General features: G+C 70.8%; 41 protein-coding genes and 9 pseudogenes (2 of these 50 cut by a window edge). 29 read left to right on the top strand and 21 right to left on the bottom strand.

What is annotated here, in order from left to right; all coding sequences use genetic code 11:
* From ACLB9X_RS08010 to ACLB9X_RS08020, 3 pseudogenes are all read left to right on the top strand, one after another.
* A pseudogene (locus ACLB9X_RS08010) lies at window positions 1-831 on the top strand (AlkA N-terminal domain-containing protein) (it extends 647 nt beyond the left edge of the window).
* Between the two features lie 40 nt (window positions 832-871).
* A pseudogene (locus tag ACLB9X_RS08015) lies at window positions 872-1,339 on the top strand (methylated-DNA--[protein]-cysteine S-methyltransferase); the annotation flags it as partial.
* 126 nt (window positions 1,340-1,465) lie between these two features.
* A pseudogene (locus tag ACLB9X_RS08020) lies at window positions 1,466-2,260 on the top strand (DUF4158 domain-containing protein); the annotation flags it as partial.
* Window positions 2,261-2,347: 87 nt separating this feature from the next.
* Here ACLB9X_RS08020 and ACLB9X_RS08025 read toward each other — a convergent pair.
* Window positions 2,348-3,313 carry an alpha/beta hydrolase gene (locus ACLB9X_RS08025; protein WP_410359540.1) on the bottom strand — a complete coding sequence of 322 codons (966 nt, stop codon included), beginning with the start codon at window positions 3,311-3,313 and terminating at the stop codon, window positions 2,348-2,350.
* A 159-nt stretch (window positions 3,314-3,472) separates the two neighbouring features.
* On the opposite strand from ACLB9X_RS08025, the gene ACLB9X_RS08030 reads away from it, so the two are divergent.
* Window positions 3,473-3,931: a MarR family winged helix-turn-helix transcriptional regulator gene (locus ACLB9X_RS08030; protein ID WP_410359541.1), complete on the top strand. Its 459-nt coding sequence runs from the start codon at window positions 3,473-3,475 to the stop codon at window positions 3,929-3,931.
* 42 nt (window positions 3,932-3,973) lie between these two features.
* Here ACLB9X_RS08030 and ACLB9X_RS08035 read toward each other — a convergent pair.
* The 4 genes and pseudogenes from ACLB9X_RS08035 to ACLB9X_RS08050 all read right to left on the bottom strand — a co-directional run bounded on the left by ACLB9X_RS08035 (window position 3,974) and on the right by ACLB9X_RS08050 (window position 7,855).
* Window positions 3,974-4,948: pseudogene (locus ACLB9X_RS08035) on the bottom strand (tyrosine-type recombinase/integrase).
* A 233-nt stretch (window positions 4,949-5,181) separates the two neighbouring features.
* A complete protein-coding gene (locus tag ACLB9X_RS08040; protein ID WP_410359542.1) occupies window positions 5,182-5,928 on the bottom strand; it encodes an SIR2 family NAD-dependent protein deacylase in 747 nt (248 codons plus the stop codon).
* A 73-nt stretch (window positions 5,929-6,001) separates the two neighbouring features.
* Window positions 6,002-7,159 carry a hypothetical protein gene (locus tag ACLB9X_RS08045; RefSeq protein ID WP_410359543.1) on the bottom strand — a complete coding sequence of 386 codons (1,158 nt, stop codon included), beginning with the start codon at window positions 7,157-7,159 and terminating at the stop codon, window positions 6,002-6,004.
* A 201-nt stretch (window positions 7,160-7,360) separates the two neighbouring features.
* The gene (locus ACLB9X_RS08050; RefSeq protein WP_410359544.1) at window positions 7,361-7,855 is read right to left on the bottom strand and encodes an NUDIX domain-containing protein; all 495 of its coding nucleotides are present in this window, start codon (window positions 7,853-7,855) and stop codon (window positions 7,361-7,363) included.
* A gap of 186 nt (window positions 7,856-8,041) precedes the next feature.
* Here ACLB9X_RS08050 and ACLB9X_RS08055 point away from each other — a divergent pair, with 186 nt between their 5' ends.
* Window positions 8,042-9,175, top strand: coding sequence for a glycerate kinase (locus ACLB9X_RS08055; RefSeq protein ID WP_410359545.1), 1,134 nt, complete (start codon window positions 8,042-8,044; stop codon window positions 9,173-9,175).
* Window positions 9,176-9,449: 274 nt separating this feature from the next.
* On the opposite strand, the gene pssA is transcribed toward ACLB9X_RS08055, so the two are convergent.
* The 9 genes from pssA to ACLB9X_RS08100 all read right to left on the bottom strand — a co-directional run bounded on the left by pssA (window position 9,450) and on the right by ACLB9X_RS08100 (window position 20,311).
* The gene (gene pssA / locus ACLB9X_RS08060; protein ID WP_410359604.1) at window positions 9,450-10,307 is read right to left on the bottom strand and encodes a CDP-diacylglycerol--serine O-phosphatidyltransferase; all 858 of its coding nucleotides are present in this window, start codon (window positions 10,305-10,307) and stop codon (window positions 9,450-9,452) included.
* Window positions 10,300-10,956 (bottom strand): phosphatidylserine decarboxylase, encoded by a 657-nt coding sequence (locus ACLB9X_RS08065; RefSeq protein ID WP_410359546.1) that lies wholly within the window; start codon window positions 10,954-10,956, stop codon window positions 10,300-10,302. The genes pssA and ACLB9X_RS08065 overlap by 8 nt, the downstream gene beginning before the upstream one ends.
* A gap of 170 nt (window positions 10,957-11,126) precedes the next feature.
* Window positions 11,127-12,332 (bottom strand): acyl-CoA dehydrogenase family protein, encoded by a 1,206-nt coding sequence (locus ACLB9X_RS08070; RefSeq protein ID WP_307712602.1) that lies wholly within the window; start codon window positions 12,330-12,332, stop codon window positions 11,127-11,129.
* Between the two features lie 2 nt (window positions 12,333-12,334).
* Window positions 12,335-12,847, bottom strand: coding sequence for a MaoC family dehydratase (locus ACLB9X_RS08075; RefSeq protein ID WP_410359605.1), 513 nt, complete (start codon window positions 12,845-12,847; stop codon window positions 12,335-12,337).
* Between the two features lie 5 nt (window positions 12,848-12,852).
* Window positions 12,853-13,827, bottom strand: a complete 975-nt coding sequence (locus ACLB9X_RS08080) for an HpcH/HpaI aldolase/citrate lyase family protein (RefSeq protein ID WP_410359547.1) — start codon at window positions 13,825-13,827, stop codon at window positions 12,853-12,855.
* Window positions 13,824-15,836 carry a protein meaA gene (locus ACLB9X_RS08085; RefSeq protein ID WP_410359548.1) on the bottom strand — a complete coding sequence of 671 codons (2,013 nt, stop codon included), beginning with the start codon at window positions 15,834-15,836 and terminating at the stop codon, window positions 13,824-13,826. The genes ACLB9X_RS08080 and ACLB9X_RS08085 overlap by 4 nt, the downstream gene beginning before the upstream one ends.
* 16 nt (window positions 15,837-15,852) lie before the next feature.
* On the bottom strand, window positions 15,853-17,190 hold the full coding sequence (gene ccrA, locus ACLB9X_RS08090; RefSeq protein ID WP_410359549.1) for a crotonyl-CoA carboxylase/reductase: 1,338 nt from the start codon (window positions 17,188-17,190) through the stop codon (window positions 15,853-15,855).
* A 390-nt stretch (window positions 17,191-17,580) separates the two neighbouring features.
* Complete coding sequence (locus tag ACLB9X_RS08095; RefSeq protein ID WP_410359550.1) at window positions 17,581-18,432, bottom strand: TetR family transcriptional regulator; 852 nt, start codon at window positions 18,430-18,432, stop codon at window positions 17,581-17,583.
* 97 nt (window positions 18,433-18,529) lie between these two features.
* Window positions 18,530-20,311: a 3-hydroxyacyl-CoA dehydrogenase family protein gene (locus ACLB9X_RS08100; protein ID WP_410359551.1), complete on the bottom strand. Its 1,782-nt coding sequence runs from the start codon at window positions 20,309-20,311 to the stop codon at window positions 18,530-18,532.
* A 334-nt stretch (window positions 20,312-20,645) separates the two neighbouring features.
* Between ACLB9X_RS08100 and ACLB9X_RS08105 the strand changes: the two genes are divergently transcribed.
* Together ACLB9X_RS08105 and ACLB9X_RS08110 are read left to right on the top strand one after the other, a co-directional pair.
* Window positions 20,646-21,230: an adenylosuccinate lyase gene (locus ACLB9X_RS08105; RefSeq protein WP_410359552.1), complete on the top strand. Its 585-nt coding sequence runs from the start codon at window positions 20,646-20,648 to the stop codon at window positions 21,228-21,230.
* A 191-nt stretch (window positions 21,231-21,421) separates the two neighbouring features.
* Window positions 21,422-22,408: an MFS transporter gene (locus tag ACLB9X_RS08110; RefSeq protein WP_410359606.1), complete on the top strand. Its 987-nt coding sequence runs from the start codon at window positions 21,422-21,424 to the stop codon at window positions 22,406-22,408.
* Here the strand turns inward: ACLB9X_RS08110 and ACLB9X_RS08115 are convergent.
* Window positions 22,405-23,445, bottom strand: a complete 1,041-nt coding sequence (locus ACLB9X_RS08115; RefSeq protein ID WP_410359553.1) for an Rv2578c family radical SAM protein — start codon at window positions 23,443-23,445, stop codon at window positions 22,405-22,407. The two genes, ACLB9X_RS08110 and ACLB9X_RS08115, sit on opposite strands and share 4 nt — an antisense overlap.
* Before the next feature lie 137 nt (window positions 23,446-23,582).
* On the opposite strand from ACLB9X_RS08115, the gene ACLB9X_RS08120 reads away from it, so the two are divergent.
* The 14 genes and pseudogenes from ACLB9X_RS08120 to ACLB9X_RS08185 all read left to right on the top strand — a co-directional run bounded on the left by ACLB9X_RS08120 (window position 23,583) and on the right by ACLB9X_RS08185 (window position 41,758).
* Entirely contained in the window at window positions 23,583-24,026 is a 444-nt protein-coding gene (locus ACLB9X_RS08120) for an SRPBCC family protein (RefSeq protein WP_410359607.1), read from the top strand.
* 212 nt (window positions 24,027-24,238) lie between these two features.
* Window positions 24,239-26,635, top strand: a complete 2,397-nt coding sequence (locus tag ACLB9X_RS08125; RefSeq protein WP_410359554.1) for an MFS transporter — start codon at window positions 24,239-24,241, stop codon at window positions 26,633-26,635.
* A 313-nt stretch (window positions 26,636-26,948) separates the two neighbouring features.
* Window positions 26,949-28,124 (top strand): annotated as a pseudogene (locus ACLB9X_RS08130) (SpoIIE family protein phosphatase); the annotation flags it as partial.
* 275 nt (window positions 28,125-28,399) lie between these two features.
* Window positions 28,400-29,539 (top strand): hypothetical protein, encoded by a 1,140-nt coding sequence (locus ACLB9X_RS08135; RefSeq protein ID WP_410359555.1) that lies wholly within the window; start codon window positions 28,400-28,402, stop codon window positions 29,537-29,539.
* Window positions 29,539-31,134 carry a substrate-binding domain-containing protein gene (locus ACLB9X_RS08140; protein ID WP_410359556.1) on the top strand — a complete coding sequence of 532 codons (1,596 nt, stop codon included), beginning with the start codon at window positions 29,539-29,541 and terminating at the stop codon, window positions 31,132-31,134. Before ACLB9X_RS08135 ends, ACLB9X_RS08140 begins: the two co-directional genes overlap by 1 nt.
* Window positions 31,118-31,900 carry a hypothetical protein gene (locus tag ACLB9X_RS08145; protein WP_410359557.1) on the top strand — a complete coding sequence of 261 codons (783 nt, stop codon included), beginning with the start codon at window positions 31,118-31,120 and terminating at the stop codon, window positions 31,898-31,900. Before ACLB9X_RS08140 ends, ACLB9X_RS08145 begins: the two co-directional genes overlap by 17 nt.
* A gap of 38 nt (window positions 31,901-31,938) precedes the next feature.
* Window positions 31,939-32,448 (top strand): Lrp/AsnC family transcriptional regulator, encoded by a 510-nt coding sequence (locus ACLB9X_RS08150; RefSeq protein WP_410359558.1) that lies wholly within the window; start codon window positions 31,939-31,941, stop codon window positions 32,446-32,448.
* 139 nt (window positions 32,449-32,587) lie between these two features.
* Window positions 32,588-33,418, top strand: a complete 831-nt coding sequence (ddaH, locus tag ACLB9X_RS08155) for a dimethylargininase (RefSeq protein WP_410359559.1) — start codon at window positions 32,588-32,590, stop codon at window positions 33,416-33,418.
* Window positions 33,415-34,641, top strand: coding sequence for an ornithine--oxo-acid transaminase (gene rocD / locus ACLB9X_RS08160; protein WP_410359560.1), 1,227 nt, complete (start codon window positions 33,415-33,417; stop codon window positions 34,639-34,641). The genes ddaH and rocD overlap by 4 nt, the downstream gene beginning before the upstream one ends.
* 83 nt (window positions 34,642-34,724) lie before the next feature.
* Complete coding sequence (locus tag ACLB9X_RS08165; RefSeq protein ID WP_410359608.1) at window positions 34,725-35,561, top strand: M55 family metallopeptidase; 837 nt, start codon at window positions 34,725-34,727, stop codon at window positions 35,559-35,561.
* A complete protein-coding gene (locus ACLB9X_RS08170) occupies window positions 35,554-36,891 on the top strand; it encodes a M20/M25/M40 family metallo-hydrolase (protein ID WP_410359561.1) in 1,338 nt (445 codons plus the stop codon). Before ACLB9X_RS08165 ends, ACLB9X_RS08170 begins: the two co-directional genes overlap by 8 nt.
* Before the next feature lie 13 nt (window positions 36,892-36,904).
* A complete protein-coding gene (locus ACLB9X_RS08175; protein ID WP_410359562.1) occupies window positions 36,905-38,902 on the top strand; it encodes a prolyl oligopeptidase family serine peptidase in 1,998 nt (665 codons plus the stop codon).
* Window positions 38,899-39,819 carry an LD-carboxypeptidase gene (locus ACLB9X_RS08180; protein WP_410359563.1) on the top strand — a complete coding sequence of 307 codons (921 nt, stop codon included), beginning with the start codon at window positions 38,899-38,901 and terminating at the stop codon, window positions 39,817-39,819. Before ACLB9X_RS08175 ends, ACLB9X_RS08180 begins: the two co-directional genes overlap by 4 nt.
* 154 nt (window positions 39,820-39,973) lie before the next feature.
* Window positions 39,974-41,758, top strand: coding sequence for a CocE/NonD family hydrolase (locus ACLB9X_RS08185; RefSeq protein ID WP_410359564.1), 1,785 nt, complete (start codon window positions 39,974-39,976; stop codon window positions 41,756-41,758).
* 13 nt (window positions 41,759-41,771) lie between these two features.
* Here the strand turns inward: ACLB9X_RS08185 and ACLB9X_RS08190 are convergent, their stop codons facing one another.
* Window positions 41,772-42,419 carry a DUF2690 domain-containing protein gene (locus ACLB9X_RS08190; RefSeq protein WP_410359565.1) on the bottom strand — a complete coding sequence of 216 codons (648 nt, stop codon included), beginning with the start codon at window positions 42,417-42,419 and terminating at the stop codon, window positions 41,772-41,774.
* A complete protein-coding gene (locus ACLB9X_RS08195) occupies window positions 42,409-42,864 on the bottom strand; it encodes a hypothetical protein (RefSeq protein ID WP_410359610.1) in 456 nt (151 codons plus the stop codon). The genes ACLB9X_RS08190 and ACLB9X_RS08195 overlap by 11 nt, the downstream gene beginning before the upstream one ends.
* 112 nt (window positions 42,865-42,976) lie before the next feature.
* Between ACLB9X_RS08195 and ACLB9X_RS08200 the strand changes: the two are divergent.
* Both ACLB9X_RS08200 and ACLB9X_RS08205 read left to right on the top strand, forming a co-directional pair.
* Window positions 42,977-44,696, top strand: a pseudogene (locus tag ACLB9X_RS08200) (RHS repeat-associated core domain-containing protein); the annotation flags it as partial.
* Window positions 44,697-44,837: 141 nt separating this feature from the next.
* A pseudogene (locus tag ACLB9X_RS08205) lies at window positions 44,838-45,179 on the top strand (polymorphic toxin-type HINT domain-containing protein); the annotation flags it as partial.
* 90 nt (window positions 45,180-45,269) lie between these two features.
* Here ACLB9X_RS08205 and ACLB9X_RS08210 read toward each other — a convergent pair.
* Window positions 45,270-46,454 carry an IS701 family transposase gene (locus tag ACLB9X_RS08210; RefSeq protein ID WP_410359566.1) on the bottom strand — a complete coding sequence of 395 codons (1,185 nt, stop codon included), beginning with the start codon at window positions 46,452-46,454 and terminating at the stop codon, window positions 45,270-45,272.
* A 139-nt stretch (window positions 46,455-46,593) separates the two neighbouring features.
* Here ACLB9X_RS08210 and ACLB9X_RS08215 point away from each other — a divergent pair.
* Window positions 46,594-47,190: pseudogene (locus ACLB9X_RS08215) on the top strand (tetratricopeptide repeat protein); the annotation flags it as partial.
* Between the two features lie 40 nt (window positions 47,191-47,230).
* Here the strand turns inward: ACLB9X_RS08215 and ACLB9X_RS08220 are convergent.
* Both ACLB9X_RS08220 and ACLB9X_RS08225 read right to left on the bottom strand, forming a co-directional pair.
* Window positions 47,231-47,641, bottom strand: coding sequence for a carboxypeptidase-like regulatory domain-containing protein (locus ACLB9X_RS08220; RefSeq protein ID WP_410359567.1), 411 nt, complete (start codon window positions 47,639-47,641; stop codon window positions 47,231-47,233).
* 167 nt (window positions 47,642-47,808) lie between these two features.
* The gene (locus tag ACLB9X_RS08225) at window positions 47,809-49,341 is read right to left on the bottom strand and encodes a hypothetical protein (protein ID WP_410359568.1); all 1,533 of its coding nucleotides are present in this window, start codon (window positions 49,339-49,341) and stop codon (window positions 47,809-47,811) included.
* A 277-nt stretch (window positions 49,342-49,618) separates the two neighbouring features.
* On the opposite strand from ACLB9X_RS08225, the pseudogene ACLB9X_RS08230 reads away from it, so the two are divergent.
* From ACLB9X_RS08230 to ACLB9X_RS08250, 5 genes and pseudogenes are all read left to right on the top strand, one after another.
* Window positions 49,619-51,074, top strand: a pseudogene (locus ACLB9X_RS08230) (phytoene desaturase family protein); the annotation flags it as partial.
* A 571-nt stretch (window positions 51,075-51,645) separates the two neighbouring features.
* Window positions 51,646-54,114, top strand: a complete 2,469-nt coding sequence (locus tag ACLB9X_RS08235; protein WP_410359569.1) for an aldehyde dehydrogenase family protein — start codon at window positions 51,646-51,648, stop codon at window positions 54,112-54,114.
* 130 nt (window positions 54,115-54,244) lie between these two features.
* Entirely contained in the window at window positions 54,245-55,429 is a 1,185-nt protein-coding gene (locus tag ACLB9X_RS08240) for an MFS transporter (protein WP_410359570.1), read from the top strand.
* 81 nt (window positions 55,430-55,510) lie between these two features.
* Complete coding sequence (locus ACLB9X_RS08245) at window positions 55,511-56,359, top strand: oxidoreductase (RefSeq protein WP_410359571.1); 849 nt, start codon at window positions 55,511-55,513, stop codon at window positions 56,357-56,359.
* Between the two features lie 43 nt (window positions 56,360-56,402).
* Window positions 56,403-57,323, top strand: coding sequence for a helix-turn-helix domain-containing protein (locus tag ACLB9X_RS08250; RefSeq protein ID WP_410359572.1), 921 nt, complete (start codon window positions 56,403-56,405; stop codon window positions 57,321-57,323).
* Between the two features lie 134 nt (window positions 57,324-57,457).
* Here the strand turns inward: ACLB9X_RS08250 and ACLB9X_RS08255 are convergent, their stop codons facing one another.
* Window positions 57,458-57,671 carry the 3' end of a hypothetical protein gene (locus ACLB9X_RS08255; protein ID WP_410359573.1) on the bottom strand. The gene runs 230 nt beyond the window's last position, so only the last 214 of its 444 coding nucleotides appear in the window; its start codon lies off the right edge, out of view; it ends in the stop codon at window positions 57,458-57,460.

Consider the following 57,671-nt stretch of genomic DNA (forward strand, 5'->3'; position numbering starts at 1 on the left):
CGGGCACCTCGTCGCCACCGGCGTCCCCGGCGTCGAGGAGTGGCGCGACGGCGCCTACCGGCGCACCCTGTCCCTCCCGTACGGGCACGGCATCGCGGCGCTCACGCCGCGGCCCGACCACATCGCGTGCCGGCTCTCCCTCACCGACCTGCGCGATCTCACCATCGCCATCAGCCGCTGCCGGTGGATGCTCGACCTCGACGCCGACCCCGTCGCCGTGGACGACCGGCTGCGCGCCGACCCCGAGCTCGCCCCGCTGGTCGACAAGGCGCCCGGCAGGCGTGTGCCGCGCACCGTCGACGCGGCGGAGTTCGCCGTGCGCGCGGTGCTGGGCCAGCAGGTCTCCACCGCCGCCGCCCGCACCCACGCGGGCCGGCTGGTCACGGCGCACGGTGTGCCGGTCGAGGACCCGGAGGGCGGGCTCACCCACCTCTTCCCGGCCCCTGACGCCCTCGCGGCGCTCGACCCGGAAGCCCTCGCCCTGCCGCGCAGCCGCCGCACCACCCTGACCACGCTCGTCGCCGCGCTCGCCGACGGCTCGCTGCGGCTCGACCCGGGCAGCGACTGGGACCGGGCCCGCGCGCAGCTCGCCGAGCTGCCCGGCTTCGGCCCCTGGACCGTCGAGGTGATCGCCATGCGCGCGCTCGGCGACCCCGACGCCTTCCTCCCCACCGACCTCGGGATGCGCCGCGCCGCCGCCGAACTCGGCCTGCCCGCCACCCCGGCGGCCCTCACGGCGCGCGCCGCGGCCTGGCGGCCCTGGCGGGCGTACGCGGTCCAGTACCTCTACGGGCCCTGGGCGACCACCCGATCAATTACCTCCCCGCGTAAGGAAGTCCGGAGCATGACCAGGCAGCACACCGTCGTCGACAGCCCCTACGGTCCGCTCACGCTCGTCGCCACCGACGGCGTGCTCAGCGGGCTGTACATGACCGGGCAGCGGCACCGCCCCGGGGAGGAGACCTTCGGCACACCCGACGAGACGCCGTTCGGCGCGGCCGTCGAGCAGCTGGCCGCGTACTTCGCCCGCGAACTCACCGTCTTCGACCTGCCGATGCACTTCGACGGCACACCGTTCCAGCGCAGCGTCTGGGACCAGCTGCGGCGCATCCCCTACGGCGAGACCCGCACCTACGGCGAACTCGCCGGGATCCTCGGCAACAGGGCCGCCTCTCGCGCGGTCGGCCTCGCCAACGGCAAGAACCCCATCGGGATCATCGTCCCGTGCCACCGGGTGATCGGCTCGTCCGGCAGCCTGGTCGGCTACGGCGGCGGGCTGGACCGCAAGAAGCGCCTGCTCGCCTTCGAACGGGGCACGCCGGACGACGCGTTGTTCTAGGGGGCTGAGGAACATCTGTGTCAGATCGTGCGTTAAGCGTTCGCCGGGCCGGTTGGTGCTTTGACCTGGGGTGATTGACCGTCGGAGCCTTCGTGGGTCGTTGTTGCCGATCTTCGGAGAACTGTTGTGGCGGTCGAGTTCCTGACGGATGAGCAGGCGGCCCGGTACGGGAGGTTCCACGAGGTGCCTTCGCGGGCGGAGCTGGAGCGGTACTTCTTCCTGGACGACGCGGACCGGGAAGCGGTGCAGGCCAAGCGCCGTTCGCACAACCGGCTCGGGTTCGCGGTCCAGCTGACGAGCGTGCGGTTCCTGGGCCGGTTCATGCCAGACCCGCGGCAGGTGCCGGCGGAGGTGGCCGAGTACCTGGCCGGGCAGTTGGAGATCGCGGACGCCTCGTGCCTGAAGCTGTACGGCGAGCGGGACGGCACCGCGCGTACGCACGCCGGGGAGATCCAGGAGGCCGGGGGCTGGCGGGACTTCGCCGAGGTCCGCGAGGAACTGGCGGGCTGGTTGGACGCGCGGGCGTGGACGACGGGGGACGGGCCGACGGCGTTGTTCGACGCGGCGGCGGGGTGGCTGCGCGAGGGCCGGGTGCTGTTGCCGGGGGCGAGCCGCCTGGCCCGGCTGGTGGGGACGGTGCGGGAGGCGGCGAACCAGCGGTTGTGGAACACCCTCTACGGGATGCTGAGCGTCGGGCAGCAGGCGGTGCTGGACTCCCTGCTGACTGTGCCGCCCGGTGAGCGGGTCTCGGAGCTGGACCGGCTGCGCCGCGGGCCGGTGCGGGTCTCGGGCCCGCAGATGAAGCGGGCGCTGGAGCGGGCGGAGGAGATCGCCGCGCTCGTGATGGGCGCCCTGGACGTGTCGGGGATACCGCCGCGGCGCCTTGCGGAGCTGTCGCGGTACGGGGTGGATGGCAAGGCGTTGTGAAGCGGGCCTTGCTTCGGCGGCAGGAAATTCTGCGGCCCGGGCGGCTGTATTGCCCGGGCCGCAGACTGGGGGATGGCTGGGTTACACGGTGCCGAGGGCCGTGCGCAGGGTGGCGACGGCCTGGTTGATGGCGGCTTCGGCGGCATGGGTCTCGCGCAGGGCGTTGAGCATGACGAAGTCGTGGATGATGCCCTGGTAGCGCACGGCGGTGACCGGGACGCCGGCCTGGCGGAGCTTGTTGGCGTAGGCCTCGCCCTCGTCGCGCAGCACGTCGGCCTCGGCGGTGATGACCAGGGCCGGGGGCAGGTCGGTAAGTTGCTCGGTGGTGGCGCGCAGCGGGGAGGCGGTGATCTCGGCTCGCTGGTTCTCGTCGGTGGTGTACTGGTCCCAGAACCACTGCATGGCGTCGCGGCGCAGGAAGTAGCCTTCTGCGAACTGGTGGTAGGAGCCGGTGTCGAAGGCCGCGTCGGTGACCGGGTAGAAGAGCACCTGCTGTACGAGCGGTACGTCGCCGCGCTCCTTGGCCATCAGTGTCAGTGCGGCTGACATGTTGCCGCCGACGGAGTCGCCGGCCACCGCGATCCGCGTGGCGTCCAGGCCCTTGGCCGCGCCCTCGCGGACGATCCACTGGGCGACGGCGTAGTTCTGCTCGATGGCCACCGGGTAGCGGGCCTCGGGAGACAGATCGTATTCGGGGAAGACGACGGCTGCCCGGGCGCCGACGGCCAGTTCGCGCACCAGTCGGTCGTGGGTGTGGGCGTTGCCGAAGACCCAGCCGGCGCCGTGGATGTAGACGATCACCGGCAGCGTCCCCTCGGCGTCGGCCGGCCGGACGATGCGGGCCCGGACCGATCCGGTGGGGCCGCCCTGGACGGTCACCCACTCCTCGGCGATCTCCGGCTTGCCGATCTCACCGGACTGCACCTCGTCGACGGTCTTGCGGCCCTCGGCCGGACCGAGGTCGAAGAGGTACGGCGGGTTCGCGGTGGCCTCGGTGAAGGCGGCGGCGGCCGGTTCCAGTACCGGGCGGGTGGTGGTCTCGGACATGGGGTGCTCCTCGTGGGTCGTGTCAGTCAGTCGTTCGGCGGGTACGACAGGAACAGTACTGCTCGATTAAATCGCGCGCAACTTAATCGAGCTATATATAGTCGTGCACGCCTGGAATGGTAGGGTGGAGTTCCGATCATTCGACGTTAGGACCCGGTCATGGCCCAGGCCGCGCACCACGCCGCAGAACAGGGCTCGCTCCTGCTCCAGGACCAGCTGTGCTTCGCCCTGTACGCTGCTTCGCGGTCGGTCACCACGCGCTACCGGCCGCTGCTGGAAGAGTTGGGGCTGACCTACCCGCAGTACCTGGTCATGCTGGTGCTGTGGGACCAGGACTCGGTCTCCGTCCGCGAGCTGGGCACCACGCTCCAGTTGGAGTCCAGCACCCTCTCCCCTCTGCTCAAGCGTCTGGAAGCCGGCGGCCTAATCCACCGTGAGCGGCGCTCCGACGACGAGCGCTCCGTCGCCATACGCCTCACCCAGGCCGGTACGGATCTCCGCGAGAAGGCCCGCACCGTCCCCCTGGCCATCGGTGAGGCCATGGGCCTGACCCCCGAGCAGGACACCACCGCCAAACACCTGCTCCGCCTGCTCACCGCGAACGTCACCCGCAACTGACCCCACCGGGCGAGCCGACCAGCACACAGGCGGTCAGCACTGTCAGCGCCTGCTGTTGCCGGGCGCGAGCAGGCTGGTGACCTCGGCGATTGCCTCCGGGGAGGGTTTGAAGTAACGGCGGACGTTCTCCGTCTTCTTGTGCCGGGACTTGGCCATCAGCATCAGCAGGCTTGCTCCTGCCTCGCCGAGGTGGGTCAGGGAGGAATGCCGCCACTCATGGAGGTCCCAGCCGGCGCCGGGCCCGGCGATGGCGGTGTGCTCGTCCAGCAGCGCGCGGGCCTGCCCGTACGACAGGCGGGCCAGCCCGGTGTCCGGGCAGACGTCGCGCGGGCCAACGACCTTGCCCGGGCCGGGACGGCGATGGATGACGAACACCGGATCGCGGGTGCGGCCCTTGAGCAGGCGAGGCAGCAGACGGGCGGTGCCAGCGTCCCAGTACACCGTCTCCAGCACGAAGTCCTCGCGCGCCTGACCCCGGCGGCGGGCCTTGGGCTGAGCACCTTCGCCTTCACTGGGCAACGGCGGCTGGCCAGGTCCAGGTCCTCGATGTTGGCGCCCAGGATTTCCTCCACCCGGGCGCACGTCTCGTAGAGCATCCGCCACAGCGTCTTCCCCGCAGGTGGACGTCGCGGCGCGCGATCAGCCGGTCGATCGCCATCTTCGAGCGTGCAGGGGTGTCGGAGTCCGGGACGGTCAGCCGCTTCGTCCACGCGGGCACTGTGGGCCCGTCGTAGCCGCGCTCGGTGCACCAACTTGTCCACGACAGCACCGCCGCCCGCCGGGCGTTCCACGTGTTCACCGCGGCGGCGCCCCACAGCAGTTCCAGGGGTATCGCCGATCTCGTCGTCCTCGACCCCGGCCAGCGGCCGAGCGCCGCTGAGCCGCTCGACGGTCTTGCCGACCGCGATGCCGTAGTTCCGCACGGTGTTCGGATTGCCGAAGCAAGTCCAGGAAGATGTCGGCCGCCGCCTGGACGGTCAGCACCTTCCCGGTCGGGAGCCCGATGACGGTGGTCACAGCTTCTCCCTTGCCGCAGATAACAGGGCCGCTTTGCGCATCGGCCCGAAGACGTCGCCGCAGGTCGCGCTCGGCGATGCCGCAGATAATAGGGCGTTATCTATGGAAGGACTTCAGACGTGGCGGGGAGCCGACACCCCGTCAGCCGCCCACCAGGGCCGACGGAGGCTTAGCGCACGATCTGACACGGATGTTCCTCAACCCCCTTCTAGGCCGGGTCCGGCGGACAGGCCCTAGGAGGCCAAGTCCTCCGGCGACCCGGACGCCAGACGGTCGAGCAGCGCGGGAAGCGCCGTGCCGATCGGTTCGCGCACGATCTCGTCGGCCAGTTCGTCGTACGGCGTCGGCTCCGCGTTCACCACGATCAGCCGTGCCCCGTGCTCGACCGCGATCCCCGCCAGGGACGCGGCGGGCTGCACCTTCAGCGTGGTGCCGACGGCGACGAACACCTCGCACGCCTTCACGATCGCCATGGCCTGGCCCAGCACGTCCGGGTCGAGCCGCTGGCCGAACATCACCGTCGCCGACTTGAGGATCCCGCCGCACGTGAGGCACGCCGGGTCCGCCTCGCCCGCCTCCACGCGGGCCAGCGCCTCGGCCATCGGCGAGCGCACATGGCAGCGTGTGCACGTCACCGTGCGTGCGGTGCCGTGCAGTTCGAGCACCTTGCGGTCGGGCATGCCGCCGAGCTGGTGCAGTCCGTCGACGTTCTGCGTGATCACCCGGACGGCGACCCCGGGCCGGCGGTCGAGCTCGGCGACCGCGCGATGCGCCGCGTTCGGCTCGGCGCGCCAGGTCGCGCTCTCGCGGCGCATGATCCAGGAGCGGCGCCGGATGTCGGGGTCGGACATGTAGTAGTCGTAGGTGACGAGCTTCTCGGCCTCCGGATCCCGCCGCCACAGACCCTGGGGGCCGCGGTAGTCGGGGATGCCGGAATCGGTGGAGATGCCTGCCTCGCTGAGGATCGCGACGAGCGTCATAGGAACGAGCGTACGCAGCCCGGCGGGCCGGGGGCGACCGGTTTCGGCCGCCGCCGGCCCGTGGACGAGCCTCCTAGGGAGTGACCTTGGAGAACGGCGTCGGCGTCAGACCCGTCCAGCGCTGCTGGACCGCCTTGCCCGACTCCTTGATCACATCGCCGTCCTGCACCCTCGCCGCCTCGGCCAGGTAGAAGCGCCCGTCGTCGAGCGAGACCAGACCGTACTGCCCCGTCGACTGCCAGCCGTACGTGCCCGAGGGCTCGTGGTGCAGGCCCTGACGCAGCAGCGGCAGCATCCGCCCGGTCTCGGGCTCCTGCTGGCCGCGGACCTCGCCCCACCGGGGGCGGCCCTCGCCGTCGACGACGAACAGGGAGTAGTTGGGGAAGCCCGGCTTGGAGCCCTTGTACGCGGCCAGCAGCCAGTTGCCGCTGTGCCCGTCGTACTCCAGGTTCTGCACCCCGTATCTCGTGTTGCCGGTGTACAGGAAGAACTTGCCGCCGGGGCGGGCCGGTCCGCTGCGGTGCGGCGCCGACTCGGTCAGCGGCCGTTCGTACCTGCGCCACAGGCGTACGTCGTACTGGAGCAGGACCTGGTGGTCGTTGTCCGGGCGCGTCGTGTTGGCGTACACGCCGTAGGCGACGGTCAGCCGCTGCGGCCCGTTCTTCCTGCCGAACGCCGGGCCGAACGCGATCCCGTCGATGCCGCTGCACCCGTAGCGGTGGTCGGCCGTCGCGCCCGTGTTGCCGTCGAAGACGCCGTCGCCGTTCATGTCGGCGGTGTAGTCCTCCACCACCTCCCGCAGGTGGACCGTCGTGACGACCCCGCTCTTCTCCGCGTCCATGTTCATTCGGTCGATCCGGTCGCCGTCCACGATCGCGATGTAGAACGCCTCGGCCGCCTTGTACTCCAGCGAGCCGTAGACGCGTCCGTCCGCCGTGTTGAGGTCCAGGTCGCCCAGGTGGCCGGTGAAGCCGGTCACGGATCCGACCGGCCTGCCCCGTAGGTCCGTCTTGACCAGCAGGTTCGTGAACGAGAAGTACATGAACCCCTTGTGCCGGTCCAGTGCCATGCCCTGCAGGTGCCCCGACTGCCAGGCGCCGCCGTCCACCGCGAGGGGTGGCTCGACCGCCTTGGGGGGCGGGCCGGCCGCGGACGCGGGGCTGGTGAGGCCGATCGTCGTGGCGGCCACGAGGGCGGCGGCCGTCAGCAGGCCGTACGCGTGTCTGTGCATGATCCCTCCGGTGTCCTCGAAGTCCGGATGGTGCCCAGCAGGGGCGTGCGCGCCGTACCGGACGGCGCGCACACCCGTAAGCGGCATACCCAGATGTACTGATGCTCTGCCAACAGAGCACAGCGAAGACGCCCTTGGGGATCCGGCACGCGGCGGCCGTCAGCCGGTTGCCGCACCCGAGCCGGTGAGCGGGCCCGGCGGTCAGGGCTTCGGCGGCAGACCGTTCTCCAGCTCGACCGCGCCCGTGCCGGCCGCCAGCGCGTCGAGCGATGCCTCGACCCGCAGGGCCATCGAGCCGAGCAGGTAGTGGGACAGGTCCTCGCGTGTCACGAGGCGCCACGACAGCAGCTCGTCCTCCTGGAGCCTGATCGCCCCGAACTGGGCCTCGCTCAGCACCCCGCCGTCGTACACGTACGCGGCGATCGGCGGCCGCCCCTCGCCCGGCACCCAATCCACCGAGAGCAACCGGCCCGGCTCCAGATCGAGACCGATCTCCTCCAGCGTCTCCCGCCGCGCGGCCTGCCGGGGCGTCTCGCCGACATCCGACTCCACGGTCCCGCCGGGCAGTACCCAGCCCTTGCGGTAGTTGGGCTCGACGAGCAGCACCCGCCCCGCGGCGTCCCGGAACAACGCGGCGGCTCCGGCCAGGATGCGGGGGAGGGACGCGATGTAGGCGGCGTAATCGGAGGTCGTCACGGCACGCAGCGTAGGTCATCCGCCGTCCGCCACGGCGTGTGCGCCATGCCCCGGGTGGCACCGCATATGGAGGAAACACCCAGGTGTGCGGCGTGATGCCGTCCGATGCCGGGGTAGCAGGGCGCCCGAGGGTGCGGATAGGGTCGGGGACGGCGCGACTGCCTGTTCGACAGCAAGGGATACACGGTGAGGGACGGAGCAGTTTCTCAGCCTGCGCGGGTGCTCGTCGCAGCTGACAAGTTCAAGGGCTCGCTCACGGCGGTGCAGGTCGCCGAGCGGGTGACGGCCGGGCTCCGGCGGGTCGTCCCGGACCTGGAGATCGACACGCTGCCCGTCGCCGACGGCGGCGACGGCACGGTCGCCGCGGCGGTGGCGGCGGGGTTCGAACGCCGTGAGGTACGGGTGACCGGCCCGCTCGGCGACCCCGTCACCGCGGCGTACGCCCTGCGGGACGGCACCGCGGTCGTCGAGATGGCCGAGGCGTCGGGCCTGCAGCACCTCCCGGCCGGCGTCTTCGCACCGCTCACCGCCACGACGTACGGCTCCGGGGAGCTGCTGCGCGCCGCGCTCGACGCGGGCGCGCGCACGATCGTCTTCGGTGTCGGCGGCAGCGCGACCACGGACGGCGGCGCCGGGATGCTGGCGGCGCTTGGCGCCCGCTTCCTGGACGCGGACGGCAAGCCCGTGCCGCCGGGGGGCGGCGGCCTGGGCGCGCTGGCGACCGCGGACCTGTCGGGTCTGGACGCGCGTTTCGAGGACGTCGGCCTGGTCCTCGCCAGCGACGTCGACAACCCGCTGACCGGTCCCAAGGGCGCGCCCGCGGTCTACGGCCCGCAGAAGGGCGCGACGCCCGACGACGTGGCCGCCCTCGACACGGCGCTCGCCCACTACGCGTCCGTCCTCGGCCCCGACCTGGCGGACGCGCCCGGCGCGGGCGCGGCGGGCGGCATCGGCTACGGCGCGCTGGTCGCGCTCCGTGCCCGCTTCCGGCCGGGCATCGAGGTGATGCTCGACGTGCTGGGCTTCGCGCCGGCGCTGGAGCGGGCGACGCTGGTGATCACCGGCGAGGGCTCGCTGGACGAGCAGACGCTGCACGGCAAGGCCCCGGCGGGCGTGGCCGCGGCGGCCCGCGCGCAGGGCGTCGAGGTGGTCGCGGTCTGCGGCCGCCTGGCCCTCGCCCCGGAGGCGCTCGGCCGCGCGGGCATCCGCCGCGCCTACGCCCTGACGGCGCTGGAACCGGACCCGGCGACGTGCATGGCGCATGCGGGACCGCTGTTGGAACAGGTGGCGGAGTCGATCGCCCACGACTTCCTCCGGTAGGCCTGGGGCGTGCGCTCTCGGGCGTGGCCGGGCCCGTGCGCGTAACGCCCCCTCGGGCCGGGCCTTGCGTCACGGGCTGGGCCCGCCCCGTGCGCGTAACGCGCCCCTCGGGCGGGTCTCGCGTCCGGGTACCCCACTCCGGAGGCCCCGGTCCCCGGCACCACCCCCGGGCAGGGGACCACGGGGCGCAACGCCCCGAGACAGGCGCAACGTGAAGGCCCCGGATGCCGAGGCATCCGGGGCCATCACGTACAGCTCACGCCGCCGAAGGCGGCTACGGCACCTGCGCCGCCCGCGCCTCGCGGCTCTCGCGCCGGTTGTCGCGGAACGTGTTCACGCGACGGGCAGTGGCGAAGAGCGGAATCGTCGCAGCCATCACGATCTGCAGCGCGCAGCCCATCTGGAGCAGCACCTGGCCGCCCGGCGCGTCGAACGCCCACGCCGCCAGCATGCCCATCGCCGAAACGATCCAGCCGAGCATCGCCACCGCGAGGACACCGCGCGGCTTGGGGTACTCGACCCGGCTCACCATCAGCCACGCCGTGCCGATGATCGCCAGCAGCGTCGGGATGAAGGGCAGCTCCAGCAGCACGATCGAGACGACCGTGAGCGCTCCGAAGGGGCTCGGCATGCCCTGGAACATGCCGTCCTTCATGGTCACGCACGAGAATCTCGCAAGCCGCAGCACCACCGCCAGCAGCACCACGATCGCGGCCACCGCCGAGACCCGCTGATGGGCGTCGTCCGCGACCATGCCGTAGACCAGCACGAAGTACGCCGGCGCGAGACCGAAGCTGATCAGGTCCGAGAGGTTGTCCAGCTCCGCGCCCATCGGCGACGACCGCAGCTTGCGGGCCACGAGCCCGTCGCAGAGGTCGAAGATCGCCGCCAGCAGCATCAGGATCACGGCCGTCGCGGCGCTGTGCCGCGCCATGCCGGTCTCCTGGCTGCCCTGGAGGTGCGGGATGAGGATGCCGGTGGTGGTGAAGTACACCGCCATGAATCCGCACGTGGCGTTACCCAAGGTGAGGGTGTCCGCGATCGACAGCCGCAGCGAGAGCGGCATCTCCTCCGCGTCGTCCTCTTCCTCGGACTCGGCCACCCAGTTCGCCTGGGTGTCGGGATCAATCACGGTCAATGCGAGTCACCCCCGCCGTCGTGGTCTGGCCCACCTCGACGGCGACCTCGACACCCTCGGGAAGGTAGATGTCGACGCGCGAGCCGAAGCGGATCAGACCGATGCGATCACCCTGCTCGACCTTGGTGCCCTGCGGGATGTACGGGACGATGCGCCGTGCGACCGCACCGGCGATCTGCACCATCTCGATGTCGCCCAGTTCGGTGTCGAAGTGCCAGACAACGCGCTCGTTGTTCTCGCTCTCCTTGTTGAAAGCGGGGACGAAGCCGCCGGGGATGTGCTCGACCGACGTCACGGTGCCGGCGAGCGGCGCGCGGTTGACGTGGACGTTGAGCGGGCTCATGAAGATCGCGACGCGGGTGCGTCCGTCCTTCCACGGCATGATGCTCTGCACCACTCCGTCGGCGGGCGAGATGACCCGCCCGGACGCGATCTCGCGCTCCGGGTCGCGGAAGAACCACAGCATGCCCGCCGCGAGCGCGGTGGTGGGCACGGCAATGGCCGCGGCCCGCCGCGAACGGCGGGCGCGGGCCAGGCTGACTGCAGCGGTGGCGACGGTCGGCAGAAGCCACGGCGATGCTCCGCGAGCGATACGAACGCCGAAGCGGCTGTCGCGTGGTGCAGAGGTTTGGCTGTGGGGCATGGATGACCTTCGTAGCGGATGATGCCGCGCTGGTAACGGGGGACGGCGGCTTTCCGGCCGATGGTATCGGGTACCGAGCACAACTGGGAAAGCCAGAAACCGAGTCGGCGGCCGGAAGATGATGACAGGGTGTGATCTTCTTCGCGGCCGAACCGACCCAAAAGCGGCAATCAGCCCTGGAAACGGTATTCCTCGAGCAGCCGGCGCCCAATGATCATTTTCTGGATTTCGGCGGTACCTTCACCGATCAGCAGCATCGGCGCCTCACGGTAGAGGCGCTCGATCTCGTACTCCTTGGAGAAGCCGTAACCGCCGTGGATACGGAAGGCGTCCTCGACGACTTCCTTGCAGTATTCGGAGGCGAGGTACTTCGCCATCCCTGCCTCCAGGTCGTTTCGTTCCCCGGAGTCCTTTTTGCGGGCCGCGTTCACCATCATGGCATGGGCGGCCTCGACCTTGGTAGCCATCTCGGCCAGCTTGAACTGAATCGCCTGATGGGAGGCGATCGGCTTGCCGAAAGTGTGACGCTGCTGGGCATACGAGACACCCAGCTCGAAGGCACGCTGCGCGACACCGCAGCCACGCGCCGCGACGTTGACGCGGCCGACCTCGACGCCGTCCATCATTTGGTAAAATCCTCGGCCGGTGACGCCGCCGAGCACCCGATTGGCCGGAATGCGCAGTCCGTCCATGATGAGCTCGGTCGTGTCGACGCCCTTGTAGCCCATCTTGTCGATCTTCCCGGGAATGGTGAGGCCCGGACGGACCTCTCCGAAGCCCGGCTCCTTCTCGACCAGGAAGGTCGTCATCGACTTGTGCGGGGCCGTGCCCTCAGGGTGTCCTTCGTCACTCCGGCACAGGACCGCGACGAGGGTGGACGTGCCGCCGTTCGTCAGCCACATCTTCTGGCCGTTCAGGACGTACTCGTCGCCGTCCTTCACGCCCTTGGACGTGATGGCCGACACGTCCGAGCCGAGGCCCGGCTCCGACATCGAGAACGCGCCGCGCACCTCGCCGAGCGCCATCCGCGGCAGGAAGGTGTCCTTCTGCTCCTGCGTGCCGTGCTGCTTGAGCATGTACGCCACGATGAAGTGGGTGTTGATGATGCCCGAGACGGACATCCAGCCGCGGGCGATCTCCTCGACGCACAGCGCGTACGTGAGGAGGGACTCGCCCAGGCCGCCGTACTCCTCGGGGATCATCAGGCCGAACAGGCCGAGCTCCTTGAGGCCGTCGACGATCTCTTGCGGGTACTCGTCCTTGTGCTCCAGCTCCGTGGCGACAGGAATGATCTCCTTGTCGACAAAGTCCCGGACGGTGGACAGGATCTCCTGCTGGACATCGGTCAGACCTGCGGTCTGGGCGAGTCGGGCCATGACTACTTCTCCTGCGTCTTGAGCTCGGGGCGGCCGGGCTGCTCGCCGCCGCGCTCCTTGATGTACGTCTCCGTCGGGACCATCACCTTGCGCCGGAAGACGCAGACGAGGGTGCCGTCCTGCTTGTAGCCCTTGGTCTCGACGTAGACGATGCCGCGGTCGTTCTTCGACTTCGACGGCGTCTTGTCGAGGACCGTGGTCTCGCCGTAGATCGTGTCGCCGTGGAAGGTCGGCGCCACGTGGCGCAGCGACTCGATCTCCAGGTTCGCGATGGCCTTGCCGGAGACGTCCGGCACGGACATACCGAGCAGCAGCGAGTAGATGTAGTTCCCGACGACGACGTTCTTGCCGAAGTCCGTCGTCTTCTCCGCATAGTTCGTGTCCATGTGGAGCGGGTGGTGGTTCATCGTCAGGAGACAGAAGAGGTGGTCGTCGTACTCGGTGACCGTCTTCCCGGGCCAGTGCTTGTAGACCGCCCCGACCTCGAACTCCTCGTAGGTGCGTCCGAACTGCATGCCGCTCACGCCTCCGGGATCTCGAACGTGGTGGTGCGCTGCATGCCGGCCGCGCGTCCCTTGCCGGAGATGACCAGCGCCATCTTGCGGCTGGCCTCGTCGATCATCTCGTCGCCGAGCATCGCCGAGCCCTTCTTGCCGCCCGCCTCCGACGTGTAGTAGTCGTACGCGTCCAGGATCAGCTCGGCGTGGTCGTAGTCCTCCTGGGAGGGCGAGAAGATCTCGTTGGACGCCTCGACCTGGCCCGGGTGCAGCACCCACTTGCCGTCGAAGCCGAGCGCGGCGGCCCGCTGGGCGACCTCGCGGTAGCCGTCGATGTTGCGGATCTGCAGGTAGGGACCGTCGATCGCCTGGAGGTTGTTGGCGCGGGCCGCCATCAAGATCTTCATCAGGATGTAGTGGTACGCGTCGGCGGGGTAGCCGGGCGGCTGCTCGCCGACGACCAGGGACTTCATGTTGATGGAGGCCATGAAGTCGGCCGGGCCGAAGATGATCGTCTCGACGCGCGGCGACGCCTGTGCGATGGCGTTGACGTTGTTGAGGCCCTGCGCGTTCTCGATCTGTGCCTCGATGCCGATCTTGCCCAGCTCGAAGCCCATGGTCTTCTCGATCTGGGTGAGCAGCAGGTCGAGCGCGACGACCTGCTCGGCACTCTGCACCTTCGGCAGCATTATGCAGTCGAGGTTCTGGCCGGCGCCCTCGACGACGGTGACGACGTCGCGGTAGGTCCACTCGGTGGTCCAGTCGTTGACGCGCACGACCCGCGTCTTGCCCGTCCAGTCACCCTCGTTGAGGAACTTCACGATCGTGTGCCGGGCCTCCGGCTTGGCGAGCGGCGCGCAGGCGTCCTCCAGGTCCAGGAAGACCTGGTCGGCCGGCAGCCCCTGGGCCTTCTCCAGGAAGCGCGGGTTCGAACCGGGCACGGCCAGGCAGGAACGGCGCGGGCGGAGACGGTTGACCGGGTGCACAGGCGTGCTCATGCGGGGACCTCCAGGGGGTCGAGCTTGTTCGCTTGACGGATCTCGTCGACGATACGGCCGATGATCTCCGTGATTCCGAAGTCCTTCGGGGTGAAGACGGCGGCCACACCCGCCGCCTTCAGTTCGGTGGCGTCGGCGTTCGGGATGATGCCACCCACGATCACCGGGATGTCGGCCGCGCCCGCCTCGCGCAGCCGCCTCAGCACGTCCGGCACCAGCTCGGCGTGCGACCCGGACAGGATCGACAGGCCGACGCAGTGCACGTCCTCCGCGAGGGCGGCGGAGACGATCTGCTCGGGCGTCAGCCGGATGCCCTGGTAGACCACCTCGAACCCGGCGTCGCGGGCCCGTACGGCGATCTGCTCGGCCCCGTTGGAGTGGCCGTCCAGGCCGGGCTTGCCGACCAGCAGCCGCAGCCGCCCGGCACCCAGCTCCTGCGCGGTGCGGGCCACCTTCTCGCGGACGAGGGCGAGCGGGGTGCCCGCCTCGGCGGCGACCGCCACCGGGGCGCTGCTGACGCCCGTCGGCGCACGGAACTCGCCGAAGACGTCACGCAGCGCCCAGGCCCACTCGCCGGTGGTGACGCCCGCACGCGCACACTCGACGGTGGCCGCCATCAGGTTCTCGGTGCCCGCCGCCGCCTTCTTCAGGGCCGCGAGGGCTTCCGCCGCCCGGGACTCCTCCCGGCCGGCGCGCCACTCGTGCAGCTTGGCGACGACCCGCGCCTCGTTCGCCGGGTCGACCGTCATGATCGCCGTGTCGAGATCCGCGGTGAGCGGGTTGTCCTCGGTCGACTCGTAGATGTTGACGCCGACGATCTTCTCGTCGCCTGCCTCGATCCGCGCCCGCCGCTCGGCGTGCGAGGAGACCAGCTGCGACTTGAGGTAGCCGGACTCGACGGCCGCCATCGCGCCGCCCATCTCCTGGATCCGGTCGATCTCCGCCAGGCACTCCTCGACGAGGGCGTCCACCTTGGCCTCGATGACGTGCGAGCCCGCGAAGATGTCCTCGTACTCCAGCAGGTCCGACTCGTGCGCCAGCACCTGCTGGATGCGCAGCGACCACTGCTGGTCCCAGGGCCGGGGCAGTCCCAGCGCCTCGTTCCAGGCGGGCAGCTGCACGGCACGCGCGCGGGCGTCCTTGGAGAGCGTCACGGCCAGCATCTCGAGCACGATGCGCTGGACGTTGTTCTCCGGCTGGGCCTCGGTCAGACCGAGCGAGTTGACCTGGACGCCGTAGCGGAAACGGCGCTGCTTCTCGTTCTCGATGCCGTAGCGCTCGCGCGTGATCTTGTCCCAGATGCGGCCGAAGGCGCGCATCTTGCACATCTCCTCGATGAAGCGGACGCCCGCGTTCACGAAGAACGACATCCGGGCGACCACGTCACCGAACGTCGCGGCCGGTACCTGGCCCGAGTCCCGCACGGCGTCCAGCACGGCGATCGCGGTGGACATCGCGTACGCGATTTCCTGCACCGGCGTGGCCCCGGCCTCCTGCAGGTGGTAGCTGCAGATGTTGATCGGGTTCCACTTGGGGATGTTGGCCACCGTGTACGTGATCATGTCGGTGGTCAGGCGCAGCGAAGGACCGGGCGGGAAGACGTGCGTCCCGCGCGACAGGTACTCCTTGACGATGTCGTTCTGGGTCGTGCCCTGGAGCCTGGTGATGTCCGCACCCTGCTCCTCCGCGACCACCTGGTACAGCGCCAGCAGCCACATGGCCGTGGCGTTGATGGTCATCGAGGTGTTCATCTGCTCCAGGGGGATGTCCTGGAACAGCCGGCGCATGTCGCCCAGATGGGAGACCGGCACGCCGACCCGGCCGACCTCGCCGCGGGCGAGGATGTGGTCGGGGTCGTAACCGGTCTGCGTCGGCAGGTCGAAGGCGACCGACAGTCCCGTCTGGCCCTTGGCGAGGTTGCGCCGGTACAGCTCGTTGGACGCCTCGGCGGTCGAGTGACCGGCGTACGTCCGCATGAGCCAGGGCCGGTCCTTCTTGCGCTCAGTCATCTTGGGACCTCAGCCCTCAGACGTTCCGGAAGCGGTTGATGGCGTCGATGTGCTTCTCGCGCATCTCCGGGTCCTTGACGCCCAGACCCTCCTGCGGGGCGAGCGCGAGGACGCCGACCTTGCCCTGGTGGAGGTTGCGGTGCACGTCGTACGCGGCCTGGCCGGTGTCCTCCAGGGAGTAGACCTTGGAGAGCGTCGGGTGGATCTTGCCCTTGGCGATCAGGCGGTTGGCCTCCCACGCCTCGCGGTAGTTGGCGAAGTGCGAGCCGATGATGCGCTTCAGCGACATCCACAGGTAGCGGTTGTCGTACTCGTGCATGTAGCCCGAGGTCGAGGCGCAGGTGGTGATGGTGCCGCCCTTGCGGGTGACGTAGACGGACGCGCCGAAGGTCTCGCGGCCCGGGTGCTCGAAGACGATGTCGATGTCCTCGCCGCCGGTGAACTCGCGGATGCGCTTGCCGAAGCGCTTCCACTCCTTCGGGTCCTGGGTCCGCTCGTCCTTCCAGAACTTGTAGCCCTCGGCGCTGCGGTCGATGATCGCCTCGGCGCCCATCGAGCGGCAGATGTCCGCCTTCTGCTCGCTGGAGACGACACAGATCGGGTTGGCGCCGCCCGCGAGCGCGAACTGCGTGGCGTACGAGCCGAGTCCGCCGCTCGCGCCCCAGATCAGGACGTTGTCGCCCTGCTTCATCCCGGCGCCGTTGCGGGAGACGAGCTGGCGGTACGCGGTGGAGTTGACCAGGCCCGGGGCGGCGGCCTCCTCCCAGCTGAGGTGCTTGGGCTTGGGCATCAGCTGGTTGGACTTGACGAGCGCGATCTCCGCGAGGCCGCCGAAGTTGGTCTCGAAGCCCCAGATGCGCTGCTCGGGGTCGAGCATCGTGTCGTTGTGGCCGTCGGAGGACTCCAGTTCGACGGACAGGCAGTGTGCGACGACCTCGTCGCCGGGGTTCCACGCGTTCACGCCCGGACCGGTGCGCAGGACGACGCCCGCCAGGTCGGAGCCGATGATGTGGTACGGCAGGTCGTGGCGCTTGGTGAGCTCGGAGAGCTTTCCGTAGCGCTCCAGGAAGCCGAAGGTGGAAAGCGGCTCGAAGATCGAGGTCCACACGGAGTTGTAGTTGACCGAGGAGGCCATGACGGCCACCAGGGCCTCACCGGGACCGAGCTCGGGGACCGGGACGTCGTCCAGGTGGATCGACTTGCGCGGGTCCTTCTCCCGGCTCTCGAGGCCGGCGAACATCTCCGTCTCGTCCTTGTGCACGGTGATCGCGCGGTACGACTCGGGGAGCTTCAGTGCGGCGAAGTCGGCGGACGTGCTGTCCGGCGACTGGATCGCGTCCAGGATTTCCTTCACGGTGTTGCCTCCGGCGAGAAGCGTCCATGGGCGGACGCTGAGGGGTACGTCGGGGTGGTGCTGCTGCTGTGGAGGTGTGCCGTCGGTTCGGCGGATGGTGCTGCTGGCAGCGCTGGTGGGCGCGAAAGGTGCCTGTGACGCAGGCGTCCGGGCGGGGCAGCCGCGAAGGGTTGCTGGGACAGCCGGCGTACGAGTGTGCTCTGCACGCCGGCCGCCCGGACAACATCAACGTATGGCACGGCGTGCCAGGTGGCAAGACACTCCGTGCCAAGAATTTCTCTCAGATGCAATCCGCTGGACACATATGAGCGATGATCGATCGAGCGAGGCCGCAAAACGGCGAAGACCGCCCGAATCGGGCGGCCTTCGCCTGAGGTGAGCCGGGAGGTCTCAGCCCTCCTTCAGTGCCTGTTCGATCGTCCGCATGACCTCGCTGAGCGGCGCGTCCGTGCGCGCCACCGCCACCAGGACCTCGCCCTCGGTCCGCACGGCCGCCGCCGGCGGCTCGGCGGCCGGCGTGGTGTGCGCCGCCTTGCGGCCGGCTCCTATGCCGGTGCCGAACGTGTCGCGGACGATGGCGAACGCGTGGTCCAGCTGGGCCTCGACGTCGCCCTGCCCGCCCGCCCGCAGCCAGCGGCGCAGCACGTGGTTGTGCGCCGTCACCACCGCTGACGCGGCCACCTCCGCCAGCAGCGGGTCGTCGTTGCCGTCGTGGTGGTCCCGCTCGTCGAAGTGGCCCAGCAGGTAGCGCGTGAACAGCCGCTCGTAGCGCGCCACGGAGGCGATCTCGCGCTCGCGCAGCGTCGGCACCTCACGGGTCAGGCGGTACCGCTCGACGGACACGGCCGGGGAGGCCGCGTACATCCGCATGACCTCCTTGATGCCCCGGCACACCGTGTCGAGCGGGTGCTCGTGGGGCGGCGCCGCGTTCAGGACCGCCTCGGCCCGCACCAGGGTGTCGTCGTGGTCGGGGAAGATGGCCTCTTCCTTGGAGCGGAAGTGGCGGAAGAAGGTCCGGCGCGCCACTCCGGCCGCCGCGGCGATCTCGTCGACCGTCGTCGCCTCGTACCCCTTGGTCGCGAACAACTCCATGGCCGCCGCCGCCAGTTCGCGGCGCATCTTCAGGCGTTGCGCGGCGGCGCGGGAGCCTGCGGCACTTTCCGGAGCGTCGGACACGGCGCCGGCGCGGACGGGCCGGCGGGTGGGATCAGCGGGGTGGGGCATGATCTGAACGTACTGCATTCGCACAGCCGGGCGCGCCCGCGGGGCGGGCCCGGCACGCTCGGACGCGCCGGGCGGGCTCCCCGGACCGAGCAGCCCGCCCCACGCGCCGTCGGTATCAGCGCCGGGCATATTCGCGGAAACCGCGCCCCGTCTTGCGCCCCAGGCACCCCGCGGCCACCAGGTGCTCCAGCAGCGGCGCGGGAGCGAGGCCCGGGTCGCGGAACTCCTGGTGCAGGACCTTCTCGATGGCCAGCGAGACATCGAGGCCGACGACGTCGAGCAGCTCGAACGGGCCCATCGGGTAGCCGCCGCCCAGCTTCATCGCGGCGTCGATGTCGTCGAGGGAGGCGTAGTGCTCCTCGACCATCTTGATCGCGTTGTTCAAGTACGGGAAGAGCAGCGCGTTCACGATGAATCCGGCGCGGTCGCCGCAGTCCACCGGGTGCTTGCGGATCCTCGTCGTGACCTCGCGGACCGTGGCGTGCACGTCGTCGGCGGTCAGGACCGTCCGCACGATCTCGACCAGCTTCATCGCGGGGGCCGGGTTGAAGAAGTGCATCCCGATCACGTCCTGCGGGCGCGAGGTGGCCCGTGCGCAGGCCACGACGGGCAGCGAGGAGGTCGTGGTGGCCAGCACCGCCCCCTGCTTGCACACCTTGTCGAGGGTGGCGAACAGCTGCTGCTTGATCTCCAGGTCCTCGGCGACGGCCTCGACGGCCAGGTCGACGTCGGCGAAGGCGTCCAGCGAACCGGCGGGCGTGATGCGCGCGAGCGTGGCGTCGCACGCCTCCTGGGTCATCCGGCCCTTGCTCACCGAGCGGTTCAGCGACTTGGTGATCAGGCCCTTGGCGTTCTCGGCCTTCTCCAGGCTGCGGGCCGCGAGGACGACGTCGTAGCCGGCCTTGGCGAAGACCTCCGCGATTCCGCTCGCCATGGTGCCCGAGCCGGCCACGCCGACCGAGCGGACGTCACGGCCCGAGGCGGCCGCGACCGCACCGAGCGGCGTGTGCGCGTCCGCGACGACCTCGGCCGAGCCGGGGGCGGCGTACGTGTAGAAGCCGCGGCCCGCCTTGCGGCCGGTCAGCCCCGCCTCGCTGAGCTGCCCCAGGATCGGCGCGGGCGCGTGCAGCCGGTCGTGCGAGGCGGCGTACATCGCGTCGAGCACGGTGCGGGCGGTGTCGATGCCGATCAGGTCGAGCAGGGCGAGCGGGCCCATCGGCAGGCCGCAGCCCAGCTTCATGGCGGCGTCGATGTCCTCGCGGGAGGCGTACCGGGCCTCGTACATGGCGGCGGCCTGGTTGAGGTAGCCGAACAGCAGGCCGTCCGCGATGAAGCCCGGCCGGTCGCCGACCGCGACGGGCTCCTTGCCGAGGTCGTGGGCGAGCGCGGTCACGGCCTCGACGGCCTGCGGCGAGGTGAGCACCGAGGAGACGATCTCGACCAGCTTCATCGCCGGGGCCGGGTTGAAGAAGTGCAGGCCGAGCACGCGCTCCGGGCGCTGCGACTCGGCGGCGAGCCGGGTCACCGACAGGGCGTTCGTGCCGGTGGCGAGGACGGTGTCCGGGCGGACGACGGCGTCCAGCTCGCGGAAGACGTGCTGCTTGGCCTCGTACGACTCCGGCACGACCTCGATCACCAGGTCGGCGTCCGCCGCGGCCTGCAGGTCGGAGAACGTACGGAAGCGGGCGAGGGTGTTGCGGCGCTCCTCCTCGGTGATCCGCTCGCGCTCCACGGCGCGGGCGGTGGAGGCCTCGAGTGCGGCGACCGCCTGGCGGGCGGCGGCTTCGCTGACGTCGATGCCGATGACCTCACGGCCGGCGCGGGCGAGGACCTCGGCGATGCCGGTGCCCATGGTGCCGAGGCCGACCACGGCGATGGTGTGCAGAGGGATGTCCATCGGGGGACTCCAGGGATGAGTGACGACTGATGAGGAGCGCGCGCGAGGAGGGCCGTACCAGGCGTGTGAACGCCCAACCGGCGCTGGGCGCACGGGTATTCGCGTGGGCCGACGGACTCTGTCCCGTGTCACGTCGTACTGATGGCAGAACTGCCGAACCGACTCCCCCACAGCCTTCGGCATGGGGGTGCTCCCGGCGGCGGCTGCGTCACCAGGCCGCCGCGGGTGCGGGGGTTACCCGCTCACATGAGATTAACTTGCGGGTAACGAGCGCGCCACCCCCCGACGGGTGTGATCTGGATCGCCGTGGCGGCCCGCCGATACGCTGACCGCCATGGACGAGGAGTTGCGGTCGCTCGCGACACGGCTGCGTGACGAGGCGGGCGGCGGTCCGGAGTACGAACGGCTGCTGGCCACCTCGGACCGGGAGGAACTCGCGGGCGTCCTCACCGCGCACGAACGCCCCCTGTGGGCTCTCGAGATGGCCGCCTTCCGCCTCGGCTGCGCCGGCGACCGGCGGGCCTTCGAGTCCCTGGTCCTCCTGCTCAACCACCGCGACCCCGAGCGGTGCGTCTCCGCCGCCCACGCGCTCGGCCGGCTCGCCGACCCCCGCACGCCGCGCGCGGCGGCCGCGCTCGCCACCAACGAGCTGCGGGTCGCGTACGCGCTCGTGCCGGTGCGGCTGCTGACCCGGCTGCGGGCCCCGGAAACGGTACCGGCGCTGATCACGGTGCTCGGCCGCCGCCTGGCCCCCGGTGATCCGCACTGGCGGGTCGCCCTCGCGTGTGTGGAGGGCCTCGGCGCCCTCGGCGATCCGCGCGCCGGCGACGTGCTGCGCGGGGCCCTGTCCCATCCCCGCCTGACGGCGGCCGCCTCGGCGGCCCTGGCCCGCCTGCCGGATGCGACACCGGGCGCGTGACGCCTGGCGGGTGTGGGTGACAGTGGCGGCCCGGCGCGGGCCGCGCCGGTGAGCGCGAAGCCCCGGGCGTCCTCGCCGCGGCGCGTCGGCGGATGGCCGGCGTGGCGACCGGGCTCAAGGGCGGCGAGGCGGCCTCGGCCCGGGCGGCCGGTACGGGCTGACGAAGCGGGGGACTTCAGCCACGAACCCTGCTGTTCAGCTGGCGCTGGTCCTTCCTGATCAACGTGCCGGTGGCCCTGCTCGTCCTGGTCGGCACCCTGATGGTCATCCCGGAGGGCCGGGCCGGCGGACGCACCCGGCTCGACGTGCCCGGTGCGGTCACGGTCACCGGCGGCCTGCTGGCGCTGGTCTTCGGCATCACCACGGCCGGCCACCAGGGCTGGGCGGAGCCGACGGTCTCCATCTGGCTCGGGGTGGCGGTGCTGCTGCTGATCGCCTTCTGGTTCATCGAGCTGAAGAGCCCGAACCCGCTTGCGCCGGTGCGCGTGCTGAAGCGGCGGACCGTGGGCTGGGGCAACTTCGGCGGCTTCGCCTCGATCGCCATGGCGACCGCCATCTCCTTCACCACGACGCTGTACATGCAGAAGGTGCTGGGCTTCTCGGCGTTCACCACGGGTGTGGTCATCGGCCTGCCCGGCATCCTGACCATCGTGGGCGGCACGATCGCCCCGCGCCTGCTGGGCCGGATCGGGGCTTCCGCGGTCCTCGCGCTGTCGCTGGTGGTGCAGTCCGCCGGTTACGCGGTGCTGCTGTGGCTGAACGACGGCGACTCGGGCGTCGTGCTCGTACTCGTCGCTCTGGCCGTGGGCTTCTTCGGACACGCGTACAGCCTGGTGTCGTACATGGTGACGGCCACCTCGGGACTGCCGGACGAGGAGCAGGGGCTCGCCACCGGTCTGACCACGATGAGCATGCAGATCGCGATCACCCTGGGCATCCCGGTGGTCAGCGCCGTCATCGCGGCGCGGACGTCCGCCCTGGAGGCGTCGGCGTCCCCGACCGACGCCGTGCTCGGCGGTCTGCACGCGGGCGTGCTCGTCAACGCGCTCTTCCTGCTCGCCTCCACGGTGGTCGTGTGGCTGTTCCTGGGCCGCCGCCGTGCGCCGCCGAGGCCGGTGCGCGATGACGTGAAACTCCAGGGCAAGGGCGCCGTCGAGGTACTGGAGCCCGCGGGCTAGAGCAGGGTCAGCTGGGTGGGCTCCGGTTCCGCCGGGGCCGGCGGCTCCGGGCGGAGCGGGAGGCGCCGGTGACCGCCCGGCCGTGCGGAGGGTCCGATGCCGAACTCCGTCGCCAGCTCGTGCACATGACGGGTGATACGGCGCTGGTACCACTTCGGGGCGTACGCGCCCTCCGCGTACAGCCGCTCGTAGCGGGCGACCAGGTGGGGGTGGTGTTCGCGCAGCCACGCCATGTACCACTCGCGGGCCCCCGGGCGCAGATGCAGCACCAGCGGGGTCACCGACGTGGCGCCGGACGCGGCGATCGCGCGGACCGTCGCCCGCAGTTGGTCCGGGTGGTCGCCGAGGAACGGAATGACCGGCGCCATCAGCACGCCGCAGCCGATCCCCGCGTCGGTCAGTGCGCGGACGACGTCGAGCCGGCGCTCGGGCGAGGGCGTGCCCGGCTCGACCGTGCGCCACAGCTCGCGGTCGGTGAAGCCGACCGAGACGGAGATGCCGACCTCGGTGACCTCGGCGGCCTGCCGCAGCAGGTCGAGATCGCGCAGGATCAGCGTGCCCTTGGTCAGGATGGAGAACGGGTTCGCGTAGTCGCGCAGGGCCGAGATGATGCCGGGCATCAGCCGGTAGCGGCCCTCGGCGCGCTGGTAGCAGTCCACGTTCGTGCCCATGGCGACGTGCGCGCCGTGCCACTGGCGGGAGGCGAGCTGGCGGCGCAGCAGCTCGGGGGCGTTGATCTTCACCACGATCTGCGAGTCGAAGCCGATTCCCGTGTCGAGGTCCAGATAACTGTGGGTCTTGCGGGCGAAGCAGTACACGCAGGCGTGCGTGCAGCCCCGGTAGGGGTTCACGGTCCATTCGAACGGCATCCGGGACGCTCCGGGCACCCGGTTGAGGATCGAACGCGCGCGGACCTCGTGGAAGGTGATGCCCCGGAACTCGGGGGTGTCGAAGGTCCGGGTGGTCACCGCCGATGCCCCGAACAGTGCGGTTTCCCCGCTGGTGGCGGGGCTGTCGGCCAGATTGTCCCAGCGCATGGGGCGCCTCCTCGCTCGCTCTGACCAGAGAATAGAACACCTGTTCCCATGATCGCTTCAACCGTGATTTGGGAGGGGGTGCGGGAGGTGATTGGCTAGTGCGCATCCCGATGGAGCGACTGCTGGAGGAACAGGACATGGCGCAGGTCGAGGCCACCACGGAACGGATCATCTCGGCGGACGCGGAGACGGTGCTCGACGCGCTGGCCGACTATGCCGGCACCCGCGCGAAGCTCCTGCCCGAGCACTTCAGCGAGTACGAGGTGCGCGAGGGCGGCGACGGCGAGGGCACCCTCGTCCACTGGAAGCTCCAGGCCACCAGCAAGCGCGTCCGCGACTGCCTGCTGGAGGTCACCGAGCCCACCGACGGCGAGCTCGTCGAGAAGGACCGCAACTCCTCCATGGTCACCACCTGGCGGGTCACCCCGGCCGGCGAGGGGAAGTCCAGGGCCGTCGTCACCACCGTCTGGACCGGCGCCGGCGGCATCGGCGGCTTCTTCGAGAAGACCTTCGCGCCGAAGGGGCTCGGCCGGATCTACGACAGCGTGCTGGACCGCCTCGCCGCCCACGTCGAGAAGTAGCCTCACCGGATCGGGTGGTCTTCCCTGCGGCCCGGATGCGCACCCCCGGCGCACCGGGCGGCGGGAAAGCCCCTGATGAGCGCCCCAAGTGCGCCCGGCGCAGGACCTGTTGGGGCACTCTCGAACGTCCTGCCGGGCACGCGTCCGACTTGCTCCCCCTTCATGCGCAATGCGAAGAATGACGCCGCGCAGCGGGACGAGGGGAGCAGGACGTGAGCGGCAGCACTCTGGTGAAGGACGAGCAGGCCGCCGGCCCGGCGGACCCGCCGCCTCCCGCACCCGCCCCGCCGGAGCCGCTGAGCCCCCGCCGCGTACGGCTCGTCTTCACGGGCCTCATGCTCGCGCTGCTCCTGGCCGCGCTCGAGCAGATGATCGTCGCCACCGCGCTGCCGAAGATCGTGGGGGAACTCCAGGGCCTGGACCGGATGCCCTGGGCGATCACCGCGTACCTGCTCACGGCCACCATCGGCCTGCCGGTCTACGGAAAGCTCGGCGATCTCTTCGGCCGCAAGGGCGTGTTCCAGTTCGCCATCGTCGTCTTCGTGATCGGCTCGGCACTCGCCGGCTGGTCGCGCAGCATGAACGAGCTCATCGCCTTCCGCGCCGTCCAGGGCGTCGGCGCGGGCGGCCTCATGATCGGCGTGCAGGCGATCATCGCCGACATCGTCCCGGCGCGCGAACGCGGCCGGTTCATGGGACTCATCGGCGCCGCCTTCGGCCTCGCCTCCGTCGCGGGGCCGCTGCTCGGCGGCTTCTTCACCGACCACGCCTCATGGCGCTGGTGCTTCTACTTCAACGTCCCCTTCGGCCTGATCACCCTGGCCGTGGTCTCCCTCGTGCTCAAGCTGCCGAAGCCCGCCGCCCGGGCCCGGCTCGACGTCCTCGGCACCCTGTTCCTCGCCGCCGCCTCCACCTGCCTCGTCCTGCTGACCAGTTGGGGCGGCACCACCTACGCCTGGGACTCGCGCGTGGTCCTCGCCCTGGCCGCGGGCGCCGCCGTGACCACGGTCCTCTTCCTCGTGGTGGAGCGCCTCGCGCCCGAACCGCTCATCCCGCTGCGGCTGTTCCGCGACTCCGTCTTCACCCTCACGTCCCTCGTGGGAGCGGTCGTCGGCATCGCGCTGTTCGGGGCGGCGAGCTACCTCCCCACGTTCCTGCAGATGGCCGACGGCGCCAGCGCCACCGAGTCCGGCCTGCTCATGCTCCCGATGATGGGCGGCATCGTCGTCGCCTCCATCGTCTCCGGGCAGCTCATCAGCCGTACGGGCCGCTACCGCATCTACCCCGTCGCCGGCAGCGCACTCTCGGCCGTGGGCATGTGGCTGCTCTCCCGGCTGGAGGCGGACACGCCGCGCCTCGAGTACAGCATCTGGCAGGCGGTCCTCGGCATCGGCATCGGACTCGTCATGCCGGTGCTGATCCTCGCCGTCCAGAACACCGTGCAGCCCGCCGACCTCGGCACCGCGACCAGCGCCCACAACTACTTCCGCCAGATCGGCGGAAGCGTCGGCGCCGCCGTCTTCGGCACCCTGTTCGCCGACCGGCTCACCGACGCGCTCGCCGGCCGCGTCCCGGCCGGCACGGGCCTGCCCGACCCCGAATCGATCACCCCGCAGTTGGTCCACGCCATGCCGCCCGCGCTGCGCGAGGGCTACATCCAGGCGTACGCGGACGCGATGCCGCGAATCTTCCTCTATCTGGTGCCGGTGCTCGTCCTCGGCCTGTTCCTCGCCTTCTTCCTCAAGGAGAAACCGCTGGTGTCCCACAACGTCTCCACCGCCGAATCCGCCGCCGTCCCCCACGCCCGCACCGCCGTGCGGTCCGACCCGCGGCCGGCCGCCGCCCCCGTCGCGGGCGTCCCCGTCTGCGGAACCGTGCAGCACCACGACGGGAGCAGCGTCCCGCGCGCCGCGCTCACCCTCATCGACGTCCAGGGGCAGCAGATCGGCCGCGGCGCGAGCGGCGAGGACGGCCGGTACGCGCTGAGCGTGCCGGGCTCCGGCTCGTACGTGATGATCGCCGCCGCGGGCGGCCACCAGCCGCAGGCCGTCACCGTCACCGTCGGCGAACGGCCCGTCGAGCTCGACGTGGTGCTCGGCGGAGCCGGCCGGCTCGCGGGCGTCGTCGTCACCGCCGACGGCTCCCCGGTCCGCGACGCGGCCGTCACGCTCACCGACGTGCGCGGCGAGGTCGTGGCCTCCACCCGCAGCGGCCGGGAGGGCGGCTACGTGATCAGCGAGCTGGTCGCGGGGGAGTACACACTCGCCGCCAGCGCCCCCGCCTTCCGGCCGGCCGCGCACCCCGTGAGCGTGCAGCCGTCCCGCGAGACGCGCCAGGACATCGAACTGGCCGGCGGGGCGGTGCTGCGCGGCACCGTGCGTGCCGGGGACGGCCGGCCGGTGGGCGACGCCCGGGTGACCCTTCTCGACGCGGCCGGCAACGTGGTCGACACGCTCACCACCGGACCGGACGGAACGTTCCGCTTCGTCGACCTGTCGTCCGGCGAGTACACGGTCATCGCCGCCGGCTACCCGCCGGTCGCCACCGTGCTCCAGGTGGCGGGCGGCGGGCGCACGGAACGCGACCTCCAGCTCGGCCACGCCGACTGACCGGGCCCCGGCCTGCGGCAGCGGCGGCGCACTCGCCCCCGCCCCGCGGCCTCGGGCGTACCGGCACGGAACTCGACCGGCCGTCAATCGTGCGCGGGCGCACACCGTTCGGGCCGTTTGCCCGGCGCGCGGACCACCGTGCGCCGTACGGTGGTGACAAGGCCCCGGACAGGAAGGAGCGCTCCACCCATGGACAGTGGTGCTCCGTCGGCTCCGCCGCAGGAGTACGCCGCCGCCGGGCGGATCCGCTTGCGGTCGTCCTCGCGGCCGACGCCGGCCAGTTGGCCGGCGTGGACGAGAGCGTCGAGCGCACCGCGTCACCGGCGCTGAACTGGCGGCCCGCGCCGGGCTCGTGACCGACAACGCGCGCATGTACACCTACCAGGAGAACGTCGCCGAGACCCTCCAGGACTCGATGCTCCCGCAGGTCACCCCGCGCATGGCCGGCTGCGACACGGCCACCCGCTATCTGCCGGGCACCCTGCTGGGCCGGGTCGGCGTCGACTGGTTCGACTCCGTCAAGCTGCCCGGTTCGCGCACCGCGCTCGTCGTCGGCGACGTCATGGGCCACGGCCTCAACTCCGCCGCGATGATGGGCCAGCTGCGCACCGCCGTGCAGACCATGGCCGCTCTCGACCTGCCGCCCGAGCAGCTGCTGCGGGGCCTGGACGACCTGGCCCAGCGACTGGGCGAGCACTACCTCGCCACCTGCCTCTACGCCGTCTACGACCCCATCCGCGGCGAACTGCACCTGGCCAACGCGGGTCACATCCCGCCCGTGATCGTCCGTGCCGAGGACGGCCGCAGCGAACTGCTCGACCTGCCCACCGGCGCGCCGATCGGCGTCGGCAGTGTGCCGTTCGAGAGCGTCTGCGTGCCCGTGTCGCCCGGCGACCGGCTGGTCATGTGCACGGACGGCCTGGTGGAGGTGCGCGGCGAGGACATCGGGGTGGGCCTCGCGACGCTCTGCGAGTCGGCCGCGCACCCGGCCGCGTCCATGGACGACGCCTGCGACACCATCATCCGCGCCCTCGCTGCATCGTTCTCGGAAGCGGGCCACGGCGGCCGCAAGGACGACGTCGCCCTGCTGATGGCCCGTCTGAACGGCATCGAGCCCGAGTCCGTCGCCACCTGGGAGCTGACGCTCGATCCGCGCGAGGCCGCCCGTGCCCGCCGGCTCGTCCGCGGACAGCTCGCCGGCTGGGGGCTCGACGCGCTCACCGACACCGTGGAGCAGCTCGTCGGCGAACTCGTGGCCAACGCCGTGCGCCACACCGACGGGCGGCGCGCCGAACTGCGTCTCGTACGGGCCGGGACGCTGCTGTGCGAGGTCGCCGACGAGGACCACACCCTGCCGACGCTGCGCGGCGCGCGGCCGGAGGAGGAGTCGGGGCGGGGCCTGCGCGTCGTCAGCGCCCTCGCGCGGGAGTGGGGCACGAGCCGTACGGCACGGGGCAAGACGGTCTGGTGCGAACTGTCCCTGCCGTAACGGCGTCCCGGCGGCGGCCGTCGTCGTGGCCTCTGCGGTTCCCTGACGACCAACTCACCTATGGACACTATGAGTTGTTCACCATGAGTTGGCCGGAAGACCCGGAAGACGTCGCCCGGAAGCGAAAGGATGTCGCCTGACGTGACACCGGGGACCAGGGGGAGGCACCCGTGGAGGTCGGGGAGAGACGGACCGCCGAAGAACCACGGCTGGACATCAGGCGCGAGTCGCGCTCGTCCTGGTCGCGGCGAAGCTTCCTCCTGACGGTCCTCCCGATGCTGGCCGCCGTGCTGACGGGCACGACGGCGCTGGCCGTGTCGGGGAACATCCTGTTACCCCTCGAACGGGTCGTCACTCTGGAGGGCAAAATGGCCTCCAAGCGGGACTTCTTCGAGGACGAAGAGGTCCAGCGGATCCTGATGAAGCATCACATACGCGTGCACATCACGAGCTCCGGCTCACGCGAAGTCGCCGTCCACGACATCTCCTCGTACGACTTCGTCTTCCCCTCCGGGCAGCCCGCGGGCGACCTGATCACCCGCGAGCGCGCGGCGGCCGACAAGTACGCCAAGGTCCACCGCCCGTTCGTCAGCCCCATCGTGCTCGCCACCTACCGCGAGTACGCCGAGACGCTCGCCGACGCGGGCATCGCGACCGCGCAGCAGGGGTCCGGGGCCGAACAGTCCTTCTACTACGTGCTGGACATGCGGAAGTTCCTCCAGCACATCCACGACAAGCGGCGCTGGAACGACATCGGGGTGCAGCGGCACGGCATCACCAACGCCAACCGGATCGTCGCCCAGACCCCCGACGTCTGCGGCTCCAACTCCGCGGGGACGTACCTCGCGCTCGTTGCCTTCACCTGGAACGGCGGCGGGGACGAGGTGCCCGACACGGACCGGGAGGCCGACGAACGCGGCCGGGAGATCCGGCACCTCATGGAGCAGGGCCTGCCCTCCGCCGACGTCTTCCGCACCTACATCTCGCCCGAGGGCAAGAACATCGCCCCGGTGGTGGTGGCCTACGAGCACCAGTACCTCAGCTACCAGGTGCAGTACCGCCACCAGTACGGCAAGGCCGACGCCCAGCGCGTGCTGCTCTACCCGTCCGGGCAGTTCGTCACCCAGCCCCAGTTCATCGCCCTCAACAAGGACGGCGACCGGCTCGGCGAACTGGTCACACGCGATCCGGACCTGCGGCGCCGCGCCATGGAGCTCGGCTTCCGCATCCTCGACCCCGCCGGCCAGGTCGCGGGCGACCAGCTCACCGGTTTCCTCAGGGAGCGCGAGGTGCCCGCGCCGGCCATCGACGGCGACGACACCAGGTCGGCCATGCCCCGGCTGCGCTACCTGGAGCGCATGATCTCCGCCGTCGGCGACTGCCCGCCCGCCGACGTCGCGTCCGGGCAGCGCTGATGACGGCGCCCCGCCGCGCGACACGGCTGGTCGCCCTGTGCCTGGCGGGCCTGTGGCTCGCCGCGGCCACGGCCTGCACCACGAACCGGCCCGAACCGGTCACCCTGAGCGTGCTGGCCAGCACGGAACTCGCCGACATGGCACCCCTGCTGGACGACCTGCGCCGGGAGACCGGCATCAGGCTGGAGATGGACCACCGGGGCACGGTGGACGCCAGCAACGAGCTGGCCGGCCCCGGCCCCCGCCGGCACGACCTGGCGTGGCTGTCGTCCGACCGGTACTACCTGCTCAGGTCCAAGGCGAACGGCGCGAGCGGCGAGAGGCCGCTGGCGACCAACACCATGCGGTCGCCCGTCGTCATCGGCATGGAGCGTGCCGTCGCCGACCGGCTGCGCCGCACCACCCCGGACGGTCAGATCTCCTGGGCCGACGCGGCCGACGCCGCCGCCGACGGCTCCCTGCGCTTCGGCATGGCCGACCCGCGCCGCAGCAACAGCGGCCTGGCCGCGCTCGTCGGCGTGGCCACCGCCGCCGCCGGCACCGGCACCGCGCTGCGTCCGGCGGACGTCTCCTGCGACCGGCTGCGCGGCTTCTTCACCGGGCACGCGCTGACCAGCGACGCCTCCGGCTCGCTCGTCGACGGCTACGTGGCCCGCCAGGGCGAGCTGAACGCCCTGATCACCTACGAGTCCGAACTGCTCGCGCTCAACCGCAGCGGCCGGCTCAGGGAACCGCTGGAGATCGTCTACCCCAAGGACGGCATGGTCCTGTCCGACTACCCGCTGCTCCTCCTCGACCCCGCCAAGCGCGCGGCGTACGACCGGCTGGTGAAGTGGCTGCGCAGCGAACCGATCCAGAAGCGGATCATGGAACGCACCATGCGCCGCCCGATCGACCCGGCGGTGCCCCGCATCGCACCGCTGCGCGAGGGCGTCGGCAACGCGCTCTACTTCCCCGACGACCAGAAGGTCGTCGACCGGCTCCTCGACGACTACGGGGACCCGCACCGCGACCGCACCGCCCACGTGATCTTCCTGCTCGACTTCTCCACCTCGATGCGCGGGGAACGCATCGAACGGCTGCGCGCCACGTTCGACGGACTGGCCGGCGCGGACGACTCGCACTCGGGCAAGTTCGTGCGGTTCTACCGCGGCGAGACGCTGACCGTGATGCGCTTCGGCGGGCGCGTCCTGGACGAGCGCAGCGTCACGTACCGGAGCCAGGACGACCTGGACCGCCTGCGCGGCTTCGTCGCGTCCGACGACTTCCACGACAGCACCGCCGTCTGGTCCTCCCTGGAGGCGGCATACCGCAGCGCGTCCACGGCCCTGCGGGACCGGCCGGGCCGCAGCGTCTCCATCGTGCTGATGACCGACGGCGAGAACAACGCCGGCATGGGTCTCGACACCTTCGTCCGCCGCCACGCGCGGCTGCCCGAGGAGACCCGCGCGGTGCGCACGTACACCGTCCGCTACGGCGAGGCGGACGACGAGGAACTGGACCGGGGGGCACGGGCGACGGGCGGCCGCATGGTCGACGTCACCGGCCGTTCCCTCCTCAGCGCATTCAAGGAGATCCGTGGGTGTGTTCACTGAGGCATGGTGGGGCGTGTGGTGGCCCTGGATGCTCCTGTGGCTGATGACGGCCGGGGGCGCCGCGGCACTGCTCGTCCTGGCCGTGAAGCAGCTGGTCCGCGGCGGACGCGGCGGTCGCGGCGGCCGGGACCTGACGTACAGCATCTGCTTCTACCTGCACGACCGGTCCGTCATGGACCACTACCAGATGCGCGGCTACGCGGCGGCGCTGCGCAAGGAGGTCGAGCAGCGCACCAGCGACAGCAAGGACGGCAGCGTACGGGCCAAGGTCTTCGGGCTGAGCGCGGGCGGCGGACGCAAGGACAACAGGGAGATCGTCAGCAAGTACATGGAGGTCGCCGAACCGATCTCCGTCATCGGCCTGGTCGTGGACGTCCTGGAGAAGAACGACGTCATCGTCCACGTCGACCTCGTGACCGAGACGGTACGGCGCAACGCCGCGCTCGCCCGCGCGGCGGCCGGCCACCGCCGGTCCGGCGCGTCGCCGGCGCAGTCCGTGCGGCTGCGCGACATCGAGGACTTCGTGCTCATCCGCGGCCGCTTCCGCAAGATCGGCGAATCGCCCGAGTCCACGGTCTTCCTCGCCCCCTACGGCGATCCCGACGACCCGTCGTCCGGCCCGCGGGTCCGCGTCACCTGCGCGACCGAGGGACTGCGCAACGAGGTCCCGCAGGGCACCTTCTCGGCGCGCTGCCTCGGCAAGGTGCAGGACTGGAACGCGGCGGACTCCGTGCTCGAAGTGCAGGCCATGGCCATCTTCCGGTAGGGTCCGCGCGCAGCAGGGCCGTCCGGAGGAAATGCGCCATGACCAACAGATCCGCGCCGTTCGACGAGCTGGACCGCAAGATCGTCGCCGCTCTCGTCGCAAACGCGCGGACGAGTTTCACCGAGATCGGCGCGGCGATCGGCCTCTCGGCGACCGCCGTCAAACGGCGCGTCGACCGCATGCGCGAGGCCGACATCATCACCGGTTTCACCACGACGGTCCGCCCCTCCGCCCTCGGCTGGCGCACGGAGGCGTACGTCGAGGTGTACTGCGACAGCGCCGCACCGCCGCGCCGGCTCGCCGAAGTCGTGCGCGACTATCCCGAGATCATGGCCGCCATGACCGTGACCGGCGGCGCGGACGCGCTGCTGCACGTACGGGCCACCGACGTGGAGCACTTCGAGGAGGTGCTGGAGCGCATCCGGGCGGAGCCGTTCATCCGCAAGACCATCAGCTACATGGTGCTCTCCCACCTGCTCACCTCCAGTCCGGAGGCCGGTGCGGGCAGGGCCGCGCCCTCGGACGACGACCCCTCCGGCGGGGCGTGAAACGAACCGCCGTCGGAGCACCCGAAAACGCAGCATTCCTGCGCGGACACGCAGCTCTTGTTTCTTGTCGCCGCTCCGTCCCGATTCCTACCGTTGAGACGTCCACCGGACATCGAGACGAAGCGGGAGGAATCCCTCGGTGCCACCAAGACGTGTGTCCCGGCCCAGGCGCTACCTGGTCTGTGAACCCCGGTACTACGACGTGCAGTACGCCATCAACCCCTGGATGCGCGAGGACACAGAGGTCGACCACGACCTGGCCCGCGCCCAGTGGCAGAACCTCGTCAGCACCTACCGCGACCTCGGCCACACCGTCGAGCACGTCAAGCCGGAGCCCGGCCTCGTGGACATGGTGTTCGCCGCGAACTCGGCGCTCGTGCTCGGCGGCCGGGTCTTCGGCTCCCGGTTCCACGCACCGCAGCGCAGGCCCGAGGAGCCCGCGTACGAGACCTGGTTCAAGGCCGCCGGATTCGAGGTCCACCGGCCCGAGTCGGTGTGCGAGGGCGAAGGCGACCTCGTGCCCGTGGGCGGCTTCGTCCTCGCCGGCACGGGCTTCCGCACCACCCCGGCCGCGCACCGCGAGGTGCAGGAGTTCTTCGGCGTCCCGGTGATCGGCCTGCAGCTGGTCGACCCGTACTTCTACCACCTGGACACCGCGCTGTTCGTTCTCGACGACGGCAGCGCGGGCGGCCCCGCCCACATCGCCTACCACCCCGAGGCGTTCTCGCCCGGCAGCCGCGAGGTGCTGGCGCGCCTGTTCCCCGACGCGGTGACCGCGACCCGCGAGGACGCCATGGCCTTCGGACTCAACTCCGTCTCCGACGGCCGCCAGGTCCTCGTCGCCCCGCAGGCCGAAGCCCTCATCGGCCGCCTCGAAGCCCACGGCTACGTCCCCGTCCCCGTCGACCTGTCGGAGTTCCACAAGGCCGGCGGCGGCATCAAGTGCTGCACGCAGGAGATCCGCGCATGACCCTCACGCCCGAACGCACCCAGCGCTCCTCCGCCGAGCTGATCTGCGCCGAGGCGAGCACCCTCGCGCACAACTACCACCCGCTGCCCGTCGTCGTCGCCCGGGCCGAGGGCGTCTGGGTGGAGGACGTCGAGGGCCGCCGCTACCTCGACATGCTGGCCGGCTACTCGGCCCTGAACTTCGGCCACCGCCACCCGGATCTGATCGCCGCCGCCCACCGCCAGCTCGACGAGGTGACCCTCACCTCGCGCGCCTTCCACAACGACAGGCTCGCCGGTTTCGCGGAGGGCCTCGCCGCCCTCACCGGCCTCGACATGACCCTGCCGATGAACACCGGGGCCGAGGCCGTCGAGAGCGCCGTCAAGGTCGCCCGCAAATGGGCGTACGAGGTCAAGGGTGTCGCGCCCGACCGGGCCACCATCGTCGTCGCCGACGGCAACTTCCACGGCCGCACCACCACGATCGTCAGCTTCTCCACCGACGAGACCGCGCGCGGCGGCTTCGGACCGTTCACGCCCGGCTTCCGGATCGTCCCCTACAACGACCTCGCGGCGCTCGAGGCGGCGATCGACGAGACCACCGCGGCCGTGCTGATCGAGCCCATCCAGGGCGAGGCGGGCGTCGTCATCCCCGACGACGGCTACCTGACCGGCGTACGCGCCCTGACGCAGCGCGCGAACTGCCTGTTCATCGCGGACGAGATCCAGTCCGGCCTCGGCCGCACCGGCACCACGCTCGCCGTCGACCACGAGTCCGTCCGGCCCGACATGCTGCTGCTCGGCAAGGCGCTCGGCGGCGGCATCGTCCCCGTCTCCGCGGTCGTCGCCCGGCGCGACGTGATGTCCGTGCTGCGTCCCGGCGAACACGGATCGACGTTCGGCGGGAACCCGCTGTCGGCGGCCGTCGGTTCCGCGGTCGTCGACCTGCTGGCCACCGGCGAGTACCAGCGCCGGGCGGCGGAGCTGGGCACCGTCCTGCGCGACGGCCTCGCCGCCCTGACGGGGCGGGGAGTCGTCGGCTTCCGCGCCCGCGGCCTGTGGGCGGGCGTCGACGTCGACCCGGCGGTCGGCACCGGCCGCGAGATCAGCGAACGGCTGCTGGCCGAGGGCGTCCTGGTCAAGGACACCCACGGCTCCACCATCCGGATCGCCCCGCCGCTCACCATCACCCGCGAGGAGCTCGAGGGCGCGCTCGCCTCGCTGGAAAAGGTCCTCGGCCGATAGCCGCGGACACCCCCTGAACAGCCACTCCCCGGTCTAAACTCGCGCCCCTGGGCACCGTGACGCCGTGGAACGGGAGAGTGGCTGTGAAGATCCTCATCAGCGCCGACATGGAGGGCGCCACGGGGGTGACCTGGCCCGCCGACGTCCTGCCCGGCACCCCCCAGTGGGAACGCTGCCGTTCGATGTTCACCTCCGACGTCAACGCCGCCGTCCTCGGCTTCCTCGACGGCGGCGCCGACGAGGTCCTCGTCAACGAGGCGCACTGGTCCATGCGCAACCTGCTGCTCGAACAGCTCGACGAGCGCGCCCAGATGCTCACCGGACGCCACAAGTCGCTGTCCATGGTGGAGGGCGTGCAGCACGGCGACGTCGACGGCATCGCCTTCGTCGGCTACCACACCGGCGCCGGTTCCGAAGGCGTCCTCGCCCACACCTACCTCGCCAACTCCATCACCGGCGTATGGCTGAACGGCGTCCGCGCGAGCGAGGGACTGCTCAACGCCCAGGTCGTCGCCGAGTACGGCGTTCCCGTCGTCCTCGTCACCGGCGACGACCTCACCTGCGAGGACGCGCTCGGCTACGCGCCCGGCGCGCTCAAGGTCGCCGTCAAGGACCACGTCTCGCGCTATGCGGCCGTGTGCCGCACCCCGGCCAGGACCGCGGCCGAGATCCGGGCCGCCGCCAAGGAGGCCGCCGCGCTCGCCGTGCGGCACGATCCGGTGCACGGCGGACCCTTCACCGTGGAGCTGGAGTTCGACGCCGAGCACCTGGCCGCCGCCGCGACCGTCGTCCCGGGCGTATCCAGGTCCCGCGGCGAGAGGCGGGTCGCGTACACCAGCGAGACGATGTACGAAGGCATTCGCACGTTCAAGGCGGTCACGACGATCGTCTCCGCGGCTGTGGAGGAGCAGTATGGCTGACGTGACGACGACCCCCATGGATGCCCAGGCCCTCGACGAAGTGGTGACGTTCACCTCCGAACTCATCCGCATCGACACCACCAACCGCGGCGCAGGCGACTGCCGCGAGCGGCCCGCCGCCGAATACGTCGCCGAGCGGCTCGCCGCCGCCGGACTCGAACCCGCCCTGCTGGAGCGGACAGCGGGCCGCACCAATGTCGTAGCCCGCATCGAGGGCACCGATCCCTCCGCCGACGCGCTCCTCGTCCACGGCCACCTCGACGTCGTCCCCGCCGAGCCCGCGGACTGGAGCGTCCCCCCCTTCTCTGGCGAGGTGCGCGACGGGGTGGTGTGGGGCCGCGGCGCGGTCGACATGAAGAACATGGACGCGATGATGCTCGCCGTCGTACGGGCCTGGGCCCGGTACGGCGTCCGGCCCCGGCGCGACATCGTCATCGCCTACACCGCCGACGAGGAGGCCAGCGCGGTCGACGGCTCCGGCTTCCTCGCCGAGGAGCACCCCGGCCTCTTCGAGGGCTGCACGGAAGGCATCAGCGAGTCCGGCGCGTTCTCCTTCCACGCGGGCCCCGGCATGACGCTCTACCCCATCGCCGCCGGCGAACGCGGCACGGCCTGGCTGAAGCTCACCGCGCGCGGCACGGCGGGCCACGGCTCCAAGGTGAACCGTGCCAACGCGGTGACCAGGCTCGCCGCCGCCATCGCCCGGATCGGCGAGCACGAATGGCCGGTACGGCTCACCCCCACCGTACGGGCGGCCCTCGCCGAACTCGCCGTACTGCACGGCATCGACACCGACGTGCACGCGCCCGGATTCGACGCCGACGCGCTGATCGCCAAACTCGGACCCGCCGGGGCCCTGGTCGAACCGACCGTGCGCAACAGTGCCAACCCCACGATGCTGGCGGCCGGATACAAGATCAATGTGATTCCCGGTCAGGCGACGGCCTACGTGGACGGCCGGATGCTGCCCGGTGCCGAGGAGGAGTTCGCCACGACCATGGACCGGCTGACCGGGCCGGACGTGGACTGGGAGTTCCACCACCGCGAGGTGCCGCTCCAGGCGCCCGTCGACTCCCCGACGTTCGCCAGGCTGCGCGCCGCCGTCGAGCGGTTCGACCCGGACGGCCGCACCGTGCCGTACTGCATGCCGGGCGGCACCGACGCCAAGCAGTTCTCCCGGCTGGGCATCACCGGCTACGGCTTCTCCCCGCTGAAGCTGCCGCCCGGCTTCGACTACGCGGCCATGTTCCACGGCGTCGACGAACGCGTTCCCGTGGAGGCCCTGCACTTCGGCGTCCACGTGCTCGACCACTACCTGCGAAGCGCCTAGAGAGAAGCGGCACATGGTACCCACCGGGCCCTACGGAACCTGGCCCTCTCCGATCGGCGCCGCCCTCGCCGCCTCGCACGACGGACAGCCCGACCACCTCGGCGTCGTCGGCGACGAGGTGTGGTGGACCGCGCCACGCCCGACGGAGGGCGGCCGGCGCACCCTGATGCGCCGGCGCCCCGACGGCCGCGAGGAGTCGGTGCTGTCCGCCCCGTGGCACGTGCGCAGCCGGGTGATGGAGTACGGCGGCCTGCCCTGGGCCGGGACCGGGCGGGCCGACGGCGGTCCGCTGGTCGTCTTCGTCAACTTCCCGGACCAGCGGCTGTACGCGTACGAGCCGGACGTGCCCGGGGCCCGGCCGCGTCCGCTCACGCCCACCTCGTCCGTCGGCGGCGGGCTGCGGTGGGCCGATCCCCGGCTGCGGATCGAACAGGGCGAGGTCTGGTGCGTCCTCGAGGAGTTCACCGGCGAGGCGCCCACCGACGTGCGCCGGGTGATCGTCGCCGTGCCGCTCGACGGCTCGGCCGCCGACGACCGCGGCGCCGTCCGTGAACTCAGCGACGACCGGCACCGCTTCGTCACCGGCCCCGAGGTGTCGCCCGACGGCCGGCACGCCGCCTGGATCGCCTGGGACCATCCGCAGATGCCGTGGGACGCCACGGTCGTGATGCTCGGCGAGGTGACCGGGGGCGGACCGTTTCGGGAGGTGCGCACGGTCGTCGGCGAGGCGGACGAGGCGGTGTGCCAGGTCGACTGGGCCCCGGACGGCTCCCTGCTGTTCGTCTCCGACCGTGCGGGCTGGTGGGAGCTGCGCCGCATCCGCCCGGCGGGCGCCGACTTCGGTCACGCGACCGCCCTGTGCCCGGGCCGCGGCGAGGAGTTCGGCGGACCGCTGTGGAAGATCGGCTCGCAGTGGTTCCAGCCGCTCGACTGCGGGCTGGTGGCCGTCGTCCACGGCAGGGGCACCACCGCGCTCGGGATACTGGATCCGGAGACCGGCGAGCTCGTCGACGCCGCGGGCCCGTGGAGCGAATGGGCGTCCACGCTCGCCGTCAGCGGCGACCGGGTGATCGGCGTCGCCGCCAGCCCGCGCAGCGCGGCCGAGATCGTCGAGCTCGACACCCGCACCGGCCGCACCCGTGTCATCGGCGGCGCCCACGACGACCCGATGGACCCCGCCTATTACCCCGAGCCCCAGATCCGCACCTTCACCGGCCCCGACAACCGGGAGATCCACGCCCACGTCTACCCGCCGCACAGCCCGGACCGGGTCGCACCCGACGACGAGCTTCCGCCGTACGTGATCTGGGCGCACGGCGGCCCCACCGGCCGCGCCGCACTCGTACTCGACCTGGAGATCGCCTACTTCACCTCGCGCGGCATCGGTGTCGCCGAGGTCAACTACGGCGGCTCCACCGGCTACGGCCGTGCCTACCGGAACCGGCTGCGCGAGCAGTGGGGCGTGGTGGACGTCGAGGACTGCGCGGCCGTCGCCGAGGCGCTGGCCGACGAGGGCACGGCCGACCCCCGGCGTCTGGCGATCCGCGGCGGCAGCGCCGGCGGCTGGACGGCTGCCGCCTCTCTCGCCACCACCAGCGTGTACGCCTGCGGGACGATCATCTATCCCGTGCTCGACCTGCTGTCCTGGGCGACGGGCGAGACGCACGACTTCGAGTCGCGCTACCTCGAATCGCTCGTCGGCCCGCTCGCCGAGGTCCCCGGACGCTACCGGGAACGGTCGCCGCTCACCCACGTGGACGGCATCACCGCGCCGTTCCTGCTGCTGCAAGGGCTGGACGACGTCATCTGCCCGCCGTCGCAGAGCGAGCGGTTTCTCGCGCAGATGGCCGGCCGCGGCGTCCCGCACGCGTACATCGCCTTCGAGGGCGAGGGGCACGGGTTCCGCAGGGTGGAGACCATGGTCCGCGCGCTGGAGGCCGAACTGTCCCTGTACGTTCAGACCTTCGGCATCACCCGGTCCGACGTCCCGGCGCTGGAGTTCAGGAAGTGATACGGCCCGCGAGGCTGCGGCCGGGCGCGAGAGTCGCCGTCGTCGCACCGAGCGGTCCCGTGCCGGACGAGCGCCTCGACGCGGGCCTCGGCATCCTGCGCGGCTGGGGCCTCGATCCCGTCGTCATGCCCCATGTCCGCGAGACGCACGCCCGGTTGGGATACCTGGCGGGCGACGACGAGGCCCGGGCCCGGGACCTGACCGAGGCGTGGTGCGATCCGTCCGTCTCCGCGGTGATCTGCGCCCGTGGCGGCTACGGTGTCCAGCGCATGGTGGACCTGGCCGACTGGACGGCGATGCGGGCGGCGGGCCCCAAGGTGTTCGTCGGCTACAGCGACGTCACCGCGCTGCACGAGGCGTTCGCCGTGCGGATGGGGCTCGCGACGCTGCACGGGCCGATGGTGGGCACGGCCACGTTCATCGACGATGCCCGCACCCAGGAGTCGCTGCGGGCCACCCTGTTCGAGCCGGAGTCGGTGCGCATCGTTCAGGGCCTGCCGCAGGCCCGCACGATGGTGCCGGGGCGGGCAGGGGGTGTCACCCTCGGGGGCTGCCTCGCCCTGCTGGCCGCCGACGTCGGGACCCCGCACGCCCGGCCGTCCGCCCGGGGCGGGCTCCTGCTGCTGGAGGACGTGGGGGAGGAGGACTACCGCATCGACCGCATGCTCACCCAACTGCTCCGTTCCGGCTGGCTGTCGGGCGTCGGCGGGGTGCTGCTGGGGTCGTGGGCCGAGTGCGGCCCCTACGCGCAGGTGCGGGCCGTGCTGCTCGACCGGCTGGGCGGACTCGGCGTGCCGGTGGTGGAGGAGTTCGGGTTCGGGCACGGGGAGACGGCGCTGACGATGCCGCTCGGCGTGCCGGCCACGCTGGACGCGGACGCCCGGACGCTCACGCTGGAGGTACCGGCGCTGCGCTGAGGGCCGGTGGCGGCGGTCGGCGTTCCCCGGACCGCTGCTGAATTCCCGTCAAGAAGTCACTGCAGGGGCGTTGACGTGCATTTGACACGTGTCACAGCATGGGCGCGGCCGCTTACTTACCGGTCGGTATGGCGTCCTCGATGTGGAGGTCCTCGTGTCACGTGCCCTGTCCCGAAGCCGTACACCTCTCGTATGGGCCGCGGGGACGGCGCTGCTCGCGCCGCTCGCGCTCACATCCCCCGCCACGGCCACTGCCACACCGGCCGGTGAATTCACCGTCACCGCACTGAAATTCACCGTCGAGGCGGGCGGCCGGACCTGCGTCGTCGACGCCGACCTCTACCGCCCCGCCGGCGTCGGCACCCACCGGACCGCCCCGGCCGTGCTCACCACCAACGGCTTCGGCGGCAGCAAGTCGGACGGAACGGCGGACACGGCCAAGGCGTTCGCCGCACGCGGCTACGTGGCCATGGCCTACTCCGGCCTCGGCTTCGGCAAGTCCGGCTGCCTCATCTCCCTCGACGACCCGGACATCGACGGCCGGGCGGCCTCCCGCCTGATCGACTTCCTCGCCGGCACGCGCCCCGCCGACGACGGCACCGTGATCGACTTCGTGACCAGGGACGGGCACGGCGACCCCCGGCTCGGCATGATCGGCGGCTCGTACGGCGGCGCCATCCAGCTCGCCACCGCCGCCGTCGACCACCGGGTGGACGCCCTCGTCCCCCTGATCACCTGGAACGACCTGAACCGCTCCCTCGACCCCAACAACGCCGTGGGCACCACCGTCCCCGGCGCCTTCAAATGGCAGTGGACGGACGGCTTCTGGCTCATCGGCGAAGGCCAGCCACTGGTCAATCCGGGCCTCGACCCGTCCCGCTTCAACGCGCCCGGCTGCCTGCACTTCGTCACCAAGGCGTGCGACACACTGCGCCTGCTCCACTCCGGCAGCTACCCGGCCGACCGCGTCGACGACATGCAGGACTTCGCCCGCAGCGTGTCACCCGCCTCCTACCTGTCCCGGGTCAAGGCCCCCACCCTGCTCGTCCAGGGCCAGGCCGACAGCCTGTTCACCCTCAACGAGGCGCAGGCCAGCTACGAGACGCTCAAGGCCCGGGGCACCGAGACCAAGATGATCTGGCAGTCCTGGGGCCACAGCGGCGGCATGACGGATCCCGCGTCCGGCGAGCTCAACATCGGCGCGGACAACCTGGAGACCAGCTACGTCGGCCGGCGCGTCCTCGCCTGGTTCGACCGCTACCTGCGGCGCAACGGGAACGCGGACACCGGCCCGGCCTTCGCCTACTACCGCGACTGGCAGAGCGGCTACGGCGAGGCGCGCGCGGTCCCGTCCCTGTCCCAGAAGCTCTACCTCTCAGGTGACGGCAAACTCGTCGACGCCCGCGCGAAGGTGGCCCGCGGCAGCCGCACCTACGCCAACTGGCTGGTCCCCTCCAGCCACTCCGAGTCGTCCCTGTCCGGCATCATCGGCCTGCCCGACCCGCAGCCGTACGACACCAAGGGCACCTACCTGGGCTGGCGCAGTGAGCCGCTGACGGCCCCCGTCGACGTGGTCGGCGCGCCCAGGGCCCGGCTCAAGGTCGTCTCACCGGCGACGGAACGCGTCCAGCACTCGAACGACGCGGCGGACAAGCTGGTGCTGTTCGCCAAGGTCTACGACCTCGCTCCGGACGGCACCAAGACCCTGGTCAACCGCCTGGTCGCCCCGGTCCGCGTCCCGGACGTGACCAGGCCGTTCACCGTCGACCTGCCGGGCATCGTGCACCGCTACGAGACGGGTCACCGGCTGGAGTTCGTGATCGCGGCGAGCGACACGGCGTACTTCGGCAACCGGGGCGTCAAGCCGGTGACGGTCGTGAGCGCGCCGGAGGACACGGGGGTGCTGGAACTACCGGTGGTGCGGGGGACGGTGCGCTGAGGCCGCTCTCGGCCTACGGCCGGGGCGTGGGCTGCGTGGCCGCCGGTGCCGTTGCGCAGACCATGCCCTGGCCGACGAGCGCCGCGCACGCCGTGGCGTCGCCGGGCTGCTGTGCCTCCACCATGTCCGTGTGCGCGTCGCGGCCGCCCTGTTGCTGGTACTCGGCCGTGTCGCCGTCCTTGCCGGTGACGCGGATCACGTCGGCCGTGGCCGACCCCTTCATCTTGGCCCAGGCCGCACGGCAGCGGGCGCTGTAGCGCAGTTCGACCAGGACTCCGTGGCCGCGGCCCGTGTAGGCGGTGACGACGTCGTTCTGACAGACCGTCGTCGTCGGAGGCACACCGGTACAGGAAGCGCCGAAGCAGGAGGCGGTCGGTGAGGGGGACGGCTTGGTGGCGGACGGGGACGGGGCGGCACCGGCCCCGCCGTCCGACGTGTTGCCCCGCCCCGCCCAGATGAAGGCCCCGACGACCATCACCACCACGATTCCGGCGGTGACCAACACAGCAGTCCTGCTCCTGCCGCTGGTGGCGTGGGTCGTGTTGATGACAGGGCCGTTGTAGGTGTGGTTGATGTCGCCGCCGGCCTGTTCGACCCTCCCGCCGCTCCTCGCATCGGCACGCTGCTCGCTCCTGCGGCGCCAGGTTCCGTTATCGGTCATCGCTGCCACCGATGTGCTGGTCGCGACCCGCCTGGGCGATGCGGCCCCGCCGGGACCTGGCGCGCATGTCGATGTCGGCCGGGGCGCCGTCACCGGACGCCGCACCGCCGCCGGCCGCGCCTCGCCCGGTGCCGAAGTGCTGGTCACGGGCGGCCTGGTAGATCTGGCCGCCGCGACTCGCCCTGGCCGTCATCCGGAGCCGCCCGCGGCCGGCCGTGCCACTCTCCCCGCCCGGTTCTCCGTCGCGCGGCGTGGTCCACCAGCCGAGGGAGCCACCCACGGCAGCCGACACGGCGCCCGCGAACCCGAGCGCGATGCTCCACCGGATACCGTCATCGGCAGGCAGCCACCCGATGGGTGCCAACAACACGAGGCCGACGCACGCGACGAACACCACTGTGCACGCTGCCACCACCACAAGCCATCTCAGGCGACGCGCCGCCATGCAGGACCCCCTCCCCGCTTGTTTTCCGTTCATTGAATTCCGCTCGGCGGCCCCTCCGACACATCCTGCGCGCAGGTCGCCCGGGAAACGTTGTCGAGGCCGAATCTTTCCCCCGGGACAACGATCCACCGACGCCGGCACCGTGGTGACCACTTACTGGTCTGCTGCCGGCACGGGCGCCTGCGCCGGCCGCCCGGAGTGGGCCGATCTGGTGTGCTCCGTAGGACCGGGCGGCACCATCACAGGCGGCGGCAGCAATCCGACCGCTCTGCCCACAACCACCACTGAGTACGACTGGTGGGGCAACGCAGCCAAGGGCAGCGAGATCGCGAACGGCGTCACTCGCACCACCACCACTTCCTTCGACACGGCTGGGCGCCCGACCACCATCAAGGTGACCGGCGGCACCGGCCAGGCGGTCCCGGGACACGACCACCGAATACGACCCGGCCACCGGCCAGCAGGCCAGGACCACCTCGCCCGTCGGCGGCACCATCACCCGGGGCTACGACAAGCTCGGCCGCCTGATCTCCTACACCGACGCCGACGGCGGCAAGACCACCACCGAGTACGATCTGCTCGACCGTCCGGTCACGGTCAGCGACACCGCTCCGTCCACCGTCACCTACACGTACGACCACGCGGCCGAGCCGCGCGGCCTGGCCACGAAGACCACCGACTCCATCGCTGGTGTCTTCTCCGCCACCTACGACGCCGACGGCTCGGTCACCACGGAGAAGCTCCCCGGCGGCTACACCCTCACCATCACCGAGGACACCACCGGCGCTCCGGTCGACCGCACCTACACCCGTGACAACGACGGCACCATCGTGATGTCCGACGCAGTCACCGAGTCGGTCCAGGGCCAGACCACCAGCCACGCCGGCTGGTCCGACCAGACCTATCGCTACGACGCCGTCGGCCGCCTCATACAGGTCGACGACACCGTCGAGACGGTCTGCACCCGTCGCACGTACGGCTTCGACAAGCACGCCAACCGCACATCCCTCACCACCGCCGCCTCGGCACCCGGCCAGAACTGCCCGACCACCGGGGGCACCACCAAGAGCTCCACCTTCGACAGCGCCGACCGCATCACCGACTCCGGTTATGTCTACGACGCGTTCGGCCGCACCACGGCCCTGCCCGGCGGGGTGAGCGTGGGCTACTACGCCAACGATCTCGCCTACCAGCAGACCGCGAACGGAAAGCGCCAGACCTGGCAGCTCGACGCGAACCTGCGGTTCCGTTCCTGGACGGTGGAGACCAACAGCGGCGGCACCTGGTCGCCCACGGAGAACAAGCTCAACCACTACGACGGGGACAACGACAACCCCCGGTGGATCATCGAGAACACCGCCACCGGTGCGCTGACCCGCAATGTGGACTCCCTCTCCGGGAACCTCGGCGCGGTCACCAGCGCGACTGGTGACACGGTACTGCAGTTCACCGACATCCACGGCGACGTCGCGCTGCAGCTGCCGCTCAATGCGGGCGAGGCACCGATCGTCCTGGACACCGACGAGTACGGCAACCCGCGCAGCGACCAGAAGGCGGTCCGCTACGGCTGGCTCGGCGGCAAGCAGCGCTCCAGCGAGACCGCGGCCGGCTACACCCTCATGGGCGTACGCCAGTACAACCCGGCCACCGGCCGCTTCCTGTCCGTCGACCCCGTCCATGGCGGCAACGCCAACGCCTACGAGTACTGTTCGGCCGACCCCGTCAACTGCTTCGATCTCGACGGCAAGTGGGGCTGGAAGAAGTTCTTCAAGAAGGCCAAGCGCTGGGCCTGGCGCAACAAGTGGGACATCGCTCTCACCGCGGCCGGCTTCATCCCCGGACTTGGGGCAGTCGCCTGGGGCTACCGCGCCTATCGCGGCTACCGGGCCATCCGCGCGGCACGCTATATCGGCCGCAGCTGCCGACGTAACTCCTTCCTCCCCGACACGCCGGTCGTCATGGCCGATGGGAGCACCAAACCCATCAGCGAGGTGGAGGTCGGAGACAAGGTGATTGCCGCGGATGAGGTGACAGGCGAGATCAAGGTCTCCCCGGTCACCGACGTCATCATCGGTGACGGCGTCAAGGATCTGGTCACCCTTTCTGTCGACGCGGACGGCGACGGCAGGTCCAAGCAGATCACGGCCACGGCGAACCACCCCCTCTATGCGCAGGGCAGGGGCTGGGTCAACGCGTCCGACCTGAGTGTCGGGGCCCGCCTGCTGAATCCGAGCGGCCTTAGTACTGCAACGGTCTTTGCCGTGACGGTTGGGCAGTTTCTGGTGGTGTGTGGCCGCGTCGTTTGTAGTGGCTGATGCGGGCTTGGTGTTGTCGTCTGCGTCGCCAGTGTGACCAGTGCAGAACATGGTCGATCGAGGCGGGTCGCCGGTGTGTGAGGCGGTGGATCAGACGCCTGAGTTCGGGGAGGCTGAGGGGCACAAGGTCGGAGGATCCGTTTCTGCTTTCTCTGTATCGAGCTCGCGGGCCCGCAGGACGGTGAGGCAGGCGTGGGCGGCCATGGCCAGGGTCATGTGTCGGTGCCAGCCGGGGTAGCGGCGGACCTGATAGTCGTCCAGCCCGCACTCGCCCTTGGCGGTCTGGAAGCACTCCTCGATCGCCCAGCGGCTGCCGGCGATGCGGATCAGCTCGTCGAGGGTGGTTCCGGCCGGGCAGTAGGCGATGTAGTAGGAGACCTCCTCGGGCCGGCTCACACTGCGGCGGGCGATCACCCAGTGCTGCCGGTCGGGCCGGTGCCATGGACGGACCTCGACCCTCGCCCAGTCGAACACGCGTGGTCCGTGGGCACCGTTCCCGCAGGACCGGCGCTTCCACTTCTGCCGTGGCAGCCCGTGAAACAGGTCGTGGACGGGGTGGTCGATGGCCCAGCGGGTGACGACGGTGTCGTGGCGGGTGGTGGCCATGACGTGGAAGACGTCGGCCTGCTCAAGCTCGGACCGCCAGCCCTTGGAGAAGCCGTAGGCGGCGTCCGCGGTCACCCACCGGAACGGGATCCGGTCCGCGATCGCCCGGCGGATCATGGTCTTGGCCATCACCACCTTCGTCTCAAAGCCGACCGCGTCGTCGATGCCGGCCCGACGGCACCGGTCGCGGTCATCCGTCCACGACGTGGGCAGATACAAGCGGCGGTCGATCAGTGTGCGGCCGCGGCTGGCGGCATAGGCCAGGAAGACTCCGATCTGGCAGTTCTCTGTGCGGCCTGCGGTTCCGGAATATTGCCGCTGGACACCGGCTGACCGCACGCCCTTCTTCAGGAACCCGGTGTCGTCGACGATCAACACCGCCTCCGGATCGCCGAGGTGCTCGACCACATAGCCCCGCACATCGTCGAGGACCTCTTCCGCGTCCCAGTCGATCCGGTTCAGCAGCCGGTGGATCCGGTCCGGACCCGTATGACCGGCCTCCTCCGCCAGCGTCCAGCCGTTCTTCCGCTCCAACGGTGATATCAACCCCCGCATATACGCAAGCGTCGACTCCCGCGGCTCCGACCTGGAGAAACGGTGCACGAAACGCTCATGCAGAGCCTTCAGCTCACCCGCCCACGACCGGGCATCAACAAGAACCCCACCCATGAACAAACCAACGACCCACCTGCCCAACCGTCACGGCAAGGACCGTTGCAGTACTAAATTGGCACACCCTCTCCTGGCGCGACCCGACACCGCAGACCAAACACCCGATCCCGGGATGAAACAACGGGAGAAAACGACCTCTTACGCCCTCGGCCAGTTGGGGCGCTGGGACGAGGCCCTGCAGACCTACCGCGAGGTCGCCGAGGCCCGCGCCCGCGCCCTCGGCCCCGACCATCCCGACACGCTCGCCGCCCGGTACGAAATCGGCATCAGCCTGGGCCGCCTGGGCCGCGCCGCTGAAGCCCTGGCCCTGTACCGCGACCTGATCGCCGGCCGTACCCGCGCCCAGGGCCCCGACCACCCCGAGACCCTGCGTGCCCGCCACGGCCTCGGCGTCAACCTCGGTCGGCTCGGCCGCTGGGAGGAGGCCCTCGCCGAGTCCCGCGACGTGTGCGCGATCCGCGAGCGCGTGCTCGGCCCGGACCACCCCGACACCTTCGTCAGCCGCCGCGAGGTCGCCGTCGGCCTGGGCTGGCTGGGCCGCTGGGCGGACGCACTCACCGAGTACCGCGGAGTGGCGGCAGCCCGCGAACGCGTCCTGGGCGCCGACCACCCCGACACCCTGGCCAGCCGCAACGACGAGGCCCACTGTCTTCGGCAGCTCGGCCGTGCCCCGGAGGCGGGGTACCTGAGGGCGGCGGCGCTGCGCCACCAAGGGACGCCGGGCGGACGATGAGCCACCCGGCACGGCCCGGATCCCGAGGCGTCCCGCGCCGTCAGCGCAGGCCCGTGTCGCACCCGACCGTCACGTCCGCGTACGCGCCGGGACGGACGGTGACGTCGATCGGCTTGCAGGAGTGCGTGCCCGGTACTTCGGCTGTCACGGTGTACGCGTCGGGGCGCAGGGAGATCCGGAACCGGCCGTCCTGCTCGGTGCGCGCCGTCGCGGCAACGTCATCCGTGGTGCGATCGCGTACGCGCACCGTCGCCTCGGTCGGTTCGCCCCGGCAGTCCTCCTCGCGCTGCTCCAGGGCTCCCTCGACGGGGCACACCGGCCACAGGACGACGACACCCGCCACGCCCGACCCGGTGCCCCTCGGCGCGTTGCCGGGCCCCTCGCAGGAGGCGAGTGCCGCCAGCGCGATCAGCGATGCGGTGGCGGGCACGGCCAGGACCTGGGAACGCACTGTGCTCCTCCTTGGCCCTTACCGTCTCCGCGGACGGCTCGCGAGCCGTAGTACACCTCCACTGTAGGAGGCCTGCGCCATGCACCAAGCGCGACGGGCAGAGGCGAGGGCGGAGGTGCGACGCAGCGCTCCTCCGCCCTCGACGGTGGTTCCGGTTCGGTTCTCGGCTAGCAGTAACCGAGACGTCCGATCCGCGAACCCCACAGGCTCGTGCTCACGTGCCGCTCGTTCACCAGCCAGGCACGCTGGCCGACGGGACAGCCGCCGAAGGGCACGGGGTCGATGGTGACCGACGAGTAGTCACCCCAGCGCTCGACGGTGGCCGACGACGGGTTGTAGGGGCCGGTCGCCTGCGCGAAGGTCACGCCTCCCGTGACGGTCGTGGAATCGGTCGCGAACCGGCCGCTGCCCTTGACTGCGGCGTGGTGGAGGCCGGAGCCGACCGCGTCGGTCGACGACCAGGTGAAGAACATGCGTCCGATGGGATTGGCCGCGGTGCCGCCGAACGGGGAGCCGGCCACCGCGGGGTTGAAGTCGTCCGAGTCGCTGGACTCGAAGACGAACCCGGACGCGGTCAGGGCGTTGGTGCCGGTGTTGATCTGGTACCACTTCGGCGTCGGGCGCGAGTCGGCCGCGATGGTGTGGATGTTGAGGAGCTCGTCGCCGATCTGTGTGCTGGCGTTCTGGAAGCGGGCGTCCAGCGTGTCGAGCCGGTCGGGGACTCCGGGCTGGCGCGCGTCCGGGGGAAGGGCGTACGCCGGCACCGGCACGTTCACCGGCGCGGCGATGCTCGCGTTGCTCCGGCCCAGGCCGGTGGCGCGGAACAGCCTCAGGGCCCCGGAAGGGCTGGCCGTCAGGAGGAAGGCGCTGGCGTTGTTGTCCTCCACGATGGGAGGGGCCACCGAACCCACCGCCCCGAGGTTGAAGTACGGGAACGTGGTGCTGTGCCCGTTGTAGATGTCCGCCTTGGCGATTCCCAGCGCACGCGTGCGGAGGTAGGTGGTGAGGGACGCGTTGAAGACGTTGCCCGTGATGATCACGGCGTCCTGGTCCATGCCGAGTTGCGGGTAGTCGAAGAAGTCGGTGCCTTCCGGGAGGTCGAACTTGTAGCGGAAGTACGGGCCGGTGGGGTCGGACGTCGTGGACACGGCGATGAAGAGGTACTGGACCGAGGGGTTGCTCGGCTCGGGGAGCGATTCGGCGACGACGACCCATCGGTTCCACTTCTTGTCGTAGACGACCCGTGGATCAAAGATCAAGGCCGTCGCGTAGGCGAAGAAGTTGGCGAACGACATGGTCAGCACGTTGGCGCCGGTGGACTTGTTGAAGACGCCGATGCCCCTGCCGTTGGTGACCTCCACGAAGTGGTTCGGGCCGACGGCGCCGTGCGGGTCCGGTGGGCGGACGCCGGTGCTGCCCTGGTCGAGGCCCTCGAAGCTGAATTGGCCCGCGGGCGGCGCGAGGGGAGCGGAGGTCCGTGCGCCGCCGACGCTCGGGCGCTTCTGCGCGGGAACCTCCCGGGCGGTGGCACGCTGCTCTTTCGTGTCGGTGGGGAGCGGTGCCGGGGGCTGACGTCGGTCCTCGGACTCGGCGTGCCCCCTGGGCGTCACGGCCTTCGCCGGGGGCAGTCGGATGTGGTCGGTCGCCACCACGGCGTCCCCGTGGTCCCGCGCCGTGGCGCCCGGAGCCGTCCCGGGCATGGCCAAGCCCAGTGTGAGTGCTGCCAGCACGAGTGGCAGGACTCGACGAACCCTTCGTTTGGTCGTCAAGATGACCCTCTTTTCCTGATGCACAGCCAACAAGCGGCTGATGTCGGAAATACCGGGCCATCATGGAGAGGGTGGGAAACCAGTCGACGCACCGAAAGGCCGGGACACGCGAACATCACCTGCTTGCCCCGCGCGACGGGAAACAGCCTCCTGGGACGCCCGCTCCGCCGCTCTGGCCGACCTAGATCATCACGTGCTACCAAGGACCATGACCGCATACGAGGCATCTCGCGGGTACGACGCCGTCATCGTGGGCGGAGGTCACAACGGCCTGGTCGCCGCCGCCTACCTGGCCCGGGCGGGGCGCTCCGTGCTGGTGCTGGAGCGGCTGGACCACACCGGCGGCGCGGCGGTGTCGACCCGGCCGTTCGCCGGGGTCGACGCACGGCTGTCCCGGTACTCGTACCTGGTCAGTTTGCTGCCCCGGAAGATCGTCCGGGACCTGGACCTCGATTTCCGGGTGCGCGCCCGGACCGTTTCCTCGTACACGCCCGCCGAGCGTGACGGCCGTCCCACGGGGCTGCTCGTCGGCGGCGGTGAGCGGCGCACCCGGGAGGCCTTCACGCGGCTGACCGGCTCCGACCGCGAGTACCGGGCCTGGCAGCGCTTCTACGGCATGACCGGCCACGTCGCCCAGCGGGTCTTCCCGACCCTCACCGAGCCGCTGCCCACGCGCGAGGAACTGCGCCGCCGGGTCGGCGACGAGCACGCCTGGCGGGTCCTGTTCGAGGAGCCGATCGGCGTGGCGATCGAGGAGCGGTTCACCGACGACCTGGTGCGGGGTGTGGTCCTTACCGACGCCCTCATCGGCACCTTCGCCGACGCCCACGACACCTCGCTCAAGCAGAACCGCTGCTTCCTCTACCACGTGATCGGCGGCGGCACGGGCGCCTGGGACGCGCCGGTCGGAGGCATGGGCGCCCTCACCGACGCGCTGGCCGCCGCCGCGCGCGGCGGGCGCCGTGATCGCCATCGGACACGAGGCGCTGCACATCGAGACGGACGGGCGGACGGCCGAGGTCACCTACCGGACGCACGACGGCGAGGGCGTCGCCGCCGCCCGCCACGTCCTGGTGAACGCCTCCCCGCAGGAACGGGCGGCCCTCACCGGCGACACGCCCCCGCCACCCGCGGAGGGAGCCCAGCTGAAGGTGAACATGCTGCTCAGGCGCCTGCCGAGGCTGCGCGACAAGAGCGTCGACCCGCGCGAGGCGTTCGCCGGGACCTTCCACATCGCCGAGGGCTACGAGCAACTGGCCGGCGCGCACGCCCAGGCCGCCGCGGGCGAGCTGCCCGCCGCGCCGCCCGCCGAGATCTACTGCCACTCGCTCACCGACCCGACGGTCCTCGGCCCCGACCTGGCCGCACAGGGCTACCAGACGCTCACCCTCTTCGGCCTGCACACCCCGGCCCGGCTGTTCCTCTGGGACCACGACGCCGTACGCGGGGAACTGCTGAAGGCGTCGCTCGCCCAGCTCGACGCCCACCTGGCCGAGCCGCTCGCCGGCTGCCTGGCGGCCGACGCGGACGGGCGGCCCTGCATCGAGGCGAAAACGCCGCTGGACCTGGAGCGTGACCTCGGGTTGCCCGGCGGCAACATCTTCCGGTGCCGATGCGTTACCCATGCGAGGCGGGCCGCGAGTTGGTGGGGCTCGATGAACCGCGCCCCGCTCGCTGCGTCGTAAGCCACCAGCGCCGAGGCACGGTCGCTCATGCCGCGCCAGCAGATGACCAGGTCCTCGCTCACAGAATCAAGATCGCTTCCGGTGATTTCGTCGTCCGGGATGTGCACGCGCATGGTCTGCTGTCCGGCACGCCACAGCTGGCAGCGGTCTCCCACGGGTTCAACCTGCACGCCCAACGTCTCCAACAGGCTTTTCCAAGCAGCCCTCTGCTCGGTGGCGTCGTGCTCTTGCACCTCTTCCAGCCAGCGGTCGAAAGTGTCGGGTCCGCTGTCGTCTGTCTCGGCTTGGTCTTCTGCGCCCGCCCCCTCTTGTGGGTCGGTGATGGGCGTGCCGAGGGGTTGGAGAAGCATGTGGCGGAGTCGGTGGCCGTGTCCCCAGCGGCGGTCCTCGTGCAGGCGGCGGACTCGCCGGCGGTCCTGCTGCGGCACCTCGATCTCCGGCCGGTCTAGGAGGTCAGGCACGTTTTCCCAGCCAGTGTCGTGGGGGTCGACGCTGGCGGCGATGTCAAGTAGCCGCTCGCGCTGGAGTTGAGGGATGCGCAGGTGCGCCAGTGGCACCAGGTACAGGGGGACGCCGGCAGCGACGGTGTCGGCAATACTGCTCAGTCGGCGTTTGGCGTAAGGGCACCTCACCCCAACCTGGCGTCGACGTCGACTACCTGTTCGCTCAAGTGGGCATCGGGACGGGCTCGGTGGAGTGGACGAGCAACTGCGGCAACTGCGCCACCGGCGTCGCCCTGTACGCGGTGACCAAAGGAATGGTTCCGGTCACCGGCGACCGGACGCGCGTGGTGATGCACAACACCAATACCGGCGCGGTCCTCGAAGGGATCGTCGACACCCCCGGCGGCGTGGTGCACCACTTCGGCCGCCAGACGGTACCCGGCACCCGTGCCGGCGGGGTCGCGGTCGGCCTCACCTTCCGCAACCCGGCCAGTGGCACCACCGGCTCGCCGTTCCCCACCAGCCAGGCCGCCCAGGACCTGCGGGTCGGCGCCGCCGAGCCGGTACGCGTGAGCATGGTGACCGCAGGAGCTCCGGTCGTCCTTGTCGACGCCGCCAGTGCCGGGCGTACCGGTGCCGAGTCACTGGAGCGGATGAGCGCAGACGTCCCCTGGCTGCGCACCATCCGTCATACGATGGGTCGGCTTCCTGCGTCCAAGGGGTGCAGCAGGCCGTCAGGCCGCGACACACCTCCGTCGCCGCTCGATGCCGGTGAATCCGGCGAACCGCTGATGTTTCGGGGTGCTCGCCCGCGGCCAGGAAGGTCTCCCCGTCCGCCCGCAAGCCGTCATGACGCACGCTTGCTGCCTTTCGTCGGGGCACGGCACGGTTGGGCCATTGTCGCTTCGGGGCTCACCGGCACGGTTCGCGACCGGTCGCTCGGGCTCTTCTCGTGCCACATCGTCGGCCCTGCTCGCAGGGTTGGTCCAGCCTGCTCGGTGTGCCTGGTACTGGTTTTCCCAGGGACCGATGCCCAGGAAAAGGCCTCCCTGTATGCCAGGGCTCTCCGTCACGACGATGGATTCGACAAGGCGCCTTCGCACACGAAAGGCCGCCTCCGCCACATGGCGAACCGCGACTCTGACGGAGACAACATGCGTGACTACACCAAGCTGTACATCGACGGCGTCTGGCGCGAGCCCCTCGACGGCGCAGTCGTCGATCTGACCGACCCCGCGACCGGCGCGGTGTCCGGCCGGGTGGCGCTCGGCGGCGAGTCCGACGTCGACCTGGCGGTCGCCGCGGCCAACCGGGCATTCCCCTCTTTCTCCCGGACCACCCGCCAGGAACGTATCGACCTGCTGGAGCGGATCGCCGACGAGTACGAGCGGCGCGCCGAGGACATGGCCCAGGCGGTCACCGCCGAGCTGGGCTGTCCGCTGCCGCTGTCCCGTGCCATGCACGTTGCCGCCGGGCTGATCCAGTTCCGGGCCGCTGCCCAGGTGCTCAAGACGTTCGCGTTTACCGAAGACCGTGGCACCACCCACATCCGCAAGGAAGCCATCGGCGTGGCGGCTCTGATCACTCCGTGGAACTTCCCCGCCCTTCAGCCGGCTGGCAAGACCGCCTCGGCGCTGGCGGCCGGCTGCACCGTCGTCCTCAAGCCGGCTCAGCTGGCTTCGTACTCGGCCGTCGTCCTGGCCGAGATCCTGGAGGCCGCCGGCGTCCCCGCAGGTGTCTTCAATCTCGTCACCGGCCGCGGCTCGGTGATCGGAAACGCGCTTGCCTCGCACCCCGACGTCGCCGTCGTGTCCTTCACCGGCTCGGGTGAGGCCGCGCTCCAGGTAAACGCCGCCGCGGCCAAGAGCGCCAAGCGCGTGGCCACCGAGCTCGGCGGCAAGTCGCCGCAGGTGATCATGCCGGATGCGGATCTGGACGTTGCGGTCGACACGGTGCTCACCTGGCTGATGGCCAACACCGGCCAGATCTGCAGTGCACCGAGCCGGACCCTGGTGCCGCGCGAGCGGCTGGAGGAGTTCCTGTCGGTGCTGCTCCCGCGGGTGGAGGCGCTCCAGATCGGCGACCCGCGCGCGGAGGGCACCGACATGGGCCCGCTGATCTCCGGCGAGCAGTGGCGGACCGTACAGCGCTATGTCCAGACCGGCCTGGATGAGGGGGCTCTGCTGCTCACCGGAGGCCTGGGCAAGCCGGATGGCCTGGAGAACGGGCACTTCGTCAAGCCCACGGTGTTCTCCAGGGTCACCAACGACATGACCATCGCCCAGGAAGAGATCTTCGGCCCGGTGATGTCGATCATCACCTACGACACGGTGGACGAGGCTGTCCAGATCGCCAACGACACCCGGTACGGCCTCGCCGGTTATGTCACCGGCAGCGATCTTGCGGACGCCGCGGACGTCGCCTCCCGGATCGAAGCGGGCTACGTGATCATCAACAACGCCGAGTTCGACTGGACCGCCCCCTGGGGCGGCTACAAGGAGTCGGGCAACGGCCGCGAATGGGGCCCCGACGGCATGCAGGAGTACCTGGAGACCAAGGTCGTCCTCGGCCGCTGACGGCCGACGCTGGATTCCCACCGGAGATGGCAAGAACGTGAACGCCGGCAAGCCGGCCGCCCTCGAGACCCGGGGGCGCCGGCACACCACCCAGCACCACCGGCCGCACCGCCCCTGGCACTTTCGAACCGTGGTCGGCGTCGTCTTCGTGGTCATGGCCGCCAGCAGCGCGCCGTCTCCGCTGTATGGGCTCTACCAGCAACAATGGAACTTCGGCACGACCACGTCGACGATCGTCTACGCCTGCTACGCCCTCGGTGCAATCCTGACCCTGCTGCTGGCCGGGGGCCTGGCCGGGCAGCTGGGTACCCAGCGGACGATCGTGGTGGCACTGGTCACCATTGTCGTCAGCTTCCTTGTGTTCCTCCTGGCCACGGGAGCCTGGGCGCTGTGCCTGGCCCGCCTGATCCAGGGCGTCGCGGTCGGGCTGCTCACCAGCAGCGCGGGCTCGGCACTGGCCGACCTGCACCGGGACCGCAGTCACCAGGCCGCAGCGGCGGCCAACAGTGCGGCGACTTCGACAGGCATCGCGCTGGGCGCGGTGTTCTCCGGCCTTGCAGTGCAGTTCGCTCCCGCACCGCTGGTCACCCCGTTCGTTGTGCTGATCATCCTGTCCCTCGGTGGACTTGCCCTGGTGCGGGCGATTCCCGCCTGGCAGGTCGTGCCGGAACGGCTACGGCCCTGGCGCCCCCGGGTGCTGCGGCTGGGCGCGGAGCCACGGAGGATCCTGCTCCGGGTGGCCCCCATCGTGACGGCCAGCTGGGCGGTCGTCGGCCTGTATCTGGCACTGGGGGTCGACCTGGTCGCCAGCCTGCTGCACACCACTGACAGAGCGCTGTCCTCGCTGGTCATCCTCGTGGTGCAGGGCTTCGGCGGCATCGCTCCGATGCTGCTGCGAAGGCTTGGCGACCGGGCAGCATCGGTAACGGGGTGCGCGCTGCTCGTGGCCGGGGTCGGGGTGTCCGTGATCGGGTTCGACACGGCTCACGCCGTGCTGTTCTTCTCCGGCGCGGCGATCACCGGCGCGGGCTTCGGCCTGTCCTTCATGGGCTCCACGAGCACCGTGACGGCAGCGGTGATCGCCGGCGGGCATTCCCAGCTTCTGCCGGGGTTTTTCGCCCTGGCTTACCTGGCGGTGAGTGTGCCGGTGGTGGCCGTGGGTGCCGCCGCGTCCCGGCTCGGCGTCGCCGCCGCCTTCTCGGGGTTCGGGCTGCTGGTGGCTCTGCTCGCCGTGGTGGCAGGCGCCATCGCTGTCCGCCGGGGTCGGCCCGTATCCCAGCCGGGAAGGGCCGCCGCCGGCCACAGAGGGCAGTAAGTGCTGCTCCATCGCAGTGATACGAAAAATCGTTGCATCTGACCTGATTTTTCTAACATCGAACAAATGAGAGGTAGTGGCATGTCCACTTGGTTCATCACTGGTGCGTCCCGCGGGTTCGGCCTGGAGATCGCACGCCAGGCACTGGAGCGGGGCGACAAGGTCGTGGCGACGGCCCGCAGTCCGAAGGGCGTACAGGACGCGCTCTCCCAGTACGGGGACAGCCTGCTCGCCGTCGCCCTGGACGTCACCGACGAGGCGCAGGCCCGCGAAGCCGTGGAGGCGGCCGTGGAGAGGTTCGGCACGATCGACGTCCTGGTCAACAACGCGGGACGCGGCGTGCTCGGCGCGATCGAGGAAACCTCCGACGCAGCGTTCCGCTCGGTCTACGACACCAACGTCTTCGGTCTGGCCAACGTCACCCGCGCCGTACTGCCGGTCATGCGCCGGCAGAGGTCGGGCCGCGTGCTCAACCTGAGTTCCATCGGAGGCTTCGAGAGCGCAGCGGGCTTCGGCGTCTACTGCTCCACCAAGTTCGCCGTTGAGGGCCTTTCCGAGGCCATGCGCGCGGAACTGGCACCGCTGGGGATCCATGTCACGATCGTGGAGCCGGGATACTTCCGCACCGACTTCCTCGACGCCACCAGCCTGCACACGGAGGGCCAGCTCATCTCCGACTACGCCGGCACCGCCGGCGCCGTGCGCCAGGCCGTCCCCGGACTCAACCACGCCCAGCCCGGTGACCCCATCAAGGGAGCCACGGCCATCCTCGTCCTCGCCGACGCTGCGAACCCGCCGCTGCGCGCCCAGCTCGGCAGCGACTGCGCCGCGGCCATGGACCGTAAGATCGCTCAGCTACGCGAGGAGACCGACACCTGGCGGGAGCTGGCCCTGTCCACCGATCACGACGACGTGAAGGTCAGTATCTGACCCGCCGCATGACGCGCAGGGATCGAACGAGAAGGAGACTGCCGTGACAGAACTCGGTGAATTCCTGCGCGCATGCCGCGCCCGGGTCACTGCGGAGCAGGTGGGGCTGCCCACAACCGGGCACCGCCGAGTGCCGGGACTGCGGCGTGAGGAACTCGCGTCGCTGGCGGGCGTCAGCGTGGACTACATCGTGAGGCTGGAACAAGGCCGCGTGAAATCGGCCTCGCCCGCCATCCTCACGGCCCTGGCCAGGGCGCTTGAGCTGCGCCCCGACGAGGAGGAGTACCTGTTGCGGTGCGCGGCCGAAGCTGGCATCTCCGGCGAGGCGAAGTCGGCCGCACCGAGAAACCAACAGGTCTCGCAGGCAACACAGGTCCTTCTGGACAGCATGGTGAACGTCCCGGCGCTCGTGCTGGGCCGTCGCATGGACATCCTGGCGTGGAACCGCCTGAGCGCCGCGCTGTTCACCGACTACTCCAGGCTGCCGACCAAGCGGCGCAACCACATCTGGCTCACCTTCCTCGACCCCGAAGTCCGCGGGCTGTATGCGAACTGGGAAAGAGTCGCCCAGGAGTGTGTGGCCTACCTCCGCATGGACGCCGGCCGCTACCCGAACGATCCCGAGCTCGCGCGGCTCGTCGGTGAACTCTCCTTGAGGGACCCCGACTTCCGCCGATGGTGGTCCGACCACAGAGTTCGGTCCCAGCGGCCTGGCCGCAAAGAGTTCGTCCACGCGATCGCCGGGGAACTGAGCCTGGACTTCCAGGTGCTGGATCTGCGGGGGGCCGCGGACCAGAGCCTGCTCGTCTACACAGCGGAACCGCACTCGCCAAGCGCGCAGGCCCTGACCTTCCTGGCGGGCTGGGCTGCCACCGAACTTCCCGCCCGGTCGACGGAGCCGGCAGGACCGCCCCGCCGTCGTGAGGAAGCACCTCCGGCGAGAGAATCCAAAAACGGGGCGTAGCGCATCAGCGGGACGGCAGGGCCCGAAACAGTTGGGGAGCAGAGTGTGCGACACTCCGCTCCCCAACGTTCGTGTGGGTGTAACCCGTATCACAGGGGCCAAGAGCAGTGCGGCGAGGGGGCCAACGTCTTTCCCTACGGCTCGACCTGCAGCATGTGAACCGCCGCCGTGGCTACGGGCTCGCAGGGCAGCAATGCAGTTGACGCGTAGGGGCTCGTTCGTCGGCGAAGTCGGGCACCGTCTGGCGGTCCATGTGCCGTTCCAGCAGCCGGGCGAGTGCCGCCCATACCGAAGGGCGGTCCGCTGGTGTTGCGCAGTGCGTTGGTGGCGATACCGAACAGCCAGGGC

This window comes from Streptomyces sp. 5K101 (assembly GCF_046506645.1).
Classification (GTDB): Bacteria; Actinomycetota; Actinomycetes; order Streptomycetales; family Streptomycetaceae; genus Streptomyces.

What these genes read in the sequence shown, in the direction of transcription:
- ACLB9X_RS08025 (WP_410359540.1), bottom strand. Translation starts at nt 3,313, where the DNA reads ATGTCCGAGACCACCACCCGCCCGGTACTGGAACCGGCCGCCGCCGCC.
- ACLB9X_RS08030 (WP_410359541.1), top strand. Translation starts at nt 3,473, where the DNA reads ATGGCCCAGGCCGCGCACCACGCCGCAGAACAGGGCTCGCTCCTGCTC.
- ACLB9X_RS08040 (WP_410359542.1), bottom strand. Translation starts at nt 5,928, where the DNA reads ATGACGCTCGTCGCGATCCTCAGCGAGGCAGGCATCTCCACCGATTCC.
- ACLB9X_RS08045 (WP_410359543.1), bottom strand. Translation starts at nt 7,159, where the DNA reads ATGCACAGACACGCGTACGGCCTGCTGACGGCCGCCGCCCTCGTGGCC.
- ACLB9X_RS08065 (WP_410359546.1), bottom strand. Translation starts at nt 10,956, where the DNA reads ATGCCCCACAGCCAAACCTCTGCACCACGCGACAGCCGCTTCGGCGTT.
- ACLB9X_RS08070 (WP_307712602.1), bottom strand. Translation starts at nt 12,332, where the DNA reads ATGGCCCGACTCGCCCAGACCGCAGGTCTGACCGATGTCCAGCAGGAG.
- ACLB9X_RS08075 (WP_410359605.1), bottom strand. Translation starts at nt 12,847, where the DNA reads ATGCAGTTCGGACGCACCTACGAGGAGTTCGAGGTCGGGGCGGTCTAC.
- ACLB9X_RS08080 (WP_410359547.1), bottom strand. Translation starts at nt 13,827, where the DNA reads ATGAGCACGCCTGTGCACCCGGTCAACCGTCTCCGCCCGCGCCGTTCC.
- ACLB9X_RS08085 (WP_410359548.1), bottom strand. Translation starts at nt 15,836, where the DNA reads ATGACTGAGCGCAAGAAGGACCGGCCCTGGCTCATGCGGACGTACGCC.
- ACLB9X_RS08095 (WP_410359550.1), bottom strand. Translation starts at nt 18,432, where the DNA reads ATGCAGTACGTTCAGATCATGCCCCACCCCGCTGATCCCACCCGCCGG.
- ACLB9X_RS08100 (WP_410359551.1), bottom strand. Translation starts at nt 20,311, where the DNA reads ATGGACATCCCTCTGCACACCATCGCCGTGGTCGGCCTCGGCACCATG.
- ACLB9X_RS08105 (WP_410359552.1), top strand. Translation starts at nt 20,646, where the DNA reads ATGGACGAGGAGTTGCGGTCGCTCGCGACACGGCTGCGTGACGAGGCG.
- ACLB9X_RS08115 (WP_410359553.1), bottom strand. Translation starts at nt 23,445, where the DNA reads ATGCGCTGGGACAATCTGGCCGACAGCCCCGCCACCAGCGGGGAAACC.
- ACLB9X_RS08120 (WP_410359607.1), top strand. Translation starts at nt 23,583, where the DNA reads ATGGCGCAGGTCGAGGCCACCACGGAACGGATCATCTCGGCGGACGCG.
- ACLB9X_RS08135 (WP_410359555.1), top strand. Translation starts at nt 28,400, where the DNA reads ATGCTGGCCGCCGTGCTGACGGGCACGACGGCGCTGGCCGTGTCGGGG.
- ACLB9X_RS08140 (WP_410359556.1), top strand. Translation starts at nt 29,539, where the DNA reads ATGACGGCGCCCCGCCGCGCGACACGGCTGGTCGCCCTGTGCCTGGCG.
- ACLB9X_RS08150 (WP_410359558.1), top strand. Translation starts at nt 31,939, where the DNA reads ATGACCAACAGATCCGCGCCGTTCGACGAGCTGGACCGCAAGATCGTC.
- rocD (WP_410359560.1), top strand. Translation starts at nt 33,415, where the DNA reads ATGACCCTCACGCCCGAACGCACCCAGCGCTCCTCCGCCGAGCTGATC.
- ACLB9X_RS08170 (WP_410359561.1), top strand. Translation starts at nt 35,554, where the DNA reads ATGGCTGACGTGACGACGACCCCCATGGATGCCCAGGCCCTCGACGAA.
- ACLB9X_RS08175 (WP_410359562.1), top strand. Translation starts at nt 36,905, where the DNA reads ATGGTACCCACCGGGCCCTACGGAACCTGGCCCTCTCCGATCGGCGCC.
- ACLB9X_RS08190 (WP_410359565.1), bottom strand. Translation starts at nt 42,419, where the DNA reads ATGACCGATAACGGAACCTGGCGCCGCAGGAGCGAGCAGCGTGCCGAT.
- ACLB9X_RS08195 (WP_410359610.1), bottom strand. Translation starts at nt 42,864, where the DNA reads ATGGCGGCGCGTCGCCTGAGATGGCTTGTGGTGGTGGCAGCGTGCACA.
- ACLB9X_RS08210 (WP_410359566.1), bottom strand. Translation starts at nt 46,454, where the DNA reads ATGGGTGGGGTTCTTGTTGATGCCCGGTCGTGGGCGGGTGAGCTGAAG.
- ACLB9X_RS08225 (WP_410359568.1), bottom strand. Translation starts at nt 49,341, where the DNA reads ATGCCCGGGACGGCTCCGGGCGCCACGGCGCGGGACCACGGGGACGCC.
- ACLB9X_RS08245 (WP_410359571.1), top strand. Translation starts at nt 55,511, where the DNA reads ATGTCCACTTGGTTCATCACTGGTGCGTCCCGCGGGTTCGGCCTGGAG.